The organism is Nitrospirillum pindoramense (assembly GCF_007827955.1).
Lineage (GTDB): Bacteria > Pseudomonadota > Alphaproteobacteria > Azospirillales > Azospirillaceae > Nitrospirillum > Nitrospirillum amazonense_B.
Window position 1 is genome coordinate 355881 of record NZ_VITR01000003.1, and the last position, 56210, is coordinate 412090.

Sequence of the window (56210 nt, forward strand, 5' to 3'; positions counted from 1 at the left end):
GCAAAGTAGAAGTGTCAGTCTTCCGGTTGGCTATGTCCACGTGGAAGGCTGCGGTGGGCTAGGTCGTGATGAGCGAACGGGACCTTCGTCCCGCCGTCAGGCCTGAGCAAAGTAGAAGTGTCAGTCTTCCGGTTGGCTATGTCCACGTGGAAGGCTGCGGTGGGCTAGGTCGTGATGAGCGAACGGGACCTTCGTCCCGCCCACCCTTCGGTGGCCAAGCCTCACGCGGCGCGGGCGGTGGGCAACGGGTGGACGATGAAGGCCTCACAGGATGGCGTCGGCATCAGCGGCGCCGGGTACCCTTCCCCGATGACGGGTGGTGTCGCGTCGCTGGGGCCATGCCCGGTCATCACCGGCTCTCCGGCGGCCAGCCATTGCAGGGACATGCGTCGCCACTGGTGGACATCCCGCGACCAAGGTTTCCTGTCAGGCACTTCACCTAAATCCTTTTGCCAGGTTGCGCTGCGATGGGGCGACAGTGGCTCAATGGCTGCTGACCGGGCGCGTATCCCAGGCGCTGCTGGTGCCCAAGCCGGTGGGCGTGCCCAAGCCGGTATCACCCGGGTCCATGCCCATGATGTCGGCCAGGCGGGCGCGACCGCGGTTGACGCGGCTTTTGATGGTGCCGAGCGCGCAGCCGCAAATTTCCGCCGCTTCCTCGTAGCTGGCGCCGACGCCGCCCACCAGGACCAGCGCTTCCCGCTGTTCCACGGGCAGTTTCATCAGCGCCGCCTTCAACTCACGGCTGGCGATGCCCCAATCCTGGGAAGGGCCTATGGTCAAGCGCGCGGTATGAACGCCGTCCGGATCGCCCACCTCCCGCTGCTGGTGCTTGGCTACTGAATAATACCGATTCCGCAAAATGGTGAAGAGCCAGGCGCGCAGGTTGGTGCCCGGCGTGAACTGCTCGGCATGGGACCAAGCCCGGACGATGGCGTCCTGCACGAGATCGTCGGTGTCGGCGGCGTTGTTGGTCAATGACCGGGCGAAGGCCCGCATGGCGGGGATGAGTTTCACTAGGTCGTCACGGAAGGTGGGCGTCGTCTCAGCGGATGGCATGGATCACCCCTTTTTGTGAAAGCCCGCTGCGTTTCTCACGTCATCAAGAAATCGCAGGTGATTGTGGGCGATGTCGAGGTTCGTTATCCCCAGAATTCGTCCGTATCGTTGAGAGACTATAGGCAAGCGCTGTCGATCGCGTCCCTCCGTATTTCGGGAAGAACACTATGTTTATCGCTGTATTTATTCGGTCTATTTGGCGGATGATCTATTACGATCCGGTTATGCGGCGAAGTGTCCAGCGTGCCCTGGGCTGGTCTGTTCAAAGGAGAGGAATGGCAATTTTGCGGTAACGTGCCACCCCTTCCCTACACCCAACGCCCCATCGCCTGCCCTGACCGGCTTAAACGGAAGGGGCATCATCCGCTCAGCCGCGTGGAACAAAGCCGCTGCTGGAGACTTTAGGGAGGGTACGAAGGGCATAGGCCCAATGTCACAGGAAGGATGCCATGACTAAGCGGTTGAAAAGCATAGAATTTCAGCGTTATCTGGTCCTGCCCCCCGCCATGGCGACGCTCGGTCAGCGACCGGTGGCCTATGCCTACCGCTATGATGCCGCCCGCAATGACGTGGATGATCAGGTTCGGGAAATGTTCTGCGACATGGTGGCCGAGCCCCTGCCCGCCGACATCCAGGCCCTGCTGGCGCGACTGCAGGGGAAAGAGAGACTGAACTGAGGTGCCTCTCGCGGCATCCCCGTGGCCGCGCGCCCGTGCAGGCGGCATCTCTTCGATGAAAAGGCCGGCGCCTGATCAGGGCCCGGCCTTTTCACGTCGTCTCGGTCACGTGGTCTTGGTCACGTCGCCCGGAGGTTACGCGGCCTGCGCCCGGGTCAGATACTCTTCCAACTGGTTTAACGTCCCGCTCCAGCCCTGGTGCAGGCTGTCCATGCCGGCGGCGAAGGTGGCCTGTTCCTCCGGCGTGGCATCGATGGGGACGGCGGTGCAATCCAACCGGGTGCCGCCCTCGTCAACGACGAAGGTGGTGGTGCTGAGCAACGCCAGCGGCCACGTTGGGCTCATGGGATGGCGTATCGCTTGGCCATCCGGATCGGTGAAGGAGACGGTGAAGGACAGCACACCGGATGCCGCCACCGTGGGCGCCACGATGTCCCTGAAGGTCCACTTGCCCCACATGATGGCGCCCCCGGCTTCCTCCGGTGCTTTCATCCCGTAGAAAAATGTCCCTTGCTGCCGCAGGTCCAGATCGCCGCGCACCCAGCGAAAGCCCCTGGGCCCCCACCACAGGCGCAAGCGCTCCGGTTCCGTATAGGCCGACCACAGCAGGCGGGGCGGCGCCGCGAAACGGCGGGACAGGCGGAATATGGGCGTCTCGGTCATGGTGCGCATCCCTGTTCATGGGTGGATTTATAGTGGGTCGGGTTTGCCAGGCGCCGCTTGTCCTGGCGGAATGCTCAGCCGGCCTCGCCAGCGGTGGCCAAGGGGCATGCCTCGCCCGGCGCGCCCAGGGGATGGGCGAAGCTCCATATATGGCCATAAGGATCACGGATCTGGCCATAACGGGCGCCCCAGAAGGCGTCCATGGCCGGCATGGCCACGGCGGCGCCGGCGGTCACCGCCCGGTCCATGGCGGCATCGCAATTGGCGACCTCCAGGTGCAGGAACACGCTGGTGCCTTTCAGCGTCGTGGGTGGGGCGCCGGTCCCGCCCATCTCCGCCCGGTATTCCGGAAAATCGTCGCAGAGGAAGACACGGGCGCCATTCACGCGTATCTCCGCGTGCAGCAGGCGGTCACCGTCCTTTTCCGGCATGCGGAAGACCTCCTCCGCGCCCAGGCCCTGCACGTAAAACTGCAGCGCCGCCTTGGCGTCGCTGACCACCAGATGGGGAATGACGCCCTGCTGCGCGGGCTGGATGCTGTCGGACATGATCACCTGCTCCCGTTTCCTTGAGGGTTCCAAATGGGAAATCGTGGCGGCCCCATGGGCGGGGCCACCCCAAGGACGGTCATCGCCGGGCGGTTCCGACAGGTCCTGCGATTTTTCGCGATTTATTTTTGAACGGGCGCCGCCTCGTCCATCAGACGATCCAGATGCTGGCGGATGTGGGCGGCTTCGGCCGGGGTATGGGCCAGCGCGATGGCGCGGTCGAAGGCCACCCGCGCCTCCGCCGTCCGTCCCAACTGGCTCAGATAGGCGCCCTTGGCCCCGAAGAAGTGGAAATAGCCCCCCAGCCGATCGCCCAGCGGTTCGATCATGGCCAGCGCTGCCGCCGGCCCCCGCAGCTTGGCCGTGGCGACGGAACGGTTCAGCGTCACCACCGGCGACGGCAGGATATGCTCCAGCGTGGCGTACAGCAGGTCGATCTGCGACCAGTCCGTCTCGGCGGCGCTGGGCGCGCGGGCATGCAGGGCGGCGATCGCGGCCTGCACCAGGTACGGGGTCGGCTGGCCGTGGCGCATGGCCTTGTCGATCAGGGCCAGGCCTTCCGCGATCATCGGGGCGCTCCAGCGGCGACGGTCTTGATCGTCCAGCAGGATGGCGTTGCCCTGGCCATCGAAACGGGCGGCGGCGCGAGACTGCTGCAACAGCATCAGCGCCAGCAGGCCCATGATCTCCGGCTTCGCCGGGAACAGGCGCAGCAGCAGGCGCGCCAGGCGGATCGCCTCATGCGCCAGGGGCGCGCGTCGTTCCGCCGTGTCGCCGCCGGCGGAATAGCCCTCGTTGAACAGCAGGTAGAGCATGGCGGCGACGGTTCCCAGCCGCCGCGCCCGTTCCGGCGCGCCCGGCGTCTCGAACGGCACGCCCGACCGCGCGATGCGCGCCTTGGCCCGGGTGATGCGCTGCTCCATGGCGCTTTCCCCGACCAGGAAGGCGCGGGCGATGTCCGCCACGCTGAGGCCGGAGACGATGCGCAAGGCCACCGCGATCTGCTGGGTGGCCGGCAGGTCCGGCGCGCAGCAGATGAACAGCAGGCGCAGGATGTCGTCACGATAGCCGGCGTCGTCCAGGCGTTCGGCCAGGGCGGCTTCCGCATCCCCCTCGCCGTCGTCGGCGGTTATGACATCTTCCGCCGGCAGGGGCTGCTGGCGTGCCTGGCGACGGACACCGTCCAGCGCGGCGTTTCGGCCGACGAAGATCAGCCAGGCGGCGGGATCGCGGGGGGGGCCATTGCGGGGCCAAGCGGTCAGCGCCCGCAGCGAGGCCTCCTGAAACGCTTCCTCGGCCGTGTCCAGGTCACGGAAATAGCGCAGCAAGGCGCCCATGGCCTGGGGACGGGCCGCCGCCAGGGCTGTGTCGATCCAGGCCATGTCGATGGGCCCGGTCATGACTCAGGCCCCAGCGGACGGTGCGGGATGATAAAGGCCGACGGGGCGGATTTCGTAGCAGCCGCCGGGGTTTGCGCGGCCCAGTTCACGCGCCGTGTCCAGAACCTGTTCCAGCGTCTCCCCCTCGACCAGGTAGAAGCCCAGCAGTTGTTCCTTGGTCTCGGCGAAGGGGCCGTCGATCACCAGCGGCGGGTCGCTGTCCTTGCGCAGGGTGGTGGCGGCCGTGGTGGGCAGCAGCCGGGCCACCGGGCCCAACCGCCCTTCCCGCGCCAGCTTCTCGTGTACCAGCGCCAGCTTGGCCATCACGGCATCATCCTCCTCCTTGGTCCAGGAGCCGACGACATCTTCGCGGTGGTAACACAGGATGGCATACAGCATGGGACGTTCCTCCGGCGAATGGGGTGGGCCGGCTTGGCGCCGGTTCTTCCCAGGACGGTCCAGTATGGCCGCTTCCGACAGAGCCGCCGGAAAAAACCTGACGACTGTCGTGTGCTATTGGGCCCCTATTTGGCGAAGATGAGAGACTCGTCGCGGAAGGCTTTGAATTCCAGGGCATTCCCACTCGGGTCATATAGGAACATGGTGCCTTGTTCCCCCACCTGGCCCTTGAAGCGGATGTACGGTTCGATCACGAACGCCTGGCCGGCATTCCGCAGGCGGTCTGCCAGCGCCGTCCAGTCATCCCAGGCCAGGATCAGGCCAAAATGCGGGACAGGCACCTCGTGCCCATCGACCGGGTTGTGGTTCCGGTCGGCCCCCTGGTCGTGAACCAGATGCGCCACGATCTGATGGCCGTACAAGTCGAAGTCAACCCATTCCGGTGAACTGCGCCCCTCGGGGCATTCCAACAGGTCGCCGTAAAAGGCGCGGGCGGCCGTCAGATCATGGACGGGGAAAGCCAGGTGAAAACGCGGGCGCTGTGTCATCCTCATCCGCTTTCTTAGGAAATGTTTTATTTTATTTCAGAGAGTTAGCAAAATTCCCTAAGGTGAAAAATCACCTTAGGGTGCGCCATGCCACAGGCGCCATAGCCTTCGGCCCACTAGGGCTGCTGCAAATCTTATCACTGGCTGCCCAGCCTTCGCCACGCCCCGGTGGTGTAACCGCCCGGCAGGTCGTATACGACAGCGGCCTGGAAAACCGTTAGAACCTATCCCATTCCCCGCCATGTTCCCGATCCCTCCGACCTTGGCCGCCATGTCCGACGCCCCGCGCCCAACCTTGCTTTTTGTCGTGACGGAGGACTGGTACTTCCGCTCCCATCGGCTGCCCACCGCGCGGGCGGCGCGGGACGCCGGCTTCGATGTCGGGGTGGCCTGTCGCGTGGGCAAGGATGCTGCCGCCATCGCCGCGGAAGGGTTCCGCGTCATTCCCCTGCCCTGGCGCCGTGGCAGCTTCAATCCCCTGCGCGCCCTGGGCGACGTCCGCCGCCTGGCGCGGCTTTACCGGCGGGAAAGGCCGACCATCATCCACCATATCGCGGTGAAGCCGACGGTGCTGGGTGGTTTCGCCCTTTTCCTGGCGGGTTTCCCCAACGACCTGCGGGACACCCGCGTGGTCGCCACGCTAGCGGGCTTGGGCCTGGGCCTTTCCGGCGCCGGTACCAAGGCGGCCCTGGGCCGGGGGCTGCTGCGCCTGGCCCTGAAGGCCGCCGGCTGGCGGCGGCGGCATGCGCTGGTCGTGCAGAACGGTGACGATGCCGCCCTGCTGGCCGCCGGCTGGCCCCGCCCGCCATCCTCGCGCCTCATCCGTGGCTCCGGCGTCGATCTCACGCATTATGAGGAACTGGCCGAGCCGATGGGGCCGGTGACCTGCGCCCAGGTTTCGCGCATGCTGACCTTGAAAGGCGTGGAGGACCTGGTGGCGGCCGTGCGCCAGGTCAGGGCCCAAGGGGTCGATTTGCGCCTGCTGCTGGCCGGTGCGCCTGATGCCGACAGTCCCGCCGCCATTCCCGAGGCCACGCTGCGGGCCTGGGGGACCGAGCCCGGCATCGAATGGCTGGGCGCCGTCAGCGATGTGCGGACCGTATGGGCCCGCGCCCACATCGCCGTTCTCGCCTCCCGCGGGGGGGAAGGCGTGCCTAAGAGCCTGCTGGAGGCGGCGGCCTGTGGCCGCGCCATCGTGGCCACCGACGTGCCGGGCAGCCGTGAGGTGGCGGTGGAGGGGCGCAACGCCCTGCTGGCCCCGCCGCGCGATCCGGCGGCCCTGGCGGCCGCGTTGTCGCGCCTGGCGCAGAATGCGGCGCTGCGCCGCCGGCTCAGCCTGGGCAGCCGCGCCGTGGTGGACCCGGAATTTGGCGAGGCCGAGGTGGGGCGGCGCATGCGGGATCTCTATTTGGGCCTGGTGGCGCCGTTTCCGGCATCCGCCCCAGGCGGTGCGTGACGGAGGGCGGGCGATGCGGCCAGGACATTGGGGATGGGCTTTGGTGCTGGCGCTGCTGATCGCCAGCGGGCCGGCCCGCGCCGTCGAGCAGGAGGTGGCCATCAACGGTGGCCCCGGCCCGTTGGCGGGCACATTGGAACTGCCGGACATGGCGCCGCCGGGCCCCATTCCGGCGGTGCTGATGCTCCCCGGGTCCGGCCCCGTCGACCGCAACGGCAACGGCCCGTCATTGCGGACCGACGCCTTGCGCCAATTGGCGCAAACCCTGGCTCTGAAGGGCATCGCCAGCCTGCGGGTCGACAAACGCGGCGTGGGCGCCAGCAAGGGCGCCCTGATCCGTGAGGAGGATTTGCGGCTGGACACCTATGTGCAGGATGCCGGCCAATGGCTGGCCTTCCTGCGCGCCCAGCCGGGCCTCGGCCCGGTCTTCCTCCTGGGGCACAGCGAGGGCGGGCTGACCGTCACCCTGTTGGCGCAACGGGTACCCGTGGCCGGATTGATCCTGGTGGCCACCCCCGGCCGTACGTTCGGCGACCTGTTGCGCCAGCAGCTGCCGCGTACGGACCTGCCCCTGGACGTACAGAAAGCCGCGCTGGAGGCCATCACCCTGCTGGAACAGGGCCGGCCGGTGACCAAGGTGCCGCCGCCGCTGATGAGCCTGTTCCGACCCAGCGTTCAGCCCTACCTGATCTCCGAACTAACCCGCGACCCGGCCGCCGAGTTGGCCCGCACCATGGCGCCCGTGCTGGTGCTGCAAGGGACCAACGACGTGCAGGTCGATATGTCCGACGCCGTCCGCCTGTCCCAGGCGCGCCAGGGCGTGCGTCTGGAACGGCTGGAGGCCGTGAACCACGTCCTGAAGAACGCCCCCTTGAACGACCGCGCCGGCAACCTGGCCACCTACACCGACCCTGGCCTGGCCATCAACCCCGGCATCACCGCCGCCATCGTCCGTTTCGTGCGGGAGAATGAGGCCGGCGGCGGGTGACTGGAATTAGGGACACCATCCCGCCTTGCACAACGGCAGGACAAAAAGCCGCCTAACAGCCATATCGTTCAGAACCTATTTCAGGACGTGGACCAAATCGCCGCTATACTTGGTCGCAAAGCGGACTGGGTGCGGTGGGAACTGGCGCACTGGTGATGTGGAAGTCGATTTTGCGAAGGCCTTGGGTTCAACGCGCCATATTTTTTCTTGGTTTCGCGCTACCTGGTGCTTGCATGTTATGGCTTGGGTTGTCGGCTTTGATTCCCCTGGTCCGTGATATAAGCAATAATGAGCGATTGATTGAATTACAGCTCATGCACATCAAGGAACTGTCGATATCTGTAACATGCCTCGCGTTTGCAGCACTTGCACTCTGCCCTACCCCAGATTTTGGGGCGCGTAGACGGGGACAGCCCCGGGTGACGAAGCAGGCAAAGCGCATTGACGCCGCGACGCTATGCATGGGATTGGCGATTCTGGGAATTATTTTAACCTTCACCTCGCCTCTCATCACCGCGATCACTGTGGAAGAAATCGTGACCAACCGCGGTTACGTCGCCTGTCCTTCGGTGCCGGGAGAGCGTCATCCACCCATGCGCTGGACCCGAGGTCCGGCCGATAGCTGTCCTTCGCCGGAGAAGAAGGCCGCGTCGAAGGGCTAATGCAGGGACGCATCGTCACCCCTCCAGAAAATACGCCTTGAAAGTTGATGAACAGCAATATGGTTCATGATTTGTCTCAGAACGTACAGGATATTGCATCGAATCTCGCTCGAAAAGCTGATTGGGTACGATTAGAATTGGCGCACTGGTGATGTGGAAGCTCTTCCTTCAAAATATCTGGGTCCAACGCGTATTATTTTTCTCGGCGTTCGCGCTTCCTGGCGCTGGTGCGTTATGGTTTGGATTATCAAAATTAAACGCACTATTCGGTGAAATCGGTAATAATGCGCAGATTGTTGCGATAAATAATTCTGATTATAAGGCGGTTCCTGTATTTTTATTTTGCTTCTCTTTCTCGGCATTAGCGATAATTCCGAAGCCGCAATTAAATATAAATAGAGGTCGCAAGAAATTATCGAATAAAAAGAGTAAGCGTTTTAATGTTCCTGCCATACTTGTAATGGTTTGTATTAGTTTGGCATCGATAGGCTTAATTTTAACGCTTATATCCCCTCTCATTGCTGCGATTACTGTGGAGGAAATTGTAACTAGTCGCGGTTACGTCGCCTGTCCCGCTGTGCCGGGAGAACGTCATCCACCTATGCGCTGGACCCGAGGTCCGGTCGATAGCTGCCCCTCGCTGGACAAGAAGGCTGCGTCCAAGAACTGACGCATAAGCGCTTGTCAGCCCTCCAGCAGATCCGCCTTGAAGCGTCGGCTGGCGGTTACGGTCAGGCCGGTGGTCAGCGTGATGTCCAGGTCGCCGGAGGGTCGGCTGTCCATGCGCTGGATGGCCGCGCGGTTCAGTAGGCGGGAGCGGTGGACGCGCACGAACAGCTGGGGCGGCAACTCGGCCTGGATGTCGGCCAGGGACCGGCGCACCAGATGCACCCGTTCCGCCGTCATGACCTCCACATATTTGCCGGCGGCGCTGACCTGCAGGATCTCCTGCGGCGCCACGAACACCCGCCGGGTGCCGACCTTCAGTTCCAGGCGCGGCGGCGGCTCCACGGGCGGTGTGGGTGCCGGGAGGGGCGCCGCCCCCGCCGCCTGCTGTGCCTCCACCAGGGCGACCACCCGCGACAGGCGCACCAATTGGCGCCCCATGGTCAGGATGGCGGTGGCGACCAGGTAGGTTATGGTGTCTTTGCGCAACTCATAGGGAAATTCGCGGGTCAGCGGCCCCACATGGTAGGTCCAGCCCACGAGGCCATAGAGAATGGATCGAAGCCCCATCATGATGGCGACATGCACGGTGCTGTAGCCCAGCATCGTGACGATGTGCAGCCCCAGGGTACGCCAGGGTGCACGGGCCCAAGCGGACCGATTGACGGCCAGATAGACCAGCGGCAGGGCGGCGAAGCCGCCGATGGCGCTGGAATACTCCCAACTGATTGGTTCCCAGGGGGCGATAGGGCTGGCGCCGCCGCGCTCGTGCTCCGTGAACACCGAGAAAATGTTCACCGTGGTCGGCAGCAGATAGAAGGCCAGCCAAACCAGCGCCCAGGTTCCCCGCGCCGACAGCCGCCACCCGGGTAGCATCACCGCTTGCGCCGCTGGTCCCACCGTTGGTGCCGTGGACATCGCCGTTCAATCCCCATCCGCGCCTTTTGTCCCGCCGCCGGTGCCCACCGGCCTTGGGGCGGGCTGCCGGGTGAATGCAGCGTAGCGCCAACGCTGGTCGCACGGCCAGCTTGATCATGAGGATGCGCCGCCGATGTCCGTTTCCGCCCCTGCCTCCCCCTCGACGCGCCAGTATGACCTGGACTGGATCCGGGTCATCGCCTTCTTCCTGCTGATCCTCTATCACGTGGGCATGTTCTACGTGCCCTGGGACTGGCATGTGAAAACCCCCCATCCGGTGCCCGCGCTGGAACCCATCATGATGCTGACCAGCCCGTGGCGGCTGACCCTGTTGTTCCTGGTTTCAGGCGCCGCCACCCGCTTCCTGGCGGGCAAAATGGCTATCGCCGGCACGGTGGATGTGCGCGCGCTAACCCGGGCCCGGGTGGCGCGGCTGCTGCCGCCGCTGCTGCTGGCCATCTTCGTGATCGTCCCGCCGCAGAGCTTTTTCGAGATCGTGGAGAAGGTGCCGGACCAGGCCCTGCCCTACGCCGACTTTTACCTGAGGTACGTCACCGGCAGCGGCCACTGGTGCCGCGGAACCGACTGCCTGATGACGCCCACCTACAACCACATGTGGTTCGTGGCCTATCTGCTGGCCTACACTCTCGTGCTGTGCGGCCTGCTGGCCGTGGCGGGGCCGGCGCTGAAACGGCTGGAGCGCGGCGTCGCATGGGCCTTGGGCGGTTGGCGCCTGCTGGTGCTGCCCATCCTGTTCCTGGGAGTGATCCGCTTTGCCCTGTTGAGCCGGTTCCCCATGACGCATTGGATCGTCAACGACTGGTATGACCATGCCCTGTCGTTCAGCGCCTTCCTGTTCGGCTTCCTCACGGCCCCCGTCGAAAGCCTACGCCAGGGGTTCATGCGCCTGCGCTGGACCGCGTTGGCGGTGGCGCTGGCGGCTTATGCCGCCTTCGCGACCTATGCTTGGATCTACCGCGCCGACGATGCCGTCCCGCCGGAGGCGTTGCGCGCCGTCATGCGCTTTGTCTATGCCGCCGACCAGTGGGCGGCCATCGCTGCCGCGCTGGGCTTCGGCGCCCGCCACCTCACTCGGGACAGCGCCGCCCTGCGCTATCTGGTTCCGGCGGTCTTCCCCTTCTATCTGGTGCACCAGACGGTGACCGTCGTCCTGGGCCATTACCTGGCCAAGGCCGCCCTGCCCCAGGGAATTGAGGCGCCGCTGCTGATCCTGGGCACCTTCGCCGCCTGCTTCGCCGTCTATGAGGCGGTGCGGCGCGTGAACCCGTTGCGGCCCTGGTTCGGGCTGAAACCCCGACCGGCCGGGCAATTGGCGGAAAGGCCCCAACTGGCCTGATCGCCTGACGGTGCGGGTGTCAGGCAGTCAGGTTGGCGCGCGGCAGGCTGATGCCCAGGGCCAGGCCGCCGTCCTGCCAGTCGAAGTTCAGACGCCCGCCCAACTGCCCCGCCAGCAGTAACTGGCAGACTGTGAGGCCGAAGCCTTTGCGCAGGGGCGGGCGGACATCGTGCAGGCCCCATTCGCGCCAGCTGAGGGACAGGGCCTCGTCATCGCTGTGCCAGGACAGGTCGATGTGGCCGTCCGGGTGGTTCAGGGCGCCGAAGCGGGCGGCGTTGCCGGCCAGTTCGTACAACGCCAAGCCCATGGCCTGTGACGCCTGGGGCCCCAGCACCATTTGGGGGCCGCTGCAGGTGACGCGTGAACCGCCCGGATCGAAAGGATCGAACGAGATGTGGGTCAGGCTGTCCAGGTCGGTGCCCACCCACTGCCGGCTGGCCACCTGGCTGTGGATGGCGGCCAGCGCGGAGATGCGTCCCTCCACCAGGGCCACGAAATCATCGACCGTGTCGGCCCGCGTCAGGCGCAGGATGGACTGGACCACCGCCAGCGCGTTCTTGGCGCGGTGGTCGACCTCCTGCATCAGGAAGGAGATCTGCCGTTCGGAACGGCGGTGCTGGGAAATGTCGCGGGCGATCTTGGACGCGCCGATCAGGTTGCCCTCGCCGTCATGCAGGGGCGACACGCTTAGCGAGATCTCCAGCGTGTGGCCATCCTTGTGGCGGCGCAGGGTCTCGAAATGACTGATCCGCTCCCCCTGCTTCAGCCGGGCGAGGATGCTGGGCATTTCCGCCTCGCGTCCGGGCGGCGCCAGAACGGTGACGCTGCGGCCGATCATCTCTTCGGCGGTGTAGCCGAACATCCGCTCCGCCGCCGCGTTCCAACTGGTGACGATGCCATCCAGCGTCTTACTGATGATGGCGTCGTCCGACGAGTCGACGATCGCGGCCAGAATGGCGTGCGAAGACAAGGCGTCCATCGGTCGGCAGGGCCTCCAAGCCAACACAAAAAACAAGAGTTAGCGCCAACCAATGCCGGTTGGGCCGGACTTGGGGCACCCGTCTCCGCGGGCACTTCATCTCAAGGTGTGAAACCTTGTAGAACAGCGCACCCCATCGACCATCGCAGTCTGGCCCAATGCACGGTCCCACTTCAAACGGACCTTAGACCTATACCTCCGGCGATTCACGGCCCATGGCCGATAATCGCTTGGGCATACATCTATTCTAGAAAAGTTCTGATTTGTAACGCCGGCTGGCGGGAATGACGGCCCCGTTGCGCAGTGTGAGGTCCATGTCGCCGGAGGGGCGGCTGTCGATGCGCAGGATGGCGCCGCGGTTCACCACATGGGAACGGTGGACCCGCACGAACTCCGGAACGGGCAGGTCCGCCTGGAAATCCGCCAGGGTGCGACGGACCAGGTGGACGGCTTCGGCGGTCACGACCTCGATGTAATTGCCGGCGGATCGGACCAGCAGGATTTCCGCCGGTGCCAGGTAGACACGCCGTGACCCGACCTTCAGTTCCACCCGCGCCGGCTCCGCGCCAGGAGGGCGTCCAGGCTCCGCCGCGTGGGTTGGCGGTGCGCCCGTCGCGGGGGAAGCAACGGCGTTTGCCGCCGCCTCAAGCAGGGCCAGGGAGCGCGACAGGCGGATCAGGTGGCGGACACCGACCACGACCAGCACGATCAGCAAATAGGTCAGCAGAACCCGGCGAATCTCATAGGGCAGGTCATCCCGCAGATCGTCCAGGCCGTACCCCTGGCCCAGGGCGCCATAGGCGGCCATGCGCATCACGGTCACGGCGGCCAGGTGCAGGATGCCGAAGGCCAGCGCCGTCGCCAGGAACTGGGCCACCCAGCGTACGGGCGCCTCCGTCCAGGTGGGGGCATGGTTGATGGACCAGCGGACCAGGGGCAGCACCAGCAGCAACGCGATGCCGCTGGAGTACTCGCGCAGGAAGGGCTCCCACCCCGGGATGTCCTGGTTGGTACGTTCGTATTCCGTGAGCAATGTGAAGGCGTTGATGGTCGTGGGAAGAAAGGCGAAACCCAGCCACACCAGCGCCCAGGCCTTCAGATTCGGCGTACTCCAGAAGGCCAGGAAACGATCCACCGCCCGTCTCATATTTTCAACCATTCACCGTTTCCGCGCCACCATCCGTCCCCGCCAGCCCCTTAAAACCAGCCGTTCGCGTCAGGGAAATGGCCTGCCCTTTCTCCAAAGATCAGCGTAGGGCAGCGGTACACGCGACCGCCACACGTCTTACGACCAGGGGCCGAAAGAACATGATGCCTTCCCGTGCGACGCCAACCGTCACCCGCCGTCCGGACCTGGACTGGATCCGGGTACTGGCGTTCTTCACGCTGATCGTGTTCCACGTCGGCATGTTCTACGGGCCTTGGGAATGGCATGTGAAAAGCCCGCGCGAGGTTCCGGGCATGGCATCGGTGCTGATGGCCACCAGTCCTTGGCGCCTCACCCTGCTCTTCCTGGTCTCCGGCGCTGCCACCCGCTTCATGGCCGACAAGATGACGGTGGCCGCCCTGACCAAGGCGAGGGTGGCCCGTCTGGTCCCTCCCCTGGTGTTCGCCGTCCTGGTCCTGGTGCCGCCACAGACCTATTACCAGGTGATCGAACAGGCGGTGACGCCGGTGGAAACCTACTATCCCGCCTTCTACCTCAAGTACCTCAGCGGTACCGGCCACTGGTGCCGGGTCAATGACTGCCTAACGACGCCGACCTACAACCACATGTGGTTCGTCTCTTACCTGCTGGCCTACAGCCTGGCGCTCTCGGTCTTGCTGGCCATGGCGGGACAGCGCCTGCGCGCGGTGGGGGATATCCTGGAGGCCCGGTTGACCGGCTGGCGGCTGGTGGTCCTACCGTTCCTGGCGCTGTGCGCGCTGGACATGTTGCAACTACGCTTTCCCATCACCCATTGGCTGCTGCACGACTGGTACAACCACATCCTGTCATTCACGGCCTTCCTGTTCGGTTTCCTCATCGCCAAATCCCTTCCCCTGCGGGATGGGTTCGTTCGGTGGCGCTGGTGGGGCCTGGCCCTGGCCCTTCCCGCCTATGCCGCCGTCGCCTATTACACCTGGGCCTATCCTTTCGGCGCGCCGCCGGCCCCCTGGGGCATCCGCGTGCCCATGCGTGTCGTGTACGCCGCGCAGCAATGGGGGGCCATCGTCGCCGCGCTGGGCTTCGGCGCCCGCCACCTGAACCGGGACAGTCCTGTGCTGCGGTATCTGGTCCAGGCGGTATTCCCCTTCTACCTGGTCCATCAGACCATCACCGTGGTGGCGGGCCACAACCTGGCGCTCCTGGGCCTGAACCAGGGCTTGGAAGCCACGCTTCTGGTGGTCATCACCTTCGCGGGCTGCTTCGCCACGTATGAGATCGTCCGGCGCATCAACGTCCTGCGTCCCTGGTTCGGCCTCAAGCGGTGGACGCCGCGCCCTGAAACCGCCGTGCAACCGCAAGAGCGGGCGCAGACGCAGGCGGCCGGCGCCTGAGCGGCGGCTGAGTACGTCTTTGGATATCCTATCCCGAAGATGCATTGCATTTTCGGTAATTTTAGGAGTGTGTCACAAAGTATAAATCCAAATTTAACATGGCTGTGATTATCCGGCGACCGCCGCGGTTTGTAAGGTGGCATGGCTCCGGGTGGCCCGTCCCCTGGGGTTCCCTTGCCTCTGTCAGGATGGCCGCCCCCCATGCGCCAGACGTCCCCCGCCCGCCTCGCCGCCGTCACTGCCCGCCTGCCCGCCCTCAAGACCGCCGTTGCGGCCCGTCTGGCGCCGCTGTTCAAGGGCCCCGCCGGGGCCGGCGTCGCGCGTGTGGCCAGCCGCCTGGGGCGCCTATTGGCGCGCCTGGTGCCGCATCCCACGCGCTTGCGCTCCAAATTCATGGCCGTGGGCGGCACGCTGCTGTTCCTGGTTCTGCTGCAAAGCGCCATCGGCATCGGCATCGCCCGGCAGTCGCGCGCCATCCTGGAGGGAACGACGGCGCAGACGGACGGGGCCATGGCAGACCTGGGCCTGGCCGCCACCCTGAAGAACATGCAGGTGCAGGTGCTGCTGACGCAGACGCTGATGGGCACCCTGTCGGTGGCCGAGCCGGCGGAACTGAACAACTCCCTGCGGGCCATCGCCAGCACCTACGCCGCCGGCCTGGAAGAGGTGCGCCGCGTCGCCGCGCGGGAGCGCGCGAACGGCACCGCTGAGAACAACCCGCTGGGCGACGTGGCCACCAAGGTGCAGATGGCCAAGACGCAGTTCGACGCCCTGCAGGAAACCGCCATGGCCTTGAAGCCACTGGCGGGCAAGAGCTCCGCCCCGGCGGATCAGTTGCTGAAGCTGTCCGCCCAGGTGGATGGCCTGAACGACCATCTGGACCGCATGGCGGAGGCCATGAAGCTGGTGGCCAAGGGCGATCAGGCCCAGGTGCGCGCTGGCAACCAGGCGGCGCTGGGGGTGATCGATGACCTGAACCACGGCATCCAGGCCAGCACGGCGCTGGGCCTGGTCCTGTGCGGGGTGGCGGTCCTGTTCCTGATGCGGGGCGTGCTGTCGCCGCTGCTGGCCGTGGCCGGTGCCACCCGCGAGCTGGCGGGCGGGCGGCTGGACGTGGTCCTGCCCACCGCCCGCAAGGACGAGATCGGTGAGATGGTGGACAGCCTGTCCGTCTTCCGTGACAACGCCCGCGCGGTGGAGCGCCTTAACGTGGAACGTGACCAGGAACGGGCGCGGGCCGAGGAAATGCGCCGCCGCGCCCTGGAAGACACCGCCCAGTCCTTCGAGACCAAGGCGGGCCGCATCCTGGGCTCGGTCACCGACGCCGCCCATGGCCTGGTGGAAACGGCCCGCGCCGTGTCGCGGACCGCCGCCGGCGCCTCCACCGCCGCCACCGCCGCGGAGAGCGCGGCCCAGTCCGCCAACGGCACCATCCAGGGCGCCGTCAGTGCCGCGGAACAATTGCGTGCCACGACGGCCGATGTGCTGGAAAGCGTGGGCGAGGCCGCGAAGCTGGCCCGCACCACCGCCGACAGCACCAAGGGCACCAGCGAACTGATCGAGCGCCTGACCGTGGCCTCCCGCCGCATCACCGACGTGGTCGCTTTGATCCAGACCATCGCCGGGCAGACGAACCTGCTGGCGCTGAACGCCACGATCGAGGCGGCGCGCGCCGGCGAGGCCGGCCGCGGCTTTGCCGTGGTCGCCAGCGAGGTGAAGGGCTTGGCCGGCCAGACCGCTCAGGCCACCCAGGACATTCAGCAGGAAATCGCCGCCATGCAGGCCGCCATCGCCCAGGCGGTGGAGGCATTCCGGGACATCGTGGCGGCGGTGATGCGGATCGACCAGGTGAATGACGGGATCGCCCGCACCATCACCGAGCAGGCGCGCGCCACCCAGGCCATCGCCGCCACCATGACCGACGCCGCCCAGGGCGTCACCCGCGTCGGCGGCGATATCGGCACCGTGGCCCGTGCCGCCAATGACACGGGCCTGGCGACCAGCCAGGTGTTCACCGCCAGCAGCGACTTGTCCGTGCAGGCCAAGGAACTGCAGCGCGCCGTGGCCGATTTCCTCTCCGCCATCGTCGCCGCCTGATGAGGACTGCTTGACCGGTGCGCTTGTCCGGGCGGCCGTCTTGGGTCGCCTGGACGGACGTCAATGAGGCGAGTCGCGACGGGGCGGGCCGAGGGCACCGCCCCGTTGTTCTTTTGGGGGGCAGCGTTCTTTAGGGCCCGACGTTCCTTTTTAGGCATGGCGCCGCGTCGGTAAGGCGGACCTGCGCCCTTAAGCCGCGTGTCCGTGACGCTATGATGCACCTTTATGGTGGCCCGGGCGTAAATAAGCCCGCAGCCAGCGCACAAGGGGATACCACTGCAGGACAGGGGTGTCGTCGGGGCTTCTATCCCCTACTTTGTAGTCTACCAGGGATAAAGGAATTCCCTTATTTACCGTATGTAAACTTGTTTACGATGTCCTTATACAGACCGCTTCGGAACGGTATCCCTCTGGTGCTCGCGCGTCGCCTCCCCAACGGCTGACAGCGGAGCCTCGGTGGCGCCGTCCCGGATAACGGCAAAGGAGACGATCCCGTGCAGGGGGTGCCGTGTATCGGCCCTTGATGACGGTGGTCAATGAGGACAAGTCCCCGGATTGGCGATGGTTGCCATGACGCTGTCCGGGAAAACGCCTCGCCCCCCACGTGCGACAGGATTTTAGGAAATGACGACAGACAAGCCGAACACCGGCCGTAGCAAGACCCGCAAGCGCACCATGCTGGCTGCCGAAGAAGAGACGGGCACGAGCGTGGACAGTTATGTCGGTGGCCGAGTGCGCCTTCGCCGGACCCTGATCGGCATGAGCCAGGAAAAGCTGGGCGAGGCCATTGGCCTGACCTTCCAGCAGGTGCAGAAGTATGAGCGCGGCGCCAACCGCATCTCCGCTTCCATGCTGCACAAGATCGCCCAGGTCCTGGACGTTCCCATCAGCTTCTTCTTCGACGGCCTGGGCCCGCAGGGCGAGATCCCGGCACCGGCCATCGAGGCGGCGGTGGAGGGCGGCCGGCCGCCCAGCGAGCGGCGTGAAACCCTGGAGCTGGTGCGGGCCTATTCCCGCATCACCGAAAGCTCGGTGCGTGACAGCATCATGGCCTTGGCCAAGTCCCTGGCCAACCATAACGGCTGACGCCCCCAAGGCCGTTAAGCCTATCCGTTTTGCGCTGCGGCATGGATGGGAACCATCCATATCGTGGTTTGATTAAAAGCCGGGCGTCGACGATCATTGTCGCCGTCCGGCTTTTTGTTTGGAGTCGCCCACCATTTGGGTGCCTTTGCCCCGTAAGGGCGATCCGGGCACAAGGTCAGCCGGCTTTGCCCGTCCTGCAACGGATGCGTGGCGGACATGCGGGCATTAATCATCAATACTGCCTGTGCCTGTCGTTACAGGCGGTCCTTGTAAAACTTTCCTTAACCGCTAGGCCTGATAGTGATGACCATGGGGCACGACGATGCCGAACAGGGTCGCCACCAACCGCCTTTCAGCCAATACTCGTTCCGCCTGCGGTTTCATTAACGTTTTCATGTACCCGTTAATACGATGGGCTTGGAGATGACCGCACAGGGACGCCTTGGCACGCGAAGGCTCGGGGCATGCACGCTGGTTAAATCAAGGCTGCATCAAACGAGGGCGTGGAACCGACTTTCTGGTTGCGGCACCGCAGCAAAAAACTGGTATCGTTGCCTTGAGCCGGGATGGATGCCATGACAACTTTATCTCTCAAGAAGCCGCTGGGCTTTGAAACTAAACTGACTCTCGACGCGGCACAGCGCGGCACCGTTGGTGACCGCGGCGCAACAAAGCGTGTCGTCGTCCTGGAACGGACCCCGACGCCGGTGCGCAGCCGCCAAGGCGGCGGCGCCGATCGTGACACCGGTCGCTTTGATCGGGGGGACCGCCAAGCGGAACCCGATTTTGGTGAGCGCCGGCAGTCCCGTGGTGACGGTCCCTACCGCCCCGCCCATTACGATTATGAACGGCCGGACTCCGACTTCCGCCCCAATTACCGGGCGCTGGAAAGCCGGCACCAGGATAACCGGGACAGCCGCCCCCACGGGGGTGAGCAGCGCGGCCGTCCTGGCGGACGCCCCGTCCATGGTGGCGGGCGTGGCCGTGAGGACGACGCCAGCGATCGGCCCCACGTGTTGTGGCCGCCCCGCGTGGTGGTGAACGATTTCGATGGCGCCGCCATCACCCTGCCCCGCGTTGCCGGCACGCCGCTGGAACTGCCGGAGGACATGGCCCGGGTGCATGCCCAGCTGAGCCGCCGCTTCCCCGAGGCTTTCCCCGAGGACCCGGTGCCGCTGAGCCTGACCGTGGAAAAGGAAATGGCCCGCGCGTTGGGCGATGCCGACCTGGTGGCCACCGCCGAGTCCTTCCTGTTCGTCTACCGCGCCCACCCGGCCTACCTCGCGTCCGTGGTGCGCAACACCCGGCGGGTGACCCTGGACGGCGCCCGTGCGGAGCGTATCGAGCCGGAGGAGCGTGAGCAGGCGCTGTGGACCCTGCGCGCCCTGGACACCACGTTCCAGTAAGCGTCTTAACAGCATCCCGGCTCATCCAAAACGGCCGCCCCAAACTCTGGGGGCGGTCGTTTTTATTTATGCGATCGGAGGGCTGGGCCTAAGGGGCCGGCGGTGGCGTATCCTCCGCGTCGGACAGGAAGCGTTCGCGCAGAAGTTCCCAATCCTGGCGGCCGAACTCCACCGCCGATTGGGCGACGGCCACCGCGCGGTCCAGGTCGGCCGCGACACACGCCTCATGCAGGGCCATGGCCAGATCCTGCAATCGGATCAGCCCGCAGGTGCCCGCGGTGGCCATCAGATCGTGCGATTCGGCCCTCAAGGCCTTCAGATCCCGGTTCCGCGCCGCCTCGGCCAAGGTTTCCACCCGTTGTTTGCCCAAGGCGAGGAAGCCGCTGACGATGCGGATGAAATCCGGCCGGGCCGCCATCGTGGCCAGTTCCCCCAGCCTGTCCTCCGCCAGGATGCCGAACAGGGGCGGCACACTGGCAACCGGCTCCACCGGGGCCTCCTGCTGGGCGGGCTGGCCGCAGGCCCAATGCACCACCTTGCCGATGAAATGGCCCCGGTCGAAAGGCTTGGCGACATAGTCGTCCATCCCGGCGGCCAGGTATTCCTCGCGCATGCCGGCCATGGCGTTCGCGGTGATGGCGATGATGGGCATGCGGGCGCCCATGGCGCGCATGCGACGCGTGGCCTCGATGCCGTCCATGCGCGGCATCTGGATGTCCATCAACACCAGGTCGAAGCGGCGGCAGCGCACCGCCTCCAGCGCGTCGACACCGTCCTGGACAAGCACCGCCTCGAACCCCTCCTTGGCCAGCATCAGGCTGGCCACCTCCTGGTTCACCGGGTTGTCCTCCACCAGCAGGACGCACCGCCCCACGCCCCGCCCCTGCGCGGGCACGGGCGGCGCGCTGCTGCCGCCCCAGACGGCCGGCGACGGCCGACGGGTGGGGAGAGGCGCGGTAAAGCCCTCCTGAAAGGGTTGCTCGGCCGGTTCCAGGGGGACCGAGAACCAAAAGGTGCTGCCCACGCCCGGTTCGCTGGACACGCCGATGGTGCCGCCCATGAGCTGTACCAATTGCCGGCAAATGGCGAGGCCCAGGCCCGTGCCGCCGAAGCGCCGGGTGATGGAGGTGTCGGCCTGGCTGAAGCTTTCAAACAGGCGGGAGGCCTGCTCGGCGTTGATGCCTATGCCCGTGTCCTTGACCTCGCCGCGCAGGATCAAGGTTGGTCTGCCCCCGCCGGGGCGGGGCACGGGTGTCAGCACCAGGCTGGCGGCCACCTGGCCGCTCAAGGTGAACTTGATGGCGTTGCCGATGAGGTTGACCAGAATCTGACGCAGGCGCGTGGGATCGCCCCGCACCAGCACCTGCCGGTCACCCTCGTCGCGGTTGCCGTTGGCGATGCCGGGATGGGGGTCAGCCGCCTCCCCGCCCTCCACCAGCCCGGTCTTGAAGGCCAGGCCCTTTTCCCGCGCCCGGGGGGCCAGGATGGTGGCGACACCGTCCAGCAGGCCGCCCAGAGAGAAGTCGACGATCTCCAGTTCGACCTTTCCCGCCTCCAGCTTCGAGATGTCCAGAATGTCGTCGATGACGCCCAGCAGCGCCTCAGCGCTTTCGCGGATGGCCTGGGCGAAACCCCGCTGCTCCTCGTTCAGGGGGGTATCCAGCAGCAATTGCACCATGCCCATGACGCCGTTCATGGGGGTTCGGATCTCATGGCTCATGTTGGCCAGGAATTCCGATTTGCTCTGGCTGGCGGCCTGGGCCTGTACGCGGGCGCGGTCCAGGTCGCGGGCCAGCACCGCCAGGTCATGGGCTTGCCGTTCCAGCCGCTCCTGCTTCTCGGTCAGCATGGCGTTGGTGGCCTTCAGGTCCCGCGTGCGGCGGGCCACGTCACCCTCCAGCCCCTCCAGCAGGCTGACATTGTCGAAGCCCGCGGGGATCTTGGTGGCGAACAGCTCCAGCAGGTGCCGATCCATGGCCGAAGGCGGTTCCTGCGCCTTGATCAGGACCACCGTCCGGCCGACTTCACGGCTGGGGATATGCAAGACGCTGATATCATCGACGAACAGCGACTGCTGGGTGTTGAGCGCCCGCTCGATCAGGCCCGCGCCGGGAATGGCCCCGCTGGCAATGACCCCGCCGGGACTGGCCGCGCCGGGCATGCCCGCGGCGGCATGGCCGCCCAGGTGGGCATAGATGCCGCTGGCCGCCAGCACGCTGAGGGCCTGCCCCTCGGGCGCGTGGACGCAGATCACGCCCTGGGGCCCGCAGCTGAGGAAGCTGCCCACCTGGGTCAGGACGCCGGTGGCGAAGTCGCGCATGGAGCGGATTTGGAACAGCGTCGCAGCGCTGTCGATGATGCGTTCCAGCCCGCGCTTGTTCTCCTCCAGCGCCACGATGTGCCCGTAGGAGCGCAACGCCGTGATGATGGTGGTGGTGAGGCGCGCGGCGCTCAGGTCCGCCTTGGGGCGATAGTCGTCGATGTCATAGTCGACGATGACCTGCTCCTCCGGTGCGACGCCCGGCTGGCCGGTGCGCAGAATGATGCGTGTGGCCTCGTTGCCCAATTCGCGGCGAATACGACGGGCCAGCACCAGACCGGCATCGTCGGTTTCCATCACGACATCCAGCAGGACGACGGCGATGTCCGTCCCCTCGGCCAGGATCTTGAACCCATCCGCCGCCGAATGGGCCGACACGATTTCCACCCTGCGGTCGCGGAAGCGCAACCTGTTCAGGACCATGCGGGTCAGGGCGTGAACCTCGGCATCGTCATCGACAACCAGGATTTTCCAGGGCGGGAGGTTGGTGGGCTTTTGGAGCGCGGTCGCCCCCTCCCCCTCATCCCGCCAGATGGCCTCCTCGTCCATTCCCTGCATCGACCACGGTCCCCCTGGGGAGTAGGCCCATCTGCCGGCGGCTCCCCTATCCGCCGCCCCTGTATCGGTGGGGCGGGCTGTTGTTTCAGACTATCCCAGATACCCGGGTAGTGACACGCTTCTTAAGGTTTCATCAGCGTCGGGCGACAGTTTCCCCAAGTTGGGCCGTATATCTGCTTAGCCGGTTCTAGAACGGCGAAGATGAACCTGACGAGGCTTGTAGATCCATGTCCCGCTTCCGTACCCAACTCCTTTCGACCTTGGCGGTCGGCGTCTTTGCCGTCGGTGTGGCGGCTGGCGCTTTCGCCCAGGATTCTTCCCATTCGGCCCCGCCGCCCATGGCGCGTGAGCACCATCGCGGTGGCCCGTGGGAACATGTGGATGGCCGCCTGGCCTTCTTGAAGGCCGAACTGAAAATCACTGCCGCCCAGGAAGGGCAGTGGAAGAAGTTCGAGACCCTGGTCCGTGCCGATGCCGAGGAAATGAAGCAGAAGGCCGAGAAATTTGAGGCCGAGCACAAGGCGCGCTGGGAAAAGGTCGAGGCCGCCCGCAAGGCCGGCCAGCCGGTCGAGCCGCCCGCCCCGCCCTCGCTGACCGAGCGGCTGGACCGTGCCGACAAGATGGCGGCCGAACATGCCAAGCACATCAGCGAGCTTAAGGCCGTGCTGACTCCGCTGTACGCCAGCTTCACGCCGGAACAGAAGGAAAAGGCCGACACCATGCTGGCCCATGTGATCGGCCCGCACGGCCATCACCCCGGTGGCGGCCATCACGGCTTCGGCGGTGGCCGTTTCGGCGGCCCCGGACCCGGCTTTGGCGGTGACCAAGGCATGCATGGCGGCCCCGGCCGCCCCGGCCCGGATGGCGATGACGACGGCGACATGCCGCCTCCGCCCGCCCCGCAGGACGCCGACTGATCCTTTCCGGGATTAGGAACGCCTGAAAAGACGGCGGCGGATCGTTGGGGATCCGCCGCCGTTTCATTTTTCACGCTCCGTGGGCGCCTTGCGCGGCGTGCTGGGACTTACCGCCCGCTCCGGCACCAGCGACACAAAGAAGGCGGTGGCGCCGGGCGCGGCCATCAGCAGGAACAGCCAATGGGCGGCCGCCTGGGCACCGGCCAAGCCGCCCGGATCGACCAGGCCGGCGCCGTTGGCGATGACGCCCGACAAAGCGGCCCCCAAAGCGCCCCCCAGCGATTGCACGGTGGCGATGGCGGCGGAGGCCTTGTCCTGCTCCGCATCCCCCGCCCACCTCAGCACGCCGGCCACCAGATGGGCCCAGCACAGCCCGACGCCACCCCCCATGGCCAGAATGGCCAGGACCGCCGGCGCCATGGCCATCCATCCGCCCCAGGCCGTCTCGTCGCCGAGAAGCGGGGCCAGCGCCAGAGTGGCGCCCGCTTCCAACGTGCACCCGGCACTGATGGCCAGGACTGCCCCCCGCCCCCGGAGCGTGCCGGTGAAAAAGGCCGTCAGCGTCCAACCCAGGGCCACCAAGGCGACCAGATATCCCGAGGTCAGCGGCGCCACCCCGTGGAGGGTCTGCAGGAAATATGGGATGTAGACATCGCTGGAGACGGTGATGATCAGCCCGAACATCACCAGGTACAGCCGGGCGATGGGCTGCCCCAGCCGGGTCGCGCCATGCGGCAACAGGCGTGTGGCCGCGCGCCGCTCCAGGCCCAGCATGGCGGCGAACAGCGCCAGCGAGCCCGCCAGCATCCCCGTCTTGAGGTCAGCGCGCCCGTCCGTCCCGGCCGCGCTGACCAGCAGCACCGCGGCCAGCAACAGGCTGATCTGGGCCAAGGGCGGGCGGGCATCCTGCCGCTCATCCGCCACCCGGGGCAGCAACCGCCCCGCACTGGCCGCCATCAGCAGGGCCGGCGGCACCAGGATGGAAAACGCGTAGCGCCAGTTCGCCCCGCCGGCGAAAAGGCCCCCCGCCGTGGGGCCCAGGAAGGTGGCGACGCCCCAGATGGCGGCATAGAGGGTGGACGCCTTGCGCCACAGCGGCTCCGGATAGACATGGCGAATGAAGGCATAGGCCAGGCCGGACAACATGCCGGCGCCCAGGCCCTGCACCGCCCGCCCCAGCAACACCACGGGCATCGCCGGGGCCGCCGCGCAGACCAGGCTGCCGGCGCTGAACACCAAGGCCCCCACGGTGTAGACGCCGCGCAGGCCCAGGGTCCGGGGACGTAGGGCGACGAATTGCGCGCCCAGGACCGCCGCCGCGACATACAGGGTGGTGAGCCAGGCGAACAGGTCCAGTCCGCCGATGTCCCGGACGATGGAAGGCGCCACCGTCGCGGTGACATAGGTTTCCACCGCGAACAGGGTGACACCACCACCCAGCATCAGGGTGGCCGGCAGCAAGCCGGGTGAGAAAAGCCGCCAGACGGAACCGGCGGTATCGCGGGACGATGCGGCCGGCGCGGGATCGGGGCGGGGGGGAGGCTCTGGGGCGGAAGACATGGCGGCGGCGTTCCTTGCGGGCTTGTCCTTGACCCGGTGGTGATTTTTTTCCAAGTTCATTATTGGAAAATACGCGCCGCGTCGATTAAAGCAAGTTTAAACTTGGAAATATCATGCCCCACGCTCCCCTCAACCGTGTCCTGCTGATGTTGAAGACGGAAGGGCCGCAGCCCACGGCGACCCTGGCCACCGCGCTGGGGATCACGGGTGAAGCGGCGCGCCAGCAACTGGCGCGTTTGGCACAGGAGGGCGTGGTGGAAAGCGTCGGCGAGCCGGCGGTCGGCCGCGGTCGTCCCCGCCAGCGCTGGCACCTGACGGCGGCCGGGCACGCCCATTTCCCCGATGGCCATGCGGCATTGGCCACAGCGCTGCTGTCCACGCTGGTGGCACAGCTGGGACCGGCCGCGCTGGATACCGTCATTGCCGCGCGTGAGGCGGAAACCCTGGACCGTTACAAGAACGAAATGATCGGCGCGCCGGACTTGGCCGACCGGATCCGGCGCCTGGCCACCATCCGCACGGCGGAAGGCTACATGGCCGATAACTGGCGGCAGCCGGATGGCAGCTGGATGCTGGTGGAAAACCACTGCCCCATCTGCGCCGCGGCCAGCGCCTGCGCCGGCTTCTGCCGCTCGGAACTGGAAACCTTTCGCGCCGTGCTGGGCGCCCGGGTGGAACGGGTGGACCACATTCCCCAGGGCGCCCGTCGTTGCGCCTACCGCATCACCGGCGACTGACGCCGTCAGTGGGTCCCGGATTCGCGGGTAGCGGGTTCGCGGAAGGTGCCGTTGGCCTGCATGGCCAGCCACAGCACGCTGGCGTAGGCCGCCGTGGACTGGTCGATGGTGGCGCGATCCACCCGATCCAGCGTGTCGTCCGCCGTATGGTGGATGTCGAAGTAGGTGGTGGCGTCCAGCGACAGTTCCGCCACCGGCATGCCGGCCTTGGCCATGGGGCCCAGGTCGGAGCTTTCGCCCTCCTCGTCATCGCGCCCCTTGACGATGCGTAGGGGTTGCAGCGCCGTGGCGATGGTGGCCAGGGCGCCCGCGTTGTTGGCATTGGCCTTCATCTTGAATTGCCACACCGGGCCGATGCCCAGGTCCGCCTCCGTACCCAGGATATAGCGGTCGGCCTCGGCCGCGTGCGCCTTGCCATAAGCGATGGCGCCGTAGGTGCCCTCCTCCTCCGCCGCGAACAGCACGACACGCAGGGTGCGCTTGGGCTTTTCCGGCAGGCCCTTGATCAGCTTGGCCGACGCCAGCGCGATGGCAACACCGGCGCCATCGTCGATGGCGCCCGTGCCCAGGTCCCAGCTGTCCAGGTGTGCGCCGACCAGCACGATCTCGTCCGGCTTCTCCGTCCCCTTTAGGTCGCCCACCACGCTGTAGGTGGTGATGGGGTCCAGCGGAGCCACGTCCAGCACCAGCTTCATCTTCACCGGCCCCTTGTTATCGGGTCCAGGGGCCAGCAGCCGGTCCAACTGGGCGGCATCGACGGTGGAGATGGCGCCGGCCGGGATCTTGGGCACGCCGTCCTCATACCGGGTCATGCCAGTGTGGGGCAAGCGGTGGGCATCGGTGCCGACAGAGCGGATGAGCACCGCCGCAGCCCCTTTCTTGGCCGCCGCCGCCGGGCCCGCGATGCGCATGGCCACGGCCTCGCCATAGCCGCTGCCGTCCTGGGTGCGGGTCATGGGCAGGGCGATGTAGGCGATCTTGCCCGCCAGCGACCCGGCCGGCGCCGCCTGCAGCTCCGCCAGGTTGGCGAAGCGCACCACCTCGGCCTCGATGCCCTCCGGCCCCGTGCCCACGCTGGCGCCCAGCGCTGCCACGGCGATCGGCTGCGGCAGGGGCGACAGGAGGCTGGCCCGTTCCAGGCCGCGTCGCCAGCCGGGCATGGGCACGGCCTCGGTATGGACGTTCTGCAGGCCCAGGTCCTTCATGGCCTTGACCGCCCAGGCCACGGCCGCCGCGTCATTGGGCGTGCCGGGCAGACGCGGCCCCACCTGGGTGGTCAGCGACTCCACCACCTCATAGGCGCCACTGCCGGCCAAGGCCCGCTTCTGCAATTCCTTGACGCTGGAGAGCGCCGAGTCCGGAATGGCGGCCGGGCTTTCGGCGGCCCACGCCGCCGGGGCCATCAATCCGGTGGCCATGCCCAGGGCAATGCCCGCGCCCACGGCCCTGTTCCTCATTCGCATCACGCCCCTGCCCATCGCACCCTTGCCCATCACGCCCTATCTCCCATCCATTGGACCGGCCCGGACGGCCCCCGCCCTCGTTCGAGTCCCTGCTGGGTGTGGAACCTGCCACGAGGGAGGGGCGCCGCGCCATGGCGGAGTTGAGCGCCGGAGCGGTTCCGGCAAGGGGCTGGCAGAAGGCGGAGGTGGTTACCCCGTGGGTTCCAGAACCGGTGGCGCCTCATTGGTCTGGAAACTGCCCAGCGCGATGTGCACGCGCGTGCCCTCGCCCGGCAGGCTGTCCAGGCTCAGTTCGCCCCGCAGCGGGCCCGTCACCAGGTTATGGACGATGTGCAGGCCCAGGCCGGAGCCGCCCGACCCCTGCTTGGTGGTGAAGAAGGGTTCGAACGCCTGCGCCGCCAACTCCGCCGTCATGCCGCGCCCGTTGTCGGACACCGTCACGGTGGCGGTCCCGGCGGGGCCCACCCCGACCTGGATATGGATGGACGGATGCGCCACCCCGTCAAAGGCATGGACCACGGCGTTCTGCACCAGGTTGGTCAGAACCTGGGCCAGTTGGCCCGGCCGCGTGGGCACGATCAGGCCCTCCGGCCCGTCCACCGTCGCGGCGACGCCGTGTGCCTTCAACAGCGGCTCCAGGCTGAGCAGCGTTTCGCGCAGGTATTCCGTCAGGGGAACGGCGCGCACGCGCTCGCTGGTCTGGTCCACCGACAGTTGCTTGAAGCTCTGCACCAGATCGGCGGCACGGCGCAGGTTGCGGTTCAGGATTTCGCACTCGGCGCGTGTTTGCACCAGGAAGTCGTCCAGGTCCCCCCGGCGCAGACGCTTGTCCGCCATGGCGCCGGCCAGGGCCTCGACCTCGCTCTGGAGCTGGGAGCCCAGCGTGACGGAGACGCCCAGCGGCGTGTTGATCTCATGCGCCACCACCGCGACCAGATTGCCCAGCGATGCCAGCTTTTCCTGCTGGACCAGGCGGGTCAGGGCGCTTTCCAGGTTGGCCAGGGTTTGGGCCGTCTCTTCCCGCGCCCGTTCCACATCGCGGAAGGCGGCGGCGTTGGTGATGGCCACCGCGGCGAAGGCGGCCATGGAGCGCAGGGCCTCCGCGTGCCGGGGCAATGCGGCGTCCGGCCGGCTGATGCGCACCTCCACCACGCCCAGACGCCGGTTGCCGACGCGCAAGGGCGCATGCATCAGCGTGTCGGCCGGCCCGCTGGAGGTGGAGGCCCCTTCCGCCGCCCGCTGGTAAAGCGCATCGTCCGGCGCCAGCGGTCCCAGGGGCGTCTCGGCCGTGCCGCCGGCATAGACCAGCGACAGGCGGGTCGCGTCCGGATCGTCGAACAACGCCACGCGCAGGGCGGCGGCGGGCATCAGCTCGTTCACATGGGCATGCAGGGCGCGGCAAATGGCCTCCCGCTCCAGCGATGCCGACAGGTCCCGGCCGGCATCGCCCACCCGGCGCAGCGTCGCGGCGGAGGCGGCCAAGTCGGCCGTGCGGGCGTCCACCAACTCCTCCAGTTCCCGCTGGCGGCGGCGATGCCAGGCCAGGCGGGCCCAGAAGGCCATCGCCACGGCCCCCACCACGCTGGCCACCGCCAGGATGCGGAACCACCATGTCTGATACCAGGCCGGCAGCACCGTGACCGGCAGGGACAGGGTTTCCGGGTTCCACCGGCCATCCTTGTTGCTGCCCCGGACCAGCAGCCGATAGTGGCCGGGCGACAGGTTGGTGTAGACGGCGCGGCGGCGCTGCGCGTCCTTTTCCAGCCAGGCGGTGTCGAAGCCCTCCAGCATGACGGCGTAGCGGTTACGGTCGGGGGCGGAAAAGTCCAGCGCGGTGAACTCCACCTCAAATCCCCGGTCACCGGGGCGCAGGATCAGGGGCACGCCCTCGATGGCGGCGGGCGGCACGCTCTGGGTTCCCACCCGCACATCGGTGACCGCCAGCGGCGGGGCGAACCGCCAGTCGGCGATGGCGTCTGGGGACACCACGGTCATGCCGCCGTCGCCGGCGAACAGCAGCTTTCCATCCGGCGTGACGGCGGAAGCGTTTTCCCAATAGCGGCGGATCAGGGCGTTCTCGGCCGGCCCCAGCACACGGACGGCCAGGCTGCCGACGTCGATGCTAACCAGTTCGTCCGCCGTGGTGGCCCACACATGGTCGTGGCCGTCATAGGTCAGGTTGTTGATCCGCAGGCCGGGCAAGCCGTTTTGCCGATCCAGGACGCGGAAGCGCGGCCGGCCGGCGGCGTCGCGCCCCTCCAGGATGGCGATGCCGCCTTGGGCTGTACCCACCCAAAGCCGACCCTGGCCATCCTCCGCCAGGCTGTTGATGTAGTCATGCGGCAGCGATCCGGGGTCGGTGGCGTCATGCGCCAGCCGTTCCACCGCGCCGGTGGCAGGATCCAGGCGATTGAGGCCATGTTCCGTGCCCGCCCAGACGGCGCCGGTATGGTCCACGGCCAAGGCGATGATGCGGTCATCCACCAGCGTGGCCGGGTTGGCGGGATCGCGGCGGTACAGGGTCTTCGCGCCGTCGGCGCCGATGCGCACCAGGCCCGCGAAGGTGCCGACCCAGGTCGTCGGGCCAGCCGTCACCACGCGGGAGATATAGGGATAGGGATTGATGGTGGGTAACGCCTCGCGCTCCACCGTTCCCGACGCTTCCGCCACGCGGTACAGCCCCCGGGGCGTGCCGGCCCACACGGTGGCGGGGGCGCTGGCGTCCGCATCGGCCAGGCGTGCCATGGCCACGACGTCCAGTTGCGGCAGCGTGTGATCGGGGTTCGCGTTGGGCCCCCCGGCCAGGATGCGGCGCGCCCGGCGCGTGGCGGGGTCGAACAGCAGGATGGCGCCATCGCCGCCCAGCCACAGCGTGCCCTGGGGCGTCACCGCCACGCTCTTGATGGTGGGCAGGTCGCCCAGGGGCGGCCGGCCGTTACCCGTGAACAGGGTGACCAGGGCGGCGTTGGTGGGGTTGTGCACATCCAGGCCCGAATCCCCACCCGTCCAGATCAGGCCGGACCGATCCTTGAGGATGGCGCGCAGGGCGTTGCTGGACAGGGTGGCGGGGATGTCGGGCTCATGCCGGATCGTGTGGTAGACCCCTTGGGCCACGTCCACCTCGGCGATGCCATTGCCCAGCGTGGCCACCCAAAGCACACCCGGCCGCACCTCCACCGACCCGCGCATGGTCACGGCCGCCAGCGGCGGCTCAGTCTCGCTCCGTGGACGGATGACCGTCAGGGACTGGTCGTGGGTATCGTAAACGCCCAGGCCGCTGCGATCGCCCCCCAGCCAGAGGCGGCCGTCCGCCCCCTCCTCGATCTGCCAGACACTGTCGGCCAGCAGTGCCTCGGCGGCCGGCGATGGGGTCGCCAGCGGCGGCGGAGCGAAGCGGTCGCCTCCGGCGGGCCGCATCACCAAGCCCCTGGCCGTGCCGGCCCACAGGTTTCCGGCGCGGTCCTGGTGCACGGTGAACACCGTGTTATGGGGTAATGCGTCGTCGCCGGGGGCCTTTTCCTTGGCGGCATCCCTGGCGGGGTCCTTGTCGGCGTGGCGGAACCGTGCCACCACCCGGCCATCGCCGGTGAGGTGGTCCAAGCCGCCCCGCGTGGCCACCCAGATGCCGCCGCCGCCGTCGTCGCTGATGTCATAAACGGTGGCGGCGCTGACCCCGTTGGGGCCGGGTCCGATGGTGCGGAACCGCTCCGTCACCGGGTCGTAGAGGGCGAGGCCGCCGACATGGGTTCCAACCCAGAGCCGGCCCGCCGGGTCCACATGCAGGGCGCGGATGACACCGTCGGGTAGAGACCCCGGCACATCGGGATCCGGCTGGAAGACCCGCATATGATAGCCGTCGAAGCGGGCAAGGCCGTTGGTGGTGCCGATCCAGATGAAGCCGCGCTGATCCTGTGCCAGGGAAAAGATGGTGTCGCTGGGCAACCCGCGCGAGCGGTCGATGTGCTCGAACGCCGTCTGCCCCAGCGCTTGCCATTGCCCCGGCTCCGCCCACGCCTGGTCCCAGGGCAGCCCGAAGGTGCCCAGGGCGGCCAGCCAGACAATGACGAAGAGGGACACTGCGCGCATCAGCACAACCACCTGGGTGACGGCAATCGCCGGAGTCACCGAGAGGGGTGGCCCGAACAATCCTGGATTTTATACAATCGATGCCGCTGCGCCACAAAATCAGTATCGCCCGGCGTCGTTCCCCCTGCGGCAAAGGGGCTGGGCGGCGTGGGGAATCCCGCCTATTGTGGCGTCAACAGTGGGCGCCCCCAGGGTGTCCCTTAAAAGCCGCGCGCCGCGACATGCGTCCCGACTCCGCCAAAGGCATACGCGATGAGTATAGAAAATACGGCCGTTAGCGCCGCCCCCGCCGCGACGCGGGTGTTGGTGGCGGAGGATAACCGGGTGAATCGGGAGCTGATTCTGGCCGTCCTGCGGCGCCTGGGATACGACGCGACGGGCGCCGCCGACGGGGCGGAGGCCATCGCCCTGTTCGACGCCGCCGCGCCCCCGTTCGAGCTGGTGCTGTTGGATTTGCATATGCCTGGCGTCGGCGGGGCCGAGGCAGCGCGCGAGCTGCACGGCCGCCCTGCCCCGGCGGGCCGCAGCCGGCCGGTCCCCCTGGTGCTGATGACGGCGGAAACCGACGTCATCGACCATCTGACCACGGGGCTGTTTGCGGGCTACGTCGCCAAGCCGCTGGTGTGGAACGACCTGGACACGCTGATCCGGCGCCTGGTGGCGATGGAGTAATGAACAAGACTGCGGCAGTGGTCCTGTCAGGGGAGGAAACCACGTTCCCGCAGCCATTGCTGGAACAGGTCAGGCCACGCCGACTCCCCTGGCACTCCCGTGGCCAGGCCCGCGCCATGTGGACCATGGTCAAACCAGTAAACGGCCGCCGGAACCCCGGCCGCCTGTAAAGATCGCGCCAGCAGCCGGCTGTTTTCCGGGCTGACGCGCTGATCATCCAGGCCATCGAAGAGGAAGACGGGCGGCGTATGGGGGCCGACCAGATTTTGCGCTGAAAGCCGCCGCTCCAGCGCGGCGCGTTCCGCCCCCCGATATCCCGACAATAGATGACGGGCGCTGGCCGAGGCCGGAGCGTCCCCCGCGTCCATGGTTATAACGGGATATCCGAGCCCAAGGACGGCAACGCCATCGTCCACGTCGTCGGTCGCATCCCGCCTGGACAATCCGAAATCGTCGCCGGGGCGGAAGGCGATCACGCTCGCCAAATGGCCGCCGGCGGAAAATCCGAAGATCCCGATGCGGCGCGGATCGATGCTGTAATGGGGGGCCAGCGCCCGCACCAGCCTCACGGCCCGACGTCCATCCCATAAGGGTACAGGGAAGCGGTAGGTGCCATCGGCCTGAACCAGGCGATAGGACAAAACGAAGGTGGTGATACGCAGATGCCGGGCGAAATAGGCTGCGACGGGCTCCTGCTCGCGCGCGTTTGACAGGCGATCGTAACCGCCCCCCGGGATCAAAACCAGGGCGGGCCCAATATCCTGTCCAGGCGCCCGAAAGACCTTGAGGAACGGGATATCCCGACAAGCGTCATCCCCTATCGCAGCAGGAGCCGGCCCAGGCCATAAGCGAATGTCGTCCGGGTCCGCCGGATTGAAACAGGGGGCCGCGCCAGCGGCGGATCCACCTCCGACGGCTAAGCTTAGGACCAGCAGCGTGGCCCACCGGATTGCGATCCGTCCGATGCAGGGCGCCCTGCGTGACAACGCTGTTTTCTCCGCGCCATGCCGTCCCGTGATCCCAAGCGGCCGACAGGCGCTGCCGAGGGGGCGGGACCAGATCATGAGAAAATGGGCCCCGGATGCCCCGGGGCCCAACCTCGCAAGCGCCTCGATACCGGATCAACCGCCACCGGCCTCAGGTCACCAGTTCCGGCACCTTTTCCTCCGGCTTTTCCCGCTGCGACGGGCGGCTGCCACCGGCGGCGTACTCGAAGGACAGGGCGTCGTCCTTGACGGTGACGCGGACGGCGCCCCCCTTCACCAGCTTGCCGAACAGCAGCTCTTCCGCCAGCGGCTTCTTGATGTACTCCTGGATGGTGCGGCCCAGGGGGCGCGCGCCGTACAGCGGGTCGTACCCCTTTTTCGACAGCCAGTCGCGGGCCTCGTCCGTCAGTTCGATGGTGACGCCGCGGTCGCTCAGCTGCGCCTCCAGCTCCATGACGAACTTGTCCACCACCCGGCCGATGATTTCCGGCGACAGGCCGGAGAACGGGATGATGGCGTCCAGGCGGTTGCGGAATTCCGGGGTGAACAGGCGGTTGATCGCCTCCTCATCCTCGCCCAGCCGCTGCTCCCGGCCGAAGCCGAAGGCGGGCTTGGCCAGATCGGCCGCACCGGCGTTGGTGGTCATGATCAGGATGACGTTGCGGAAGTCGACCGTCTTGCCGTTGTGGTCGGTAAGCTTGCCGTGGTCCATCACCTGCAACAGGATGTTGTAGAGATCGGGGTGCGCCTTCTCGATCTCGTCCAGCAGCAACACGCAGTGCGGATGCTGGTCGATGGCGTCGGTCAGCAGGCCGCCCTGGTCGAAGCCGACATAGCCCGGGGGCGCGCCGATCAGTCGGCTGACGGTGTGCCGCTCCATGTACTCCGACATGTCGAAGCGCGTGAGTTCGATGCCCAGGGTGCGCGACAGCTGGCGCGCCACCTCGGTCTTGCCCACGCCGGTGGGGCCGGAGAACAGGTAGTTGCCGATGGGCTTTTCCGGGTCGCGCAGGCCGGCGCGCGCCAGCTTGATGGCGCTGACCAGGGTGTCGATGGCCTTGTCCTGGCCGAACACCATGGTCTTCAGGTCCCGCTCCAGGTTCAGCAGCACCTCGCGGTCATCGCGGCTGACGCTCTTCGGCGGGATGCGGGCGATCTTGGCGACCACCGCCTCCACGTCCTTGACCTGGATGGTCTTCTTGCGCTTGGCCACAGGCAGCAGCATCTGCGCCGCCCCGACCTCGTCGATGATGTCGATGGCCTTGTCCGGCAGCTTGCGGTCGCCGATGTACTTGGCCGACAGCTCCACCGCCGAACGGATGGCCTCACGCGTGTAGCGGACGTTGTGGTGCTTCTCGTAGTAGCTCTTGATCCCTTCCAGGATCTTCACGGCGTCGTCCAGCGAGGGCTCGTTGACGTCGATCTTCTGGAAGCGGCGGACCAGGGCGCGGTCCTTCTCGAAGTAGCTGCGGTATTCCTTGTAGGTGGTCGAGCCGATGCAGCGCAGGGCGCCGCTGGCCAGGGCCGGCTTCAGCAGGTTGCTGGCGTCCATGGCTCCGCCTGAAGTGGCGCCGGCGCCGATCACCGTGTGGATCTCGTCGATGAACAGGACGGAGCCCTCGACCGCCTCCAACTCCGACAGCACGGACTTCAGCCGTTCCTCGAAGTCGCCGCGATAGCGGGTGCCCGCCAGCAGCGCGCCCATGTCCAGGGCGAATATGGTGGCGTTCAGCAGCACCTCCGGCACCTCGCCATGGACGATGCGGCGGGCCAGGCCCTCGGCGATGGCGGTCTTGCCCACGCCGGGGTCGCCCACGTACAGCGGATTGTTCTTGGACCGGCGGCAGAGGATCTGGATGGTCCGGTCAACCTCCTGCGCGCGGCCGATCAGGGGGTCGATCTTGCCGCTGAGCGCCTTCTTGTTGAGGTTGACGCAGTAGGCCTCCAGCGCCTCGGTGCCCTTCTTGGGCGCCTTCTCGCCGGCGGTGGTCTCCTCCTCGGCGCCGCTGACGCGCTTGGCTTCGGAGCGGCCTGGCGATTTGGCGATGCCGTGGGAGATGTAGTTGACGGCGTCGAAGCGCGTCATCTCCTGCTCCTGCAGGAAATAGACGGCGTGGCTCTCCCGTTCGGAGAACAGGGCCACCAGCACATTGGCGCCCGTCACCTCTTCCCGGCCGGAGCTTTGGACGTGGATGGCGGCGCGCTGCAACACCCGCTGGAAACCGGCGGTGGGCTTGGCGTCCTCCGACCGGCTGGAGATCAGGTTGCTCAGCTCGTTGTCCAGGTATTCACCCAGCTCGACCCGCAACTTTTCCACGGTCACGCCGCAGGCGCGCAGCACCGCCAGGGCATCCTGATCCTCGGTGAGCGCCAGCAGAAGGTGTTCCAGGGTCGCGTACTCGTGCCGACGCTCATTGGCGTAAGCTAGGGCCCGGTGCAGCGTCTGCTCGAGATTACGCGAGAGCATGCCTACTAATCCTTCTCCAAGGTGCATTGCAGGGGATGCTGGTTCTGGCGCGCGAAATCCATCACCTGGGTTACTTTCGTCTCCGCCACCTCGTAGGTGAACACACCGCATACGCCCACGCCACGGCGATGGACATGCAGCATGATCCGCGTCGCCTCCTCCCGGTTTTTGGAGAAGAAACGCTCCAGGATGTGGACGACGAACTCCATCGGCGTGTAGTCGTCGTTCAGCATCAAGACCTTGTACATGGAGGGCTTTTTGGTCTTAGGCTTGGCCTTGACCACGACGCCGGTGTTGGTGCCGTCGCCGCCAGTGCCGCCCTCGCTTCCGTGACTGTCGAACTCCGTCATGGCCTTCCAGGTACGTGTCTCTCGGGGTGGTCATCCCAGGGATAATATGAGATCGCGGCGGGCCGTTGGAAGACCCCAGGTGACCTTAATCATGCCTGGCGTGCGATGAACGCACGGGAATCATCCAAGCGCGTTGGGCGGCCGGACGCAAGGCGCGCCATCACACCAAAAAAATAAAACCCGGTGGGCGCGCGCCCACCGGGTTCGTCAGCATCGGCTGGAACGGCCGGCCGCATGGCGCGGCCCAACCGCGATCACGCCGCCAGGCGCGGCTTGCCGAACTTGGTCACGACCGCGTTGACGCGGGCGGAGATAGGCTCGATCGCCTCGTTGGCCAGCTTCACCGACAGCTCGGAGGTCTTGGTGGCCTCGCTCACCAGGGTGTCGAAGCTGGTCTTGGCGAACTCGGACTGCAGGTCCACCGCCTCGCGCAGGGTCTTCACGGCCAGCAGCGCCTTGGTGGCCGCCACGCTGCTCTCCAGCGAAGACTGGGCGTAGGCGACGAAGGACTTGGACAGGTTTTCCAGGCCCTTGGCCAGAACGGTGGAGGACTGCACCAGGGCGTCCACCGTTTCCTTGTTGAAGCTCGTCAGCTCCTCATAGGCCTCGAAGGCCTTCTTGCTGGCCTTCTCCACCTGCTCCTTGGTGAGGGCGACGGCCTGCTCGTAATTCTTGGTCACGGCGTCCTGCGCGGCGGCCACGGTGGTTTCGGCGGCCTGCTTGGTGGCGGCGCCGGTTTCCACGGCGGCGTCGGCGACGACCTTCTTGGCCCGCGACGCGGTGGTGGTGACGGGGGTGGGAGTATTCGGGGTGGTCATGACAGTGCTCCTTCCAATGATCGCGTATGATCCATCGGCCGCCCGATGCGGCCCGTGCCCGGGTCAGGCTAACCGGCGTCGGCCGGGCGGCGTGCCGACGGCGAACGGCCCACCAGAGGCACCGTCATGTTGCGTCGCAGCACGATTTCATACGTGGGCCCTGCCGCGCGCTTTGTCAACCGGTTTTTGTGCGCCGCAAAATTTCCGTAACACGACCGCTGGGCGACGACATGCCGGAGTAAGGTCCAGCAAAGTCTTGGATAAAATATGCTTAATAAGCCAAGCGGTCCATGTACGCTGCCTCGCACGGGGTGATTATGCTGCAGTGCAGCACATCTTTCGGCGAGGCGGCTCCTCCATCCGGGGTAGCGCTGGGCCGGGAAACGCGCGACGCGCATGTAAAGGCGGGCAATGATGCTCGGGCCTTCTTTGTCCTTAACGATATTTTCAATACTGGACACGGAATCATCATGCCTTTACTTTTGTCGGCATCATCGACATGGCATGGCGGAAGGGGCAGTTCACCGTGACCCATTGGAATCGCTCGGTTCGGGGGAATCGCTCGTCCCTTACCCACATTGCTTGGCGGCTGGCCGTCCTGGCCTTCATGGCCTGCCTCGCCTTCGCCCCGGGACGCGCTTTCGCCAAGTACGCCGCCATTGTCGTGGATGCTGAAACCGGCCAGGTGCTGCACGCCGCCGGCGCCGACACCCAGAACTACCCGGCGTCCCTGACCAAGATGATGACGCTGTATCTGCTGTTCGATGCGCTGGATGCCGGCCGCGTCACGCTGGATACCCCCTTCAAGGTTTCCGCCCATGCCGCCGCCCAGGCCCCCAGCAAGCTGGGCCTGGACGCGGGCGACACCATCCGGGTGCGCGACGCCATCCTGGCCCTGGTGACCAAGTCGGCCAACGATGTGGCGGTGACGGTGGGGGAAAACCTGGGCGGCAGCGAGCCGCGCTTCGCCCAGATGATGACCGCCAAGGCCCGCGCCCTGGGCATGAGCCGCACCACCTTCCGCAACGCCTCCGGCCTGCCCAACACCGGCCAGGTGACGACGGCCCGCGACCTGGCGCGGCTGGCCCAGGCCCTGATCCACGACCACGCCAAGCAGTACGCCTATTTCAAGACGGCCAGCTTCACCTACAACGGTGAGACCATGGCCAACCATAACCATCTCATGTCCCGTTATCCCGGGATGGATGGCATCAAGACCGGGTTCATCAACGCCTCCGGCTTCAACCTGGTGGGCTCCGCCGTGCAGGACGGACGCCGGTTGATCGCCGTGGTCATGGGTGGCAGCAGCGCCGTGTGGCGGGACAACCGCATGGCCGACCTGCTGGATGAAGGCTTCGCCACCAAGCCTGGCCAGGTGCTGACGGCGGAGGCGCCCATCCGCGCGCCGCGTGATCGCGGGGCGTCGCAGGCGGGGGCGGTGCAATTGGCGAGTGCTGAAAGCCAGGACAGCGCCACCTCCGAGGGCGATGAAGACGAGGCCGATGAGGCGCCCGCGCCAAAGGCCACCAAGGCCGTGCGTCTGGCCAGCGCCGCCGGCAAGGCCGCCAAGGCCGTGGGCAAGGCGGCGGAAAGCGTGGCCGACCACACCCTGCTGGCGGCCCCGGCGGAAGCGGCCCCCGCCGTCGCCACCGGCACCAAGGGCAAGAACATCCCGGCGGGCTGGAGCATCCAGGTGGGCGCCTATAACGACCGCGCCGCCACCCAGGCCGCCATCGCCCGCGCCACACAGAAGTCGCGGGGCCTGCTCAACGCCGCCGTGCCCAACGTGGTGGAGGTGTCGTCCGCCAAGTCCACCCTGTACCGCGCCCGTCTGGCAGGCTTGAGCGAGAAGACCGCGCGCGCCGCCTGTGCCCAGTTGAGCCGCCAGGGCCAGGGCTGCATCACCATCGCCCCCGGCGCCAACTGATCCCCGCTTCCATGGCGCCCCCCGGCCCGGCGGCGGGCGATGGCCCCGCCCCGCCCTCTCTTTTGGCTTTGGCTCGGCAGCGGCGGGAGCCGTGGTGGGCCTTCCTGGCCGGCATGGTGATCGTCGTCATCGGCAGCGTCCTGATCGCTGTGGTGCTGCTGAAACTGCCGCACTGGTCGCATGTGGACCGGGCGATGGTGCGCAGCGAGGGACTGCGCGCCATTGTCGAATTGCTGATGCTGCTGGGCAGCGTCGCCGCCGCACTGCTGCCCCTTACCCTGGCGGTGCGCTGGCTGCACGGACGGCCCTTGCGCAGCCTGGTGTCGCCCGTCGCCGGCCTGGATGTGGGATTGGCGCTGCGCTCCGCCCTGCTGTGGGGCGGGCTGGTGCTGCTGACGGTCGTGGCCAGCGGCCTGATCGACGTCTGGAACGGCGAGCCGTTCGCCCCTGGCGGGCAGCCCTGGCCCCAGGTGCTGGCCTTCGCCGCCGCCACGGCGTGGATGGTGGTGCTGCAGGTCACAGCCGAAGAGGCGGTGTTCCGCGGCTATATCAGCCAGGGGCTCTACGCCGCCACGGGCAGCGCCTGGGTGACCGCCCTGCCCGTGGCGCTGCTGTTCGCCGCCCTACATACCCAGTCCTGGAGCAACGGGGTGTGGGACCAGCGCGCGCTCTATTTCATCATCTCGCTGCTGCTGTCGGCGATCACCGCCAAGGCCGGCCGGCTGGAGGCCGCCATCGGCATCCATCTGGGCCAGAACCTGGCCGCCATCTATGTCATGGGCGTCCTGGGCCCGCCCTTCCCCTCCCTGCTGGGCGTGGGCGCGCCGGAGGGCAAGCCGGCGGGCCTGGCGGAGGTGGGCACGGTACTGCTGACCATGGCCGTCGTTGTGGGTCTGTACTGGTATTTGGGCGTGCGTCGCGGCTGGGTGGTGCGACAGCCAGGGGCAGGATAATCCCTCCCTTTTCCGCCAAGGGCGACGCGACGGTTACCATATGGGTTCCTATCGAATGGCCGTCTCCACCTGGCCATCCCCCTCAACGTCTCTGCGGATACGCTCATCTTCGATGAGCACGAACGCGCTCCCAAGGACGAGGGCGTCAGGCTGATCCTGCAAGCGCTCGACGAGTTCACGCCCGAGGAACTCGCCACGGTCAAGACCGTCCTCCAGGGCCTCGTCCTCCAGCACCAGGCGCGCCGCTGGGCCAACGCCTCTTGGCGGCGGACAAGGCAGGCGGTAAGGGCAGCACCTGGTTCTGCGGATGGATCGGGGATGGCGGGACGCCACAAGCGGCGAGCAACTCAGCCGCTAAGGTAAGCTGCTGTTCTAAAACACAGAATCCACATCGGTGTGGATCGGTGTGGACTGGTGTGGATCGGTGTGGATTTAACGTGGATCGGTGTGGACCGGTGTGGATTTAGCGGCGGCCGATAGGCGCGAGAACTCAGGCTAAGCAGCTGATTCTCAATGGAGAATGAGTGTTTTTAGGCCAGCGGCCGCAATCGGCCGCGCCAGGCGCCAAAACGGCGGCAGGGGCGCTAAAACAGCCGCAACCCCGCTCCGCAGCGTCAAAAATGACAGGATTTAGGATTACACCTGTGCATCATCTATGCACATTTTATCACGCAAGCCGGTTAGGGCCTTGATCCCGTAGTGATATATAGCTGTCAGAGATGGTTACAAGCCATCCCATCCTAGCCTTTCCAAGCCACTGGCCAAAAAATATATAATCAGCGACAGGATCTGTATGCCAACGGCCCAACCCTTCGAGATTCTCCCGTCCATAAATTGAGACGACGAACTGACATAGCCTAACAAGCAATAAACCTCTCTACTCAAGAATCTATCACCGCTCCACAGTGATGCGGATGTTAACAGTATCCCTATAATCAGATTTACCACGACGTATAGCACATACCTCATAATCATAGCTCACTCCTATTGGCAGCTTAGGCGGCTCGCGCAAAGTCTAGAACCCGTTATCCGGGACCCATCAAACGACCAACCCGGGAATGGGGTTGGTTTCGACTTGAAGTCCTGCCTTGGCAAGGGATTGCTAAAGCCCGGTGTGTTTAGGTCCGGTTTCTGAACATCGTCAAAGCCAGCCGCGTCAAGAAGACCATGGGTGAAGCTATTCGAATTATATTCATCCTTGCCAGGGCGAGGGAAGAGAGTGTATTTTTCGTTATTTCTGTAATTATTGAATGCACTTGTAAGACTACCAATCATATCATCTTCAGTTTTCCCTTCTGGTATTTTTAGATTTTCCTGGAATGCCGGAGCCGCCCTCACATCGGTAGGCCTGTTAATTCCTTTGTAAAGATTCCCACCATTCCCCATGAGGGTGCTTACAGGATTATTACTGGGTCCAGCCCCCATAAATTCCATATATTCCCCAGAAGGACCTCTAAAGAATCCAGCTACGTTGCGATATTTGTCTTGATCCTCAGGAATAATCGCAATCTTTGTATGGTAATTCCCAAGCCCCACTTCATGTGCCATCAAAACGATCCTCAATCCATCGGGATCGACAGCATTTAACGGGTTATTTGCCGTGTAGGCATAGCGGTTGAGCCCATCTACAAAGCCCGCCGGGTCCATCTGCAACCACCTGCCGATGCCCGGCACGTAGGTGCGGTTGGGGGTGACGTAGAGCCCGATCTCGTCATACCGCATCCCCGCATAGCGATACGGTGACCCGGTGCTCCCGTCCTAGGCACTCTGGCCAGAGTACGCAGTGACGGCATGTTACATCCGGCTCAGCCGTCGTAGCCGCACCTCCCCCTGGCTGGCACTAAAAAAAGCCGCGACCCCAGCGGATCGCGGCCCTTTTCCTACTCTACCATCAATTGGCTCAGAAGCCTTCCGGCGCCTGGATGCCGCTCTGGCTCAACTGGTCGCGGATGCTGCCCTTCAGACGTTCCAGGCCGGCTTCGCTAAAGGCCTCGGCGCGGGCCACCAGCACGTCCTGGGTGTTGGAGGCGCGCAGCAGCCACCAGCCGTCTTCGGTCTTCACGCGGACGCCGTCGATGTCGTTGACCTCGACGCCCTTGCCCGCCAGGGCTTTGGCGCGGGCCACGATCTCGTCCACCGCCTTGAACTTGCGTTCCTCATCCACCTGGAAGCGGACTTCCGGGGTATTGAACACGGGCGGCAGCACCGACTTCAGCTTGGCCAGGCTGCCTTCGCGGCTGACCAGGCCGGCCAGGCGCACGCCGCAGTAGGGGGCGTCGTCGAAGCCGTAATACTTGTCGGCGAAGAAGATGTGGCCGCTCATCTCACCGGCCAGGGGAGAGCCCGTCTCGGCCATCTTGGCCTTCAGCAGGCTGTGGCCGGTCTTCCACATCAGCGGCTTGCCACCGTTCTTGGCGATGTCGTCGTACAGCGTCTGGCTGGACTTGACGTCGGCGATGATGGTGGCACCCGGGTGACTCTTCAGCACGTCGGCAGCGTAGATGGCCAGCAGCTGGTCGCCCCAGATGATGTCGCCATGCTCGTCCACGGCGCCGATGCGGTCGCCGTCGCCGTCGAAGCCGATGCCGATGTCCGCCTTATGGGTATGGACGGCGTGGATCAGGTCTTCCAGGTTCTCCGGCACGGTCGGGTCGGGGTGATGGTTGGGGAAGGTGCCGTCCACCTCCTCGAACAACAGGATGTGCTTGCCCGGCAGCTTGTCCGTCAGGCGGCGCAGGACGTGGCCCACCGCGCCGTTGCCGGCGTCCCACACGATGGTCAGATCGCGGGTGCCGTCATAATCGGCCGCCAGGCGGTTGATGTAATCCTCGCTGACGTCCAGCTTGCGGAAGGAGCCGGCGCCGGTCACCAGGTCCTGGCCGTGGACCAGGCGGCCGATCTCCTGGATCTGCTCGCCATAGACCGGGCCCTTGCCCAGCATCATCTTGAAGCCGTTGTAGTCCGGCGGGTTGTGCGAGCCGGTGATCATCAAGCCGGCGTCCAGTTCCAGGTGCCGCACGGTGAAGTACAGCATGGGCGTGGGGCCGAGGCCGATGCGGATGACCTCCAGGCCGGTGGACATCAGCCCCTCGACGCAGGCCTGCTCCAGCTCCGGCGAGGACAGGCGGCCGTCGTAGCCGATGGCCACGCGGGTGCCGCCGGCGCGCACCACCAGGGTGCCGAAGCCCTGGCCGATGGCGCGGGCGTCGTCCGGGCCCAGGGTCTTGCCGATGACGCCGCGGATGTCGTACTCGCGCAGCACCGTGGGGTGGAACCGATGATTAGCGGTCATGACGTGCACCTGCTTCCTTGCTGCATTTGACCTTAGCGGCGCGCCGGCCGGCCAATGGACTGGTACGTAAAACCGGCGGCCTTCATATCGTCAGGATTGTAGATATTGCGGAGATCGACAAGCACCGGTGCCTTCATCGACCGGCGCACCCGATCGAAATCCAGCGCGCGGAACTCGTTCCATTCCGTCAGGATGGCCAGGATGTCGGAATCCTGGATGGCGGCATAGGCGTCGGCGCACCAGGCGACCCCCGGCAACAGGCGCTCGGCCTCATGCATGCCGGCCGGATCGTAGGCCTGCACGACGGCGCCCAGGCGTTGCAGTTCCGGAATGATGTCCAGGGACGGCGCGTCTCGCATGTCGTCCGTGTTGGGCTTGAAGGTGACGCCCAGGATGCCGACCCGCTTGCCCTCCACGCTGCCGCCGGCGGCGGCCACGATGCGGGCGGCCATGGCCTTCTTGCGCTTGTCGTTGATGTCGATGACCGTCTCGACGATGCGCAGGGGCGATCCCACGTCCGCGGCGGTGCGGGCCAGGGCCAGTGTGTCCTTGGGGAAGCAGGAGCCGCCATAGCCGGGACCGGCGTGCAGGAACTTGCGGCCGATGCGGCCGTCCAGCCCGATGCCCTTGGCCACGTCGTGGACGTTGGCGCCCACCTTCTCGCACAGGTCGGCGACCTCGTTGATGAAGGTGATCTTGGTGGCGAGGAAGGTGTTGGCCGCGTACTTGATCAGCTCGGATGTCTCCAGGCTGGTCATGACGATGGGCGTCTCGATGAGGTATAGCGGCCGGTACAGGGCTTTCATCACCGCCTGGGCGCGTTCCGATTCGGCGCCGATGACCACCCGGTCGGGGCGCATGAAGTCGCCGATGGCCGCACCTTCGCGCAGGAACTCGGGATTGGAACAGACATCGAAGTCCAGGCCCGGCCGCGTCTCGCCGATGATGCGCGCCACCTCGCGGCCCGTCCCCACCGGCACGGTCGATTTGGTGACGATGACCGTGTAGCGCGCGGGATCCAGGGCCAGAGCCACCTCTTGCGCAGCAGCATACACATAGGACAGGTCCGCATGGCCATCACCGCGACGCGAGGGCGTGCCGACGGCGATGAACACGGCGTCGACGTCCCTGACGGCGCTGGCGAGGTCGGTGGTGAAGCTGAGCCGGCCGGCCTTGGCGTTCTTGGCCACCAGGTCATCGAGGCCGGGTTCGAAGATGGGGATCACGCCGCGGTTCAAGCGCTCGATCTTGCTGGCGTCCTTGTCGACGCAGACCGTGGTCACGCCGAATTCGGAGAAACAGGCGCCAGAGACCAAGCCGACATAGCCCGTTCCGATCACCGCGATGCGCATACCGATCCCCTATCGTCACGTCGTCCCGTTTCCCGGGCCCCGCTGGCCCCCCATCGGGCGCCCCGTCGGCGAGACATCGGGAATTGGGGTGGCGCCGGTTCTTCCGGCAGCCACCCCGTCATTTAAGGCGACACGCCTGTGCCGCGCATGTGACCTTTTAGGGTCTTTCACCGCCTATTTAAAGCGCGTGGACATGCCCTGGGCGTGCGCTCAGAGCATTTCCTTCAGGGCGGCGCGCACCTTGTCGGCCATGTCGGGCCGGGCCAGGGCGTAGGCGGCGTTGGCCAGCACGAAGCCCAGCTTGTCGCCGCAGTCGAAGCGCTTGCCCTCGAAGCGGAAGCCGTGGAAAGGCTGGTTGCCGATCAGCTTGGCCATGGCGTCGGTCAGTTGGATCTCGCCGCCGGCCCCCTTCTCGAAACGCTCCAGGTGATGGAAGATTTCCGGCTGCAGGATATAGCGGCCCTGAATCGACAGGGTGGACGGGGCCTGCGCCGGCTCCGGCTTTTCCACCAGCCCCTTGACCTCGGCCAGCCGGCCGTCGTCCTTGCCGATGTCCAGGATGCCGTACTTGTTGGTCTGCTCGCGCGGGACCTCGAACACGGACAGCAAGTTGCCGCCGACCTGATTATAGGCGTCCATCATCTGGGCTAGGCAGGGGCGGTCGCCCAGCACCTGCTCATCAGGCAGCAGCACGGCGAAGGGCTCGTCACCGATGAACTCGCGGGCGCACCAGACGGCATGGCCCAGACCCAGCGGCTCCGACTGGCGGACATAGGCGATCTTGCCGCTGTCGATCTGGATGCTCTCGACCACCTTCAGCAGGTCGAGCTTGCCGCGGTTCTTGAGCGTCTGGTTCAGTTCGTAATTCAGGTCGAAATGATCCTCCAGCGGGGTCTTGCCCCGGCTGGTGACGAAGCAGAACATTTCGATGCCGGCGGCCTTCGCCTCATCGACCGCGTGCTGGATCAACGGCTTGTCGGCCAGCGGCAGCATTTCCTTCGGGATCGCCTTGGTCGCGGGAAGAAACCGCGTGCCCAGACCCGCGACCGGGAACACCGCTTTGCGTATGCGCTTGACCATAACCGACCCCTGGAGTTCAAGCCCCGGATTATCGGGGATTATTGGAATTGGTGGGTGGGCCACCCGATTCCGGATCGGCCCGTCCGTGCCGCCCTTCTGCCATACCGGCAAGCGGGCGTGCAATCAAGCTGACGAGACTTTCTGACGCTTTCGTGGCAAGAAAAACCGCCATCACGGGCGGCGGCGGCCTATGCCGATGCCTATATCCATGGTCAGGCACGGCGCCCGTTCGTTGGATGACATCCTGTCCAAACGGTAACTTTTGCCTCAATCGCGCCTAATTCCGTTGCTTAAATCAGGTGACGCAAGTCAAATCAGCGTGACAGCCCCGGCCGGAATTTGTAGTAGTTTAGCCTAAAGTTGGCCCTCCAATATTCCCGAACCGGGTCTGTTCATCCCAAGGCGGCTGTTTCTGCCCAACGGGCATGGGCTAACGCCGCCGAAGGCATGCTTAACGCACGCAGACACGATATTCGTCTAGGACACCATATTCGTCTGGGTTCGCTGGCAACCTTGGTTCCCTACTACCTCTGAACGAGAGTCGGACATGAACATCCTGATCGGTGATGACCACCTGCTGTTTCGCGAAGGCCTTTGCCGGCTGCTGACCCAGCTCAGCGCCGATGCCACCTTCACCGAGGCTGGCACATTCAACGAGGCGCTGGAATACGCCCAGGGCGAGCAGGAATTCGATCTCATCCTTCTGGACCTGCAGATGCCCAACTGGCCGGGCTTCGCCGGTATCCAGGAGATTTGCGAGATCCAGGCCGGCACGCCGGTGGTCATCGTCTCCGCCTCGGAAAGCCAGGCCGACGTGCGCGCGGCGCTGGACGCCGGCGCCTCGGGCTACATTCCCAAGTCCTCCAGCGTGAAGATCATGTTGAGCGCGCTGAACCTGGTGTTCTCCGGCGGCATCTACGTCCCGCCGGCGGCCATCCACGGGGAAAGCGCCAGCTCGTCGAACAGCGGTGGCTCCTCCTCCAGCGGCGGCGCCTCGGGCGGCAACACCCCGGCGCTGACCCAGCGCCAGCGCGATGTGCTGCGCTGCCTGCGCGAGGGCAAGTCCAACAAGCAGATCGCCTATGAGCTGGGCCTGTCGGAAGGCACGGTGAAGATCCACGTCACCGCCGTGATGCGGTCCCTGGGCGTGCGCAACCGCACCCAGGCTGTCATTGCGTCCGCTGACATTCTGCCTTAAGACCCCGGCGGGATCACGGTCCCGCCTTTCGACCTGTTCAGAAGTACCGAAGCGACATGACCGGTCATCCGGATGAAACCAACGCCCCGGCGAGCACGGCTCCCGGGGCGCCTTCTTTTGACGGCGCGGCGCCCCCCGCCGACATCGGCGCCGCCTATCTGGCGGCCGAGGGCTTTCTGGAGCCCCTGCTGGAAGAACTGGACGATTCGTCGGCCATCGTGCACGGCCGCCTGGTGATCACCCAGGCGCCGCCGCGCGCGGCCGCCTGGTCGCTCAACACCTGGCTGAGCCCCCGGCGCATCGCCATTTCCTCGATCAAGGACGGTGCCCGCGCCCTGCGCGGCATCCAGCGCAACTGGGCGGTGTATGAGCATGGCCATCACCGGCGGTCGCGGCTGATCCAGGAGCAGCTGCCCCACGTTTCGGCCAAGCCGCTGGTCTTCCCCTCGCCCGCCCCCACCGCCCCCCTGGGTGCTTGGACCCTGCTGGACGAACATACCATCCTGGCCTCGCCCGCCTGCAGCAGCGCCTTCGCCAATGGCGAGGTGACGTTCGTGGAGGACAAGGCTACGCCGCCCAACCGCGCCTACCTCAAGCTGTGGGAGGCGCTGACGCTGGCCGGGCGTATGCCGGGCCCGGGGGATCGCTGCCTGGACCTGGGCGCCTGCCCCGGCGGCTGGACCTGGGTGCTGCAATCCTTGGGGGCGGAGGTCACAGCCATCGACAAGGCACCGCTGGATCCGCGCATCGCCAGCCTGCCCCGCGTCACCGTGCGGCGGGAGAGCGCCTTCGGCCTGGAACCGGCCACGATAGGGCCGGTCGATTGGCTGTGCAGCGATGTCATTTGCTATCCGGAACGACTGCTGCGCCTGGTCCGGCAGTGGAAGGATGGCGGACATGCGCGCAACTTCATCTGCACGCTGAAGTTCCAGGGCGAGACGGACCATGTCAGCGCCCGCGCCTTCGCCGCCATCCCCGGATCCCGTCTGCTGCATCTCTCGCACAACAAGCATGAGTTGACCTGGATTTACCTGGCGCCAGAGGCATCCGCGTCTTAGTGGCTTTGGCTGTGACGCAGCCCCTTGCGCCGGCCCGGCTCTAAGCGCAAAAACGACGCGGGGGCGGTCCTGTCGCATGGGGGATCGGTCTTTATCTGGATCACGCCAGAGGCTGGTTTTCGCCAGGCCCCGCCGCCGCGTCGCGCCCTGAACAACGGGGCGCTCTGAGATGGGTGACGAATGCGCCGGGTGTTCTCTTGGATCGCGTGGCCAGGGCTGCTCGCCCTGTGCATTGCCGGCTATGCCTATGGGAATGCGCTGGGCCATCCCATCCTCGCCTACAACATCACCTATTTCGGCATGGCCGGCGTCCTGCTCGTCCTGGAACGGCTCATGCCTTACGAGACGGTCTGGGCCCAAAGCGACGGTCAGATGCGCCAGGATCTCAGCCATACCGCGCTGAACAAGGGCATCGGCCAATTTTTGGCCAGCGTCGCCGCTGTCGTGGGGGCCAGCGAGGTGGCCCCCGCCGCCGCGGGAGGCCTGTGGCCCGCCCATTGGCCGCTGGCGGCGCAGGTGGTGCTGGGCCTGGTGGTGGCGGAATTCGGCCTCTATTGGGCGCATCGGCTGTGCCATGAGATCCCGTGGCTGTGGCCCTACCACGCCGTCCACCACAGCGTCACCCGCCTGTGGGTGGTGAACACCGGCCGATTCCATTTCGTGGACAGCCTGCTCAGCAGCGGATTCGCTCTGGCGCTGGGCATGCTGGTGGGCGCGCCCAAGGACGTCATCGTCTGGGTGCTGGTCATCACCACCTATATCGGCTTCCTGACCCACTGCAACGTGGACATGGACTGTCGCGGGCTGAACTGGCTGTTCAACACGCCGGACCTGCACCGCTGGCATCACAGCCGCATCCCGGCCGAGGGCAACACCAATTACGGCGAAAACCTGCTGCTGTGGGACGTGATCTTCCGCACCCGCTACCTGCCGCTGGACCGCCGCCCCCCCGTGGACATCGGCACCGCCGACGCCGTGCCCCTGACCTTCCTGGGGCAGTTGGCCTATCCTTTTCGCCGCCACCGTTCCATCCCCGCCCTGGATGCGCCGGTGGCGATGGAAGCCCGCGCCGAGGCCGGTGGCGATTAACGCCACCCCCGGTTCCCCGGGCTGCGACAGGGCCTATTAAAGAGCCTGCCCGGCGACCCAGCCGGACGACCAGGCCCATTGGAAGTTATAACCGCCCAGCCAGCCGGTGACGTCCACCGCCTCCCCCACGAAGTACAGGCCCGGTACGGCCTTGGCCTCCATGGTCTTGGACGACAGGTCGTTGGTGTCGACGCCACCCACCGTCACCTCCGCCGTGCGGTATCCTTCCGTGCCGGCGGGAACCACACTCCACCGCTTCAGTCGGGCCGCCACGTCCACCAGGGCCTTGTCGGCCAGGTCGCGCAAGGGTCGGCTTTCGACCTCGCCGGTCCCGCCATCGCCGCACAGCCGCTCGGCGAAGCGGCGCGGCAGCACATCGCCCAGGATGGTCTTCAACTCGGCATTGGGGCGTGCGCGCTTGGCGGCCTTCAAGTGTTCCGCCAAATCCAGGTCGGGCGTCAGGTCCACGGTGATGGGCTGGCCCGGCTGCCAATAGCTGGACACCTGCAGGATGCTGGGACCGGACAGGCCGCGGTGTGTGATCAGCAGCGCCTCCCGGAACGCGGCCGCCTTGGCGCCGCTGGTGCTGACCACGGCATCCAGCGCCACCCCGGACAGGCCCTGGGTGCGGGCCAGATCCTGCGGCGTGAAGGTGAAGGGCACCAGTCCCGGCCGGGGCGTCACGATGGAGAGTCCCCAGCGCTTGGCCAGGCGGTAGGCGAAGTCCGTGGCGCCCATCTTGGGAATGGACAGGCCGCCTGTCGCCACCACCAGCTTGGGCGCGCACATCTGGCCCTGCGCCGTTTCCAGGACGAACCCATCCCCGGTCCGCTCCACCTCCCCCACCGCGCAACCGAGGCGCAACTCGACCCGGGCATCGGCCGCCTCGGCCAACAGCATGGTCAGGATGTCCCGGGCGGAGGAGTCGCAGAACAGCTGGCCCAGCTTCTTCTCATGCCAGGCGATACCGTGGCGCTCCACCAGATCCAGGAAATCGCGAGGGGTGTACCGGCGCAGCGCTGAAATACAGAAATGCGGGTTGGAGGAGAGATAGCGCTGCGGCTGCGCATCCACGTTGGTGAAGTTGCAGCGCCCGCCGCCGGAAATGAGGATCTTGCGTCCCGCCTCCGGGGCGTGGTCGACCACGACCACCCGCCGCCCCCGCTTGCCGGCGGCGATGGCGGTGAACAGGCCGGCGGCACCGGCGCCGATGACGATGACGTCGGGGGTGTTGGGGGCTGTCATGGGGGTGTCTTAGTCGAAATCCACGGTGCCGCGCAGGCGCTTCACACCGCTGCGGGTGGCCTTGGCCTCCAGCCGCCGTTTCTGGGACCCTAGCGTGGGCCGGGTTGGGCGGCGGGCCGCCTGGCGCACCGTCGCCTCACGGACCAGCTCAAACAGGCGTTCACGCGCGTCTTCGCGATTACGCTCCTGGGTGCGGTGGCGTTGGGCGGTGATGACGATGACGCCGTCCCCCGTCCAGCGGCGGCCGGCCAGGGTCTTCAGCTTGTCCTTCACCCATTGCGGCAGGTTGGGTGAGGCCGCGGCGTCGAACCGCAGTTGCACGGCCGTTTCCACCTTGTTGACGTTCTGCCCGCCGGGACCGCCGGCGCGCAGGAAACTCTCCTGCAACTCCGCCTCGGCCAACCGGATTCCGGGCGCGACCAGCACGGTCGGGCCTTGAAACGGCGGAGGGGAGGACGGCGGCAGCATGGGATGGAACCAGGTATGGGAACACGATCCCGATCCTAGAGCGGATCGCAGAAAAGCGGAATCGCTTTGGAGCGTGAATCCGCTCGTTGAACAAGGACTTAGAGTCGAGCGCGTCTTTGATTAAACGCTCGACTCTAGACGGCGCGCTTCCCCTTGTCTAACGGCGGGCCCGAATGGCTGAAACGCCGCTCGTCAGGGCGTGTCGACATCCCACATGGCCACCGGCCATTCTTCCGCCAGGCGACGGCGGACGGGGGCGGGCGTCGCCAGGGCGCGCAGGGCGTCGAAGTCCTTCAGCACGGCGACGCCTTCTTCCAGCGCCACGCCATGTCGGCGCAGGTCGGCAAAGGTCCAGGCCACGTCCTCCGGCGCGGCGGACAGGGCCACTGCCAGGGCGGCGAGGTCAACCTCCAGCCGGCCGCCGGCCCGGCGCTCGGCATGCTCCCGCAACAGATGGGCCGCCAGGCGTTGGGGCAGCGAGAGTTCCCGCAGGGCCGTGACCGTCTCCACCAACACCCGTTCGCGCGCCGCCTGCCCGGCCATCAGCGACAGTGCCAGGTCGGCGCCCACCCCCAGGCGCGTGCGCAGGGCCGCCACCGGCAATGCCAGAAGACGGGCCGGGGTCAGCGCGCGAACACTGACCGGCGCGGGGGCACCAGTAGGCGCTTCCGCCAACAGGAAGGTGGTTTCGGGGCCGTGGCGCTGCCCCACCTCGGCATTGCCCGCCACCAGGGCCACCGTGCCGGACAGCAGCACTTGGATAACGTCCAAGGGCACGCCCTGCCTGACAGCCAGGTCGCCAGGCGCCCGCTCCTCGATGCGGCAGGCAGCCGCCAGTGCGGACAGCACGTCCGGCGCCAGCCGGGCGAAAGCCGGTAGCGCCGCCAGATCGCCGGCGATTCCCAAAACGCCACCACCGATGGCGCCGGCGCCCGTCGTCATATCCATCGTCATCCAACCCAACCCCATCTTGCCTGCCAACCGCCCCGCAGGCGGGCGCCACCTTATGCCCTAGGGCACACCCCCAATAGTCGAGCCTTTGCCCTAAGCCTTTTGGATACGGACCGTTCGCAAACGCAAAACCTTCATCGGTCCTGCCGCCGGTAACGCCGCCGCTCCCGTGCCAGGGCCATGGACCTTGCGGCGTGTCGCCAGGCGGCGGACAACACCGGGACGGCGATGGCCCGGACGCCCCGCGCGACCGCCACGACCGTGCGCCAGGCGGGCAGCGCCTTCAGCCGGTCGATCCAACCCACGATCCAACCATGGACCCGGGCGAACCAGCGGATGGTCAACAGCTTGTGCCGGCTGCGCTGGAACAGGCGTTCCACCGTCAGCAGCTTCACGATCTCGGCCGCCACGATCAGCAGGATGCCCAGGCGGGTCTTGCCCTGGGCGATCAGCAGCGCGCCCAAGGGTTTCACCGGCTCCAGCACGATCAACGGCACCAGGAACAGGACCAAGGTGGTGCGCGGCCCCAATCGGTCAACAAACCGCCCCAGCGCCTGAAATGCCGACCAGCGGCCCATGCGCGTGGCGAAGGGACGCACCAGGGGCAGGAAGCAGACATCGACCAGGACATAGGCCAAGGCCGCCAACACAGCCAAGGGCGTCACCAGACGGCGAATCCATAGGCGGGTCTGGGAACTGGGGCGCCAACCCAAGGCACGGCGCACACGGCCATGCCGTATCGGGCCGGCCGACTTCTGATCCGCCATCCTCTCCGTCCTTCCTATGGACCAACCACCGCTCTTCCCCTGGCCCAACCCGGGGGCTGAGCGAAGGAGCCTGGGCGGGCCCATGACCTTGCGGGGACGGTGACGAGCCCCCGCCCCGCGCGCAAGGTCCACTTGGTGGCATTTTTGTGGACCCTTCTTCGCATATACGCGCGGGGGCCAAAAAGGAAAAGGCGCCTTCCCGAGGGAAGACGCCTTTCCGGCAAAACCATCCAAACGGCTGGAGATCAGCGCTTGGAGAACTGGAAGCTACGACGGGCCTTGGCCTTACCGTACTTCTTACGCTCGACCACACGCGGATCGCGGGTCAGCAGGCCGGCGACCTTCAGCGGCGGGCGCAGGGCCGGCTCGAAGTAGGTCAGGGCCTTGGAGATGCCGTGGCGCAGCGCGCCGGCCTGGCCGGACAGGCCGCCACCGGACACGGTGCACACCACATCGTACTGCTCAACACGGCCGACGATCTGGAACGGCTGGTTGATCATCATGCGCAGCACGGGGCGGGCGAAGTAGACGGTGATGTCACGGCCGTTGACCGTGACCTGGCCCTTGCCCGGCTTAATCCAGACGCGGGCGACCGCGTCCTTGCGCTTGCCGGTGGCGTAGGAACGGCCCTGAGCGTCGATCTTCGGCTGAGCCGGCTCGGCGGCCTCGGTCGTCACGACGGCGGCGCCCTGCTTCAGGTCGGCCAGGCTGTTGATGGTCTGAGCCATGGATTAGGCCCCCTTGTTCTTGGGATTCAGGGCGCCGACGTCCAGCACCTCGGGGTTCTGCGCTTCGTGCGGATGCGTCGGACCCTTGTAGACGCGCAGGTTACCCATCTGACGACGGCCCAGCGGACCGCGGGTGATCATGCGCTCGACGGCCTTCTCAATGACCCGCTCCGGGTACTTGCCGTCCAGGATCTGGCCCAGGCTGCGCTGCTTGATGCCGCCAGCGTAACCGGTGTGCCAGTAGAAGATCTCGTCGCTGCGCTTGTTGCCGGTCAGCTTCACCTTCTCCGCATTGATGACGATGACGTTGTCACCGCAATCCATGTGGGGGGTGTAGGTCGGCTTGTGCTTGCCGCGCAGGCGCATGGAAATGATGCTGGCCAGTCGGCCCAGCACGAGGCCGTCGGCGTCGATGAGAAGCCACTTCTTCTCGATCTCAGACGGCTTGAGAGACAAGGTTTTCATCCGCGCACTCACTCAAAATGAGGTCCGGGCCAAAATGGGCCCCAGGGCACCGCTCCTGGGACCGGCACCGAAGTGGGCGGTTTTTATGTCGGTGACGGCCGGGTGTCAACGGTAAAAAGGGGCCGGCCATCAAATGCTTAGCAGTAAGGTATTATGATACCTTATTTCCAAACCCTTTGATTCCATTACGTTTTCTCAATCGCGGATTTTGCCGTCGTTTCCGTTTTCCCAATGAATCCAGCACATTGCCCGGGTGGCCGCGCCGGGCCGCTTATCGCGGGCGTCGCCCCCGCCTCAGCCCCGCGGAATCGCATAGGTGCCCGTCGCGTGCGCCACAGGGTCATCCTCCCCCTCTGAATAGAGGGTGACCTCGCCATAGGCCAGGCTGCGCCCCATGCGGACGATGCGGGCATGGGCCACCAGCGGCCGGGCCGGCGGGCGGCGCAGGAAGGTGATGGTCATGTTGCTGGTGACGGCCAGCACGATGTGCCCCGCCCTGCTGAGGACCGCGCCGTAGAGCGCCACATCGGCCAGGGCGAACATGGTGGGGCCGGAGACTGTGCCGCCGGGGCGCAGGAAATCCTCCGACACCGGCATGGTCAGGGTGATGCTGCCGTGTCCCATCTCCCGGGTGCGGATGCCGGCGCGGTGCGCCTGCGGCAAGCCCGTTTCCAGCAGGCGGTCGAAATCCGCCGGCGTGAACACCGCGGCCTTGCCCATGGCGGCCAGCGTGTCGGGTCCCGGCGCGACCCTGTCCGGTGCGTCCCCATTGGGCGCGTCCCTGTCATCCGTCATTTCAAATTCCCTCCCCATATCCCATTTATGGTCTTCGCCCTGCCCGTGGCCGGGCGCCGTCGCATTCCATCCCTTGCCCCTCCCTTGCCCCTCCCTTGCCCATCCCTTGAAGGATCCAGGCCCCATGAGCGAGACGATCACCGATGACACGCTGCGCGACGTGTTCCTGAAGACCAGGACCGTGGCCATTGTCGGCATATCCCCCGATCCGGCCAAGCCATCGCACTATGTTCCAGCCTTCATGCAGCGCGACTACGGCTACAAGATCATCCCGGTGCATCCGGCGCACGTCGGCACCACGATTCTGGGCGAACCCGTGGTTGCCAGCCTGGCCGACCTGCCCGAGGGTGTCGACTTCGTGGAAATCTTCCGCGCCGCGCCAGCCATCGCGCCCTTCGTGGTGGAGGCGGCACAACGCGGCATCCCCTTCATCTGGATGCCGCTGGGCGTCAGCCATGAGGACTCGGCCGCCCAGGCGCGGTCGCTGGGGGCCACGGTGATCATGGATCGCTGCCCCAAGATCGACCTGCCGCGCCTGTTCCCCAACGGCTTGCCGGCAAGACCCTAGAGATCTGGCTGCGTAAAACCAGACGCAGCCAAATCTCGCTGTGTCTGTCCCACGAGCAGATCGCCCAAAGGCGATTCCGCCTTTGGGCGATCTGCTCTAGATCAAGCGGCCGGCGGGGGCGGCGCGGCCGAGGCGGCGATCCATTCCAGGAAACCCGGGTTGCCCGACACCACCGGCAGCGCCACGATGCAGGGCGTGTCGTAGCTATGCAGTTCCTTGACCCGCTTGGTCAGGGCCTCGAACCGGTCGGCGCGGGTCTTGGCGATGAAGGCAACCTCCGCCGCCGTCTCAACGCCGTCTTTCCAGCGGTAAATGGATTGCGTCGCCCCCAGGATGTTGACGCACGCGGCCAGCCGCTCCTCCACCAACACCCGTCCAATGGTCTGCGCCTCCTCCGTCGAAGCCGCCGTCATATAGACCAGGAACGCCGCCATCACGCACCTCTCGCCTTGAAAATGTCCGCCCGGGACGTGCCCGGCCCCTGACGCCTGGGGCCGTTTGACCTCCGGCGCTGCCAGCGTAAGATACAAGAGTGCCCGGCGCCACCGTGCAATGGGTGCCGGACTATAGGCGTGGCGCCGCGTCGTGGGACAGGCGGCGATGACGGGGGCAAGGCATGGCGCACGACAAGGAAGCTGTTCCTGAGACGGCCACGGCGGCCTCCCCCGCGCCTGTGGTCCCCACCCCGGTGCAAAAGCGCTGGCTACGGCGCGGCCTGGACCAGGCCGGCGGCAAGCTGCCCCTGTTCTGGCCGGACGGCAGCAAGGTCACCCCCGCCACGGTCAAGGCCTGCCTGGACGCCGGTTGGGCCACCCCCTGGTTCAGCAATCCGCTGAAACCCGATTGGCTGGTGTGCCGTCTGACCGACGCGGGGCGAGCGGTGTGCGGCAAGCCGGCGCCCCGGAAAAAGAGGGAAGCGGAAAAGGTGCAGGGTGCGACGTCGCCCTGAAATGGAAACGGCGCCTGGTCCATTACGGGACCGGCGCCGTCTTCATATTCGAGAGATGGTCGGAGCGACAGGATTCGAACCTGCGACCCCCAGACCCCCAGTCTGATGCGCTACCAGGCTGCGCTACGCTCCGACCTCTCGAGTGAACCGCGGTACGCTGCGGTTCGGGCGCGGACTATATCCACGAGGTCACCCCAATGCAACGCTGTTGGAGGCCCTAACGTCAAAAAAATGAATTTTTCTATATAACGCTTATCTTCCAATAGGTTATAGCTCGGCGCGACGCTCAGGCGAACGCGTGGGACCACCAAAAGGCGCTCTCGTCGCCTGGTCGATCATCTTTTCCGGGTTGGGGTAAGGCCCCGCATCGCCGTCGGCCCCGCACGGTCGGGGCGATACGGCGGGACGGCCAGGGCAAGGGGTTAAAGGACCCGCCGCAGCAGGTCGCGAATCTCTTCAAGGTCGCTCAGCACCTGGCCCAGCGCTTCCCGCTTGGCCGAAGGCAGGCCCTTCTCACCGGCGAGGCGACGGGGCTCCTGAGCGCGCGGCTCGGGGGGACGCGGTTCCTGGGCGCGGGGCACCTGGAGCTCTGGTTCCGGCGGGGTGCGCGCCCATTCCGGATCGGCCTCGGGGTCGTGGTCGAACAGGCCGACGATGCGCAGCTTTTCCTCCGGCTGCATCCGGACCGGCGGGGGCGGCGGAGATGGTGCCTCCGTCCAGGCGTTGTCACCGGAGTCCGCGCCTTCATCCGCATCGGCCGCCGGGCCATGGGACGGCAGCGGACGTCCACCCGGAGTGCGCAGTAGGCGTTGCACCCCCTTGATGGTGTAGCCTTCCTTATAAAGCAGCACCTGGATTCGGCGGAGCATCTCCACATCGTCGGGGCGGTAATAGCGACGACCGCCGCCGCGCTTCAGCGGGCGGATGTGAGGGAATTTGGTTTCCCAAAACCGCAGCACGTG

General features: G+C 66.4%; 51 protein-coding genes, 1 tRNA gene and 1 pseudogene (1 of these 53 only partly in view). 20 read left to right on the top strand and 33 right to left on the bottom strand.

Annotated elements, in window-relative coordinates; translation table 11 throughout:
• Window positions 1-221 precede the first annotated feature (221 nt).
• Together FBZ90_RS06565 and FBZ90_RS06570 are read right to left on the bottom strand one after the other, a co-directional pair.
• Window positions 222-434, bottom strand: a complete 213-nt coding sequence (locus FBZ90_RS06565) for a hypothetical protein (protein WP_145730212.1) — start codon at window positions 432-434, stop codon at window positions 222-224.
• 49 nt (window positions 435-483) lie between these two features.
• A complete protein-coding gene (locus FBZ90_RS06570) occupies window positions 484-1059 on the bottom strand; it encodes a sigma-70 family RNA polymerase sigma factor (protein WP_145730213.1) in 576 nt (191 codons plus the stop codon).
• A gap of 449 nt (window positions 1060-1508) precedes the next feature.
• On the opposite strand from FBZ90_RS06570, the gene FBZ90_RS06575 reads away from it, so the two are divergent.
• Window positions 1509-1736, top strand: a complete 228-nt coding sequence (locus FBZ90_RS06575; protein WP_145730214.1) for a hypothetical protein — start codon at window positions 1509-1511, stop codon at window positions 1734-1736.
• Window positions 1737-1871: 135 nt separating this feature from the next.
• Here FBZ90_RS06575 and FBZ90_RS06580 read toward each other — a convergent pair whose 3' ends face one another.
• From FBZ90_RS06580 to FBZ90_RS06600, 5 genes are all read right to left on the bottom strand, one after another.
• Complete coding sequence (locus FBZ90_RS06580; protein ID WP_186455640.1) at window positions 1872-2399, bottom strand: SRPBCC family protein; 528 nt, start codon at window positions 2397-2399, stop codon at window positions 1872-1874.
• A 74-nt stretch (window positions 2400-2473) separates the two neighbouring features.
• Window positions 2474-2947 (bottom strand): VOC family protein, encoded by a 474-nt coding sequence (locus FBZ90_RS06585; RefSeq protein ID WP_145730216.1) that lies wholly within the window; start codon window positions 2945-2947, stop codon window positions 2474-2476.
• Window positions 2948-3069: 122 nt separating this feature from the next.
• Window positions 3070-4347 carry an RNA polymerase sigma factor gene (locus FBZ90_RS06590; RefSeq protein WP_145730217.1) on the bottom strand — a complete coding sequence of 426 codons (1278 nt, stop codon included), beginning with the start codon at window positions 4345-4347 and terminating at the stop codon, window positions 3070-3072.
• A gap of 3 nt (window positions 4348-4350) precedes the next feature.
• Window positions 4351-4725 (bottom strand): YciI family protein, encoded by a 375-nt coding sequence (locus FBZ90_RS06595; RefSeq protein ID WP_145730218.1) that lies wholly within the window; start codon window positions 4723-4725, stop codon window positions 4351-4353.
• Window positions 4726-4850: 125 nt separating this feature from the next.
• Window positions 4851-5273 (bottom strand): VOC family protein, encoded by a 423-nt coding sequence (locus FBZ90_RS06600; RefSeq protein ID WP_145730219.1) that lies wholly within the window; start codon window positions 5271-5273, stop codon window positions 4851-4853.
• Window positions 5274-5544: 271 nt separating this feature from the next.
• On the opposite strand from FBZ90_RS06600, the gene FBZ90_RS06605 reads away from it, so the two are divergent.
• The 4 genes from FBZ90_RS06605 to FBZ90_RS06620 all read left to right on the top strand — a co-directional run bounded on the left by FBZ90_RS06605 (window position 5545) and on the right by FBZ90_RS06620 (window position 9049).
• Window positions 5545-6729, top strand: a complete 1185-nt coding sequence (locus FBZ90_RS06605; RefSeq protein WP_145730220.1) for a glycosyltransferase — start codon at window positions 5545-5547, stop codon at window positions 6727-6729.
• 13 nt (window positions 6730-6742) lie between these two features.
• Entirely contained in the window at window positions 6743-7717 is a 975-nt protein-coding gene (locus FBZ90_RS06610) for an alpha/beta hydrolase (protein WP_145730221.1), read from the top strand.
• A 419-nt stretch (window positions 7718-8136) separates the two neighbouring features.
• Window positions 8137-8379 (top strand): hypothetical protein, encoded by a 243-nt coding sequence (locus FBZ90_RS06615; protein ID WP_145730222.1) that lies wholly within the window; start codon window positions 8137-8139, stop codon window positions 8377-8379.
• Window positions 8380-8530: 151 nt separating this feature from the next.
• On the top strand, window positions 8531-9049 hold the full coding sequence (locus FBZ90_RS06620; protein ID WP_145730223.1) for a hypothetical protein: 519 nt from the start codon (window positions 8531-8533) through the stop codon (window positions 9047-9049).
• Window positions 9050-9063: 14 nt separating this feature from the next.
• On the opposite strand, the gene FBZ90_RS06625 is transcribed toward FBZ90_RS06620, so the two are convergent.
• Window positions 9064-9963: a LytTR family DNA-binding domain-containing protein gene (locus FBZ90_RS06625; protein WP_145730224.1), complete on the bottom strand. Its 900-nt coding sequence runs from the start codon at window positions 9961-9963 to the stop codon at window positions 9064-9066.
• A 133-nt stretch (window positions 9964-10096) separates the two neighbouring features.
• Between FBZ90_RS06625 and FBZ90_RS06630 the strand changes: the two genes are divergently transcribed.
• Complete coding sequence (locus FBZ90_RS06630) at window positions 10097-11320, top strand: acyltransferase family protein (RefSeq protein ID WP_145730225.1); 1224 nt, start codon at window positions 10097-10099, stop codon at window positions 11318-11320.
• Between the two features lie 19 nt (window positions 11321-11339).
• On the opposite strand, the gene FBZ90_RS06635 is transcribed toward FBZ90_RS06630, so the two are convergent.
• Window positions 11340-12299 (bottom strand): PAS domain S-box protein, encoded by a 960-nt coding sequence (locus tag FBZ90_RS06635; RefSeq protein ID WP_145730226.1) that lies wholly within the window; start codon window positions 12297-12299, stop codon window positions 11340-11342.
• Between the two features lie 247 nt (window positions 12300-12546).
• Window positions 12547-13458, bottom strand: coding sequence for a LytR/AlgR family response regulator transcription factor (locus tag FBZ90_RS06640; RefSeq protein WP_145730227.1), 912 nt, complete (start codon window positions 13456-13458; stop codon window positions 12547-12549).
• Window positions 13459-13607: 149 nt separating this feature from the next.
• On the opposite strand from FBZ90_RS06640, the gene FBZ90_RS06645 reads away from it, so the two are divergent.
• From FBZ90_RS06645 to FBZ90_RS06660, 4 genes are all read left to right on the top strand, one after another.
• Window positions 13608-14840, top strand: a complete 1233-nt coding sequence (locus tag FBZ90_RS06645) for an acyltransferase family protein (protein ID WP_211101923.1) — start codon at window positions 13608-13610, stop codon at window positions 14838-14840.
• A 201-nt stretch (window positions 14841-15041) separates the two neighbouring features.
• Window positions 15042-16937, top strand: a complete 1896-nt coding sequence (locus tag FBZ90_RS06650) for a methyl-accepting chemotaxis protein (protein WP_145730228.1) — start codon at window positions 15042-15044, stop codon at window positions 16935-16937.
• Between the two features lie 675 nt (window positions 16938-17612).
• Window positions 17613-18023, top strand: a complete 411-nt coding sequence (locus FBZ90_RS06655; protein WP_246130201.1) for a helix-turn-helix domain-containing protein — start codon at window positions 17613-17615, stop codon at window positions 18021-18023.
• A 575-nt stretch (window positions 18024-18598) separates the two neighbouring features.
• Entirely contained in the window at window positions 18599-19429 is an 831-nt protein-coding gene (locus FBZ90_RS06660) for a ProQ/FINO family protein (RefSeq protein WP_186455641.1), read from the top strand.
• 88 nt (window positions 19430-19517) lie between these two features.
• Here the strand turns inward: FBZ90_RS06660 and FBZ90_RS06665 are convergent, their stop codons facing one another.
• Window positions 19518-22307: a DUF3369 domain-containing protein gene (locus FBZ90_RS06665; protein WP_145730230.1), complete on the bottom strand. Its 2790-nt coding sequence runs from the start codon at window positions 22305-22307 to the stop codon at window positions 19518-19520.
• A 227-nt stretch (window positions 22308-22534) separates the two neighbouring features.
• Between FBZ90_RS06665 and FBZ90_RS06670 the strand changes: the two genes are divergently transcribed.
• Window positions 22535-23224, top strand: a complete 690-nt coding sequence (locus FBZ90_RS06670; RefSeq protein WP_145730231.1) for a Spy/CpxP family protein refolding chaperone — start codon at window positions 22535-22537, stop codon at window positions 23222-23224.
• Between the two features lie 63 nt (window positions 23225-23287).
• Here the strand turns inward: FBZ90_RS06670 and FBZ90_RS06675 are convergent, their stop codons facing one another.
• On the bottom strand, window positions 23288-24784 hold the full coding sequence (locus FBZ90_RS06675; protein ID WP_145730232.1) for an MFS transporter: 1497 nt from the start codon (window positions 24782-24784) through the stop codon (window positions 23288-23290).
• A gap of 113 nt (window positions 24785-24897) precedes the next feature.
• Here FBZ90_RS06675 and FBZ90_RS06680 point away from each other — a divergent pair, with 113 nt between their 5' ends.
• The gene (locus FBZ90_RS06680; RefSeq protein ID WP_145730233.1) at window positions 24898-25521 is read left to right on the top strand and encodes a helix-turn-helix transcriptional regulator; all 624 of its coding nucleotides are present in this window, start codon (window positions 24898-24900) and stop codon (window positions 25519-25521) included.
• Between the two features lie 5 nt (window positions 25522-25526).
• On the opposite strand, the gene FBZ90_RS06685 is transcribed toward FBZ90_RS06680, so the two are convergent.
• Both FBZ90_RS06685 and FBZ90_RS06690 read right to left on the bottom strand, forming a co-directional pair.
• Window positions 25527-26963, bottom strand: a complete 1437-nt coding sequence (locus tag FBZ90_RS06685; RefSeq protein WP_246130186.1) for a M20/M25/M40 family metallo-hydrolase — start codon at window positions 26961-26963, stop codon at window positions 25527-25529.
• A gap of 210 nt (window positions 26964-27173) precedes the next feature.
• A complete protein-coding gene (locus FBZ90_RS06690) occupies window positions 27174-31070 on the bottom strand; it encodes a sensor histidine kinase (RefSeq protein WP_145730234.1) in 3897 nt (1298 codons plus the stop codon).
• Window positions 31071-31322: 252 nt separating this feature from the next.
• On the opposite strand from FBZ90_RS06690, the gene FBZ90_RS06695 reads away from it, so the two are divergent.
• Window positions 31323-31742 (top strand): response regulator, encoded by a 420-nt coding sequence (locus tag FBZ90_RS06695; protein ID WP_145730235.1) that lies wholly within the window; start codon window positions 31323-31325, stop codon window positions 31740-31742.
• Window positions 31743-31768: 26 nt separating this feature from the next.
• On the opposite strand, the gene FBZ90_RS28280 is transcribed toward FBZ90_RS06695, so the two are convergent.
• The 4 genes from FBZ90_RS28280 to FBZ90_RS06715 all read right to left on the bottom strand — a co-directional run bounded on the left by FBZ90_RS28280 (window position 31769) and on the right by FBZ90_RS06715 (window position 36363).
• Window positions 31769-32806 carry an alpha/beta hydrolase gene (locus tag FBZ90_RS28280; RefSeq protein ID WP_145730237.1) on the bottom strand — a complete coding sequence of 346 codons (1038 nt, stop codon included), beginning with the start codon at window positions 32804-32806 and terminating at the stop codon, window positions 31769-31771.
• A gap of 73 nt (window positions 32807-32879) precedes the next feature.
• On the bottom strand, window positions 32880-35195 hold the full coding sequence (gene clpA, locus FBZ90_RS06705) for an ATP-dependent Clp protease ATP-binding subunit ClpA (protein ID WP_145730239.1): 2316 nt from the start codon (window positions 35193-35195) through the stop codon (window positions 32880-32882).
• 5 nt (window positions 35196-35200) lie between these two features.
• Window positions 35201-35545 (bottom strand): ATP-dependent Clp protease adapter ClpS, encoded by a 345-nt coding sequence (clpS, locus tag FBZ90_RS06710; RefSeq protein WP_145730241.1) that lies wholly within the window; start codon window positions 35543-35545, stop codon window positions 35201-35203.
• A gap of 254 nt (window positions 35546-35799) precedes the next feature.
• Window positions 35800-36363, bottom strand: a complete 564-nt coding sequence (locus FBZ90_RS06715; RefSeq protein WP_145730243.1) for a phasin family protein — start codon at window positions 36361-36363, stop codon at window positions 35800-35802.
• 526 nt (window positions 36364-36889) lie between these two features.
• On the opposite strand from FBZ90_RS06715, the gene FBZ90_RS06720 reads away from it, so the two are divergent.
• Entirely contained in the window at window positions 36890-38290 is a 1401-nt protein-coding gene (locus FBZ90_RS06720) for a D-alanyl-D-alanine carboxypeptidase family protein (protein WP_246130187.1), read from the top strand.
• 11 nt (window positions 38291-38301) lie between these two features.
• On the top strand, window positions 38302-39243 hold the full coding sequence (locus FBZ90_RS06725; protein ID WP_145730247.1) for a CPBP family intramembrane glutamic endopeptidase: 942 nt from the start codon (window positions 38302-38304) through the stop codon (window positions 39241-39243).
• Window positions 39244-39291: 48 nt separating this feature from the next.
• Here FBZ90_RS06725 and FBZ90_RS06730 read toward each other — a convergent pair whose 3' ends face one another.
• The 5 genes and pseudogenes from FBZ90_RS06730 to galU all read right to left on the bottom strand — a co-directional run bounded on the left by FBZ90_RS06730 (window position 39292) and on the right by galU (window position 44967).
• Window positions 39292-39477, bottom strand: coding sequence for a hypothetical protein (locus FBZ90_RS06730; RefSeq protein ID WP_145730249.1), 186 nt, complete (start codon window positions 39475-39477; stop codon window positions 39292-39294).
• 750 nt (window positions 39478-40227) lie between these two features.
• Window positions 40228-40977: pseudogene (locus FBZ90_RS06735) on the bottom strand (RHS repeat-associated core domain-containing protein); the annotation flags it as partial.
• A 166-nt stretch (window positions 40978-41143) separates the two neighbouring features.
• Window positions 41144-42535, bottom strand: coding sequence for a phosphoglucomutase/phosphomannomutase PgmG (gene pgmG, locus FBZ90_RS06740; protein ID WP_145730253.1), 1392 nt, complete (start codon window positions 42533-42535; stop codon window positions 41144-41146).
• Window positions 42536-42567: 32 nt separating this feature from the next.
• Complete coding sequence (locus FBZ90_RS06745; RefSeq protein WP_145730255.1) at window positions 42568-43887, bottom strand: UDP-glucose dehydrogenase family protein; 1320 nt, start codon at window positions 43885-43887, stop codon at window positions 42568-42570.
• 210 nt (window positions 43888-44097) lie between these two features.
• The gene (gene galU, locus FBZ90_RS06750) at window positions 44098-44967 is read right to left on the bottom strand and encodes a UTP--glucose-1-phosphate uridylyltransferase GalU (protein WP_145730257.1); all 870 of its coding nucleotides are present in this window, start codon (window positions 44965-44967) and stop codon (window positions 44098-44100) included.
• Window positions 44968-45514: 547 nt separating this feature from the next.
• Here galU and FBZ90_RS06755 point away from each other — a divergent pair.
• The 3 genes from FBZ90_RS06755 (at window position 45515) to FBZ90_RS06765 (ending at window position 48312) form a co-directional block, all read left to right on the top strand.
• Window positions 45515-46165, top strand: coding sequence for a response regulator (locus FBZ90_RS06755; protein ID WP_145730258.1), 651 nt, complete (start codon window positions 45515-45517; stop codon window positions 46163-46165).
• 56 nt (window positions 46166-46221) lie between these two features.
• Window positions 46222-47223, top strand: a complete 1002-nt coding sequence (locus FBZ90_RS06760) for an SAM-dependent methyltransferase (RefSeq protein WP_145730260.1) — start codon at window positions 46222-46224, stop codon at window positions 47221-47223.
• Window positions 47224-47403: 180 nt separating this feature from the next.
• The gene (locus tag FBZ90_RS06765) at window positions 47404-48312 is read left to right on the top strand and encodes a sterol desaturase family protein (protein WP_145730262.1); all 909 of its coding nucleotides are present in this window, start codon (window positions 47404-47406) and stop codon (window positions 48310-48312) included.
• A 36-nt stretch (window positions 48313-48348) separates the two neighbouring features.
• Here the strand turns inward: FBZ90_RS06765 and FBZ90_RS06770 are convergent, their stop codons facing one another.
• The 7 genes from FBZ90_RS06770 to FBZ90_RS06800 form a co-directional block, all read right to left on the bottom strand.
• Complete coding sequence (locus tag FBZ90_RS06770; RefSeq protein ID WP_145730264.1) at window positions 48349-49557, bottom strand: BaiN/RdsA family NAD(P)/FAD-dependent oxidoreductase; 1209 nt, start codon at window positions 49555-49557, stop codon at window positions 48349-48351.
• Window positions 49558-49566: 9 nt separating this feature from the next.
• Window positions 49567-49983: an alternative ribosome rescue aminoacyl-tRNA hydrolase ArfB gene (arfB, locus tag FBZ90_RS06775; RefSeq protein ID WP_246130188.1), complete on the bottom strand. Its 417-nt coding sequence runs from the start codon at window positions 49981-49983 to the stop codon at window positions 49567-49569.
• 234 nt (window positions 49984-50217) lie between these two features.
• Window positions 50218-50979 carry a Crp/Fnr family transcriptional regulator gene (locus FBZ90_RS06780; RefSeq protein WP_186455642.1) on the bottom strand — a complete coding sequence of 254 codons (762 nt, stop codon included), beginning with the start codon at window positions 50977-50979 and terminating at the stop codon, window positions 50218-50220.
• A 131-nt stretch (window positions 50980-51110) separates the two neighbouring features.
• Window positions 51111-51743 (bottom strand): hypothetical protein, encoded by a 633-nt coding sequence (locus FBZ90_RS06785; RefSeq protein WP_145730270.1) that lies wholly within the window; start codon window positions 51741-51743, stop codon window positions 51111-51113.
• Between the two features lie 245 nt (window positions 51744-51988).
• Entirely contained in the window at window positions 51989-52471 is a 483-nt protein-coding gene (rpsI, locus tag FBZ90_RS06790; RefSeq protein ID WP_050898408.1) for a 30S ribosomal protein S9, read from the bottom strand.
• Window positions 52472-52474: 3 nt separating this feature from the next.
• Window positions 52475-52936 carry a 50S ribosomal protein L13 gene (gene rplM / locus FBZ90_RS06795; protein ID WP_004273148.1) on the bottom strand — a complete coding sequence of 154 codons (462 nt, stop codon included), beginning with the start codon at window positions 52934-52936 and terminating at the stop codon, window positions 52475-52477.
• Window positions 52937-53230: 294 nt separating this feature from the next.
• The gene (locus tag FBZ90_RS06800; protein WP_145730272.1) at window positions 53231-53731 is read right to left on the bottom strand and encodes a PaaI family thioesterase; all 501 of its coding nucleotides are present in this window, start codon (window positions 53729-53731) and stop codon (window positions 53231-53233) included.
• Window positions 53732-53855: 124 nt separating this feature from the next.
• On the opposite strand from FBZ90_RS06800, the gene FBZ90_RS06805 reads away from it, so the two are divergent.
• Window positions 53856-54299: a CoA-binding protein gene (locus FBZ90_RS06805; RefSeq protein ID WP_145730274.1), complete on the top strand. Its 444-nt coding sequence runs from the start codon at window positions 53856-53858 to the stop codon at window positions 54297-54299.
• 101 nt (window positions 54300-54400) lie between these two features.
• On the opposite strand, the gene cutA is transcribed toward FBZ90_RS06805, so the two are convergent.
• Window positions 54401-54733: a divalent-cation tolerance protein CutA gene (cutA, locus tag FBZ90_RS06810; RefSeq protein ID WP_186455643.1), complete on the bottom strand. Its 333-nt coding sequence runs from the start codon at window positions 54731-54733 to the stop codon at window positions 54401-54403.
• Window positions 54734-54915: 182 nt separating this feature from the next.
• On the opposite strand from cutA, the gene FBZ90_RS06815 reads away from it, so the two are divergent.
• Window positions 54916-55248 carry a hypothetical protein gene (locus FBZ90_RS06815; RefSeq protein WP_246130189.1) on the top strand — a complete coding sequence of 111 codons (333 nt, stop codon included), beginning with the start codon at window positions 54916-54918 and terminating at the stop codon, window positions 55246-55248.
• Between the two features lie 56 nt (window positions 55249-55304).
• On the opposite strand, the gene FBZ90_RS06820 is transcribed toward FBZ90_RS06815, so the two are convergent.
• Both FBZ90_RS06820 and FBZ90_RS28285 read right to left on the bottom strand, forming a co-directional pair.
• Window positions 55305-55381, bottom strand: a tRNA-Pro gene (locus tag FBZ90_RS06820).
• A gap of 289 nt (window positions 55382-55670) precedes the next feature.
• On the bottom strand, window positions 55671-56210 hold the 3' portion of the coding sequence (locus FBZ90_RS28285; protein ID WP_246130190.1) for a MerR family transcriptional regulator. It continues 252 nt past the right edge of the window; the window shows 540 of its 792 coding nt (coding positions 253-792); the start codon falls outside the window, past its right edge; the stop codon is at window positions 55671-55673.

Coding starts and splice junctions, on each gene's coding strand:
- FBZ90_RS06570 (WP_145730213.1), bottom strand. CDS start 1,059: ATGCCATCCGCTGAGACGACGCCCACCTTCCGTGACGACCTAGTGAAA.
- FBZ90_RS06575 (WP_145730214.1), top strand. CDS start 1,509: ATGACTAAGCGGTTGAAAAGCATAGAATTTCAGCGTTATCTGGTCCTG.
- FBZ90_RS06580 (WP_186455640.1), bottom strand. CDS start 2,399: ATGACCGAGACGCCCATATTCCGCCTGTCCCGCCGTTTCGCGGCGCCG.
- FBZ90_RS06585 (WP_145730216.1), bottom strand. CDS start 2,947: ATGTCCGACAGCATCCAGCCCGCGCAGCAGGGCGTCATTCCCCATCTG.
- FBZ90_RS06590 (WP_145730217.1), bottom strand. CDS start 4,347: ATGACCGGGCCCATCGACATGGCCTGGATCGACACAGCCCTGGCGGCG.
- FBZ90_RS06595 (WP_145730218.1), bottom strand. CDS start 4,725: ATGCTGTATGCCATCCTGTGTTACCACCGCGAAGATGTCGTCGGCTCC.
- FBZ90_RS06600 (WP_145730219.1), bottom strand. CDS start 5,273: ATGACACAGCGCCCGCGTTTTCACCTGGCTTTCCCCGTCCATGATCTG.
- FBZ90_RS06605 (WP_145730220.1), top strand. CDS start 5,545: ATGTCCGACGCCCCGCGCCCAACCTTGCTTTTTGTCGTGACGGAGGAC.
- FBZ90_RS06610 (WP_145730221.1), top strand. CDS start 6,743: ATGCGGCCAGGACATTGGGGATGGGCTTTGGTGCTGGCGCTGCTGATC.
- FBZ90_RS06620 (WP_145730223.1), top strand. CDS start 8,531: ATGTGGAAGCTCTTCCTTCAAAATATCTGGGTCCAACGCGTATTATTT.
- FBZ90_RS06625 (WP_145730224.1), bottom strand. CDS start 9,963: ATGTCCACGGCACCAACGGTGGGACCAGCGGCGCAAGCGGTGATGCTA.
- FBZ90_RS06630 (WP_145730225.1), top strand. CDS start 10,097: ATGTCCGTTTCCGCCCCTGCCTCCCCCTCGACGCGCCAGTATGACCTG.
- FBZ90_RS06635 (WP_145730226.1), bottom strand. CDS start 12,299: ATGGACGCCTTGTCTTCGCACGCCATTCTGGCCGCGATCGTCGACTCG.
- FBZ90_RS06640 (WP_145730227.1), bottom strand. CDS start 13,458: ATGGTTGAAAATATGAGACGGGCGGTGGATCGTTTCCTGGCCTTCTGG.
- FBZ90_RS06645 (WP_211101923.1), top strand. CDS start 13,608: ATGATGCCTTCCCGTGCGACGCCAACCGTCACCCGCCGTCCGGACCTG.
- FBZ90_RS06650 (WP_145730228.1), top strand. CDS start 15,042: ATGCGCCAGACGTCCCCCGCCCGCCTCGCCGCCGTCACTGCCCGCCTG.
- FBZ90_RS06655 (WP_246130201.1), top strand. CDS start 17,613: ATGCTGGCTGCCGAAGAAGAGACGGGCACGAGCGTGGACAGTTATGTC.
- FBZ90_RS06660 (WP_186455641.1), top strand. CDS start 18,599: ATGACAACTTTATCTCTCAAGAAGCCGCTGGGCTTTGAAACTAAACTG.
- FBZ90_RS06665 (WP_145730230.1), bottom strand. CDS start 22,307: ATGCAGGGAATGGACGAGGAGGCCATCTGGCGGGATGAGGGGGAGGGG.
- FBZ90_RS06670 (WP_145730231.1), top strand. CDS start 22,535: ATGTCCCGCTTCCGTACCCAACTCCTTTCGACCTTGGCGGTCGGCGTC.
- FBZ90_RS06675 (WP_145730232.1), bottom strand. CDS start 24,784: ATGTCTTCCGCCCCAGAGCCTCCCCCCCGCCCCGATCCCGCGCCGGCC.
- FBZ90_RS06680 (WP_145730233.1), top strand. CDS start 24,898: ATGCCCCACGCTCCCCTCAACCGTGTCCTGCTGATGTTGAAGACGGAA.
- FBZ90_RS06690 (WP_145730234.1), bottom strand. CDS start 31,070: ATGCGCGCAGTGTCCCTCTTCGTCATTGTCTGGCTGGCCGCCCTGGGC.
- FBZ90_RS06695 (WP_145730235.1), top strand. CDS start 31,323: ATGAGTATAGAAAATACGGCCGTTAGCGCCGCCCCCGCCGCGACGCGG.
- FBZ90_RS28280 (WP_145730237.1), bottom strand. CDS start 32,806: ATGATCTGGTCCCGCCCCCTCGGCAGCGCCTGTCGGCCGCTTGGGATC.
- clpA (WP_145730239.1), bottom strand. CDS start 35,195: ATGCTCTCGCGTAATCTCGAGCAGACGCTGCACCGGGCCCTAGCTTAC.
- clpS (WP_145730241.1), bottom strand. CDS start 35,545: ATGACGGAGTTCGACAGTCACGGAAGCGAGGGCGGCACTGGCGGCGAC.
- FBZ90_RS06715 (WP_145730243.1), bottom strand. CDS start 36,363: ATGACCACCCCGAATACTCCCACCCCCGTCACCACCACCGCGTCGCGG.
- FBZ90_RS06725 (WP_145730247.1), top strand. CDS start 38,302: ATGGCGCCCCCCGGCCCGGCGGCGGGCGATGGCCCCGCCCCGCCCTCT.
- pgmG (WP_145730253.1), bottom strand. CDS start 42,535: ATGACCGCTAATCATCGGTTCCACCCCACGGTGCTGCGCGAGTACGAC.
- FBZ90_RS06745 (WP_145730255.1), bottom strand. CDS start 43,887: ATGCGCATCGCGGTGATCGGAACGGGCTATGTCGGCTTGGTCTCTGGC.
- galU (WP_145730257.1), bottom strand. CDS start 44,967: ATGGTCAAGCGCATACGCAAAGCGGTGTTCCCGGTCGCGGGTCTGGGC.
- FBZ90_RS06755 (WP_145730258.1), top strand. CDS start 45,515: ATGAACATCCTGATCGGTGATGACCACCTGCTGTTTCGCGAAGGCCTT.
- FBZ90_RS06760 (WP_145730260.1), top strand. CDS start 46,222: ATGACCGGTCATCCGGATGAAACCAACGCCCCGGCGAGCACGGCTCCC.
- FBZ90_RS06765 (WP_145730262.1), top strand. CDS start 47,404: ATGCGCCGGGTGTTCTCTTGGATCGCGTGGCCAGGGCTGCTCGCCCTG.
- FBZ90_RS06770 (WP_145730264.1), bottom strand. CDS start 49,557: ATGACAGCCCCCAACACCCCCGACGTCATCGTCATCGGCGCCGGTGCC.
- FBZ90_RS06780 (WP_186455642.1), bottom strand. CDS start 50,979: ATGACGATGGATATGACGACGGGCGCCGGCGCCATCGGTGGTGGCGTT.
- FBZ90_RS06785 (WP_145730270.1), bottom strand. CDS start 51,743: ATGGCGGATCAGAAGTCGGCCGGCCCGATACGGCATGGCCGTGTGCGC.
- rpsI (WP_050898408.1), bottom strand. CDS start 52,471: ATGGCTCAGACCATCAACAGCCTGGCCGACCTGAAGCAGGGCGCCGCC.
- rplM (WP_004273148.1), bottom strand. CDS start 52,936: ATGAAAACCTTGTCTCTCAAGCCGTCTGAGATCGAGAAGAAGTGGCTT.
- FBZ90_RS06800 (WP_145730272.1), bottom strand. CDS start 53,731: ATGACGGATGACAGGGACGCGCCCAATGGGGACGCACCGGACAGGGTC.
- FBZ90_RS06805 (WP_145730274.1), top strand. CDS start 53,856: ATGAGCGAGACGATCACCGATGACACGCTGCGCGACGTGTTCCTGAAG.
- cutA (WP_186455643.1), bottom strand. CDS start 54,733: ATGGCGGCGTTCCTGGTCTATATGACGGCGGCTTCGACGGAGGAGGCG.
- FBZ90_RS06815 (WP_246130189.1), top strand. CDS start 54,916: ATGGCGCACGACAAGGAAGCTGTTCCTGAGACGGCCACGGCGGCCTCC.